The organism is Streptomyces sp. 5K101 (assembly GCF_046506645.1).
Taxonomy (GTDB): Bacteria; Actinomycetota; Actinomycetes; order Streptomycetales; family Streptomycetaceae; genus Streptomyces.
The window spans coordinates 1-55,277 of sequence record NZ_JBKFFO010000012.1; the positions used below are offsets into that span (position 1 = coordinate 1).

Annotated in this window: 51 protein-coding genes and 3 pseudogenes (1 of these 54 running past the window's edge); 20 read left to right on the forward strand and 34 right to left on the reverse strand. The window is 72.2% G+C overall.

Translation table 11 applies throughout. The annotated features are described in order from the left end of the window. Positions 1-185, forward strand: a pseudogene (locus ACLB9X_RS22670) (hypothetical protein); the annotation flags it as partial. Here ACLB9X_RS22670 and ACLB9X_RS22675 read toward each other — a convergent pair. Then, positions 169-594 carry a pentapeptide repeat-containing protein gene (locus tag ACLB9X_RS22675; protein ID WP_410362211.1) on the reverse strand — a complete coding sequence of 142 codons (426 nt, stop codon included), beginning with the start codon at positions 592-594 and terminating at the stop codon, positions 169-171. The pseudogene ACLB9X_RS22670 and the gene ACLB9X_RS22675 sit on opposite strands and share 17 nt — an antisense overlap. A gap of 503 nt (positions 595-1,097) precedes the next feature. Here ACLB9X_RS22675 and ACLB9X_RS22680 point away from each other — a divergent pair. From ACLB9X_RS22680 to ACLB9X_RS22690, 3 genes and pseudogenes are all read left to right on the forward strand, one after another. Continuing rightward, positions 1,098-1,754 (forward strand): DUF4360 domain-containing protein, encoded by a 657-nt coding sequence (locus ACLB9X_RS22680; protein WP_410362212.1) that lies wholly within the window; start codon positions 1,098-1,100, stop codon positions 1,752-1,754. Positions 1,755-1,866: 112 nt separating this feature from the next. Then, positions 1,867-2,403, forward strand: coding sequence for a hypothetical protein (locus tag ACLB9X_RS22685; RefSeq protein WP_410362213.1), 537 nt, complete (start codon positions 1,867-1,869; stop codon positions 2,401-2,403). Between the two features lie 110 nt (positions 2,404-2,513). Next, a pseudogene (locus ACLB9X_RS22690) lies at positions 2,514-2,663 on the forward strand (transposase); the annotation flags it as partial. A 114-nt stretch (positions 2,664-2,777) separates the two neighbouring features. On the opposite strand, the pseudogene ACLB9X_RS22695 reads toward ACLB9X_RS22690, so the two are convergent. Continuing rightward, positions 2,778-2,913, reverse strand: a pseudogene (locus ACLB9X_RS22695) (LexA family protein); the annotation flags it as partial. Between the two features lie 75 nt (positions 2,914-2,988). Further along, entirely contained in the window at positions 2,989-3,582 is a 594-nt protein-coding gene (locus ACLB9X_RS22700) for a GAF domain-containing protein (protein ID WP_410362214.1), read from the reverse strand. On the opposite strand from ACLB9X_RS22700, the gene ACLB9X_RS22705 reads away from it, so the two are divergent. Next, complete coding sequence (locus ACLB9X_RS22705; RefSeq protein WP_410362215.1) at positions 3,553-3,918, forward strand: DUF4440 domain-containing protein; 366 nt, start codon at positions 3,553-3,555, stop codon at positions 3,916-3,918. The genes ACLB9X_RS22700 and ACLB9X_RS22705 overlap by 30 nt on opposite strands. Before the next feature lie 215 nt (positions 3,919-4,133). Here ACLB9X_RS22705 and ACLB9X_RS22710 read toward each other — a convergent pair whose 3' ends face one another. Continuing rightward, positions 4,134-4,979 carry an alpha/beta fold hydrolase gene (locus ACLB9X_RS22710; RefSeq protein WP_410362216.1) on the reverse strand — a complete coding sequence of 282 codons (846 nt, stop codon included), beginning with the start codon at positions 4,977-4,979 and terminating at the stop codon, positions 4,134-4,136. A 4-nt stretch (positions 4,980-4,983) separates the two neighbouring features. Further along, a complete protein-coding gene (locus ACLB9X_RS22715; RefSeq protein ID WP_410362217.1) occupies positions 4,984-5,601 on the reverse strand; it encodes a dihydrofolate reductase family protein in 618 nt (205 codons plus the stop codon). An 898-nt stretch (positions 5,602-6,499) separates the two neighbouring features. Here ACLB9X_RS22715 and ACLB9X_RS22720 point away from each other — a divergent pair. After that, positions 6,500-7,177 (forward strand): hypothetical protein, encoded by a 678-nt coding sequence (locus ACLB9X_RS22720; RefSeq protein WP_410362218.1) that lies wholly within the window; start codon positions 6,500-6,502, stop codon positions 7,175-7,177. Positions 7,178-7,329: 152 nt separating this feature from the next. Here the strand turns inward: ACLB9X_RS22720 and ACLB9X_RS22725 are convergent, their stop codons facing one another. The 4 genes from ACLB9X_RS22725 to ACLB9X_RS22740 form a co-directional block, all read right to left on the reverse strand. Beyond that, positions 7,330-7,818, reverse strand: coding sequence for a hypothetical protein (locus ACLB9X_RS22725; RefSeq protein ID WP_410362219.1), 489 nt, complete (start codon positions 7,816-7,818; stop codon positions 7,330-7,332). 116 nt (positions 7,819-7,934) lie between these two features. Further along, the gene (locus ACLB9X_RS22730) at positions 7,935-8,066 is read right to left on the reverse strand and encodes a hypothetical protein (protein ID WP_410362220.1); all 132 of its coding nucleotides are present in this window, start codon (positions 8,064-8,066) and stop codon (positions 7,935-7,937) included. Between the two features lie 52 nt (positions 8,067-8,118). After that, positions 8,119-12,831: a cation-translocating P-type ATPase gene (locus ACLB9X_RS22735; protein ID WP_410362221.1), complete on the reverse strand. Its 4,713-nt coding sequence runs from the start codon at positions 12,829-12,831 to the stop codon at positions 8,119-8,121. A 470-nt stretch (positions 12,832-13,301) separates the two neighbouring features. After that, the gene (locus ACLB9X_RS22740; protein WP_410362411.1) at positions 13,302-14,246 is read right to left on the reverse strand and encodes a LysR family transcriptional regulator; all 945 of its coding nucleotides are present in this window, start codon (positions 14,244-14,246) and stop codon (positions 13,302-13,304) included. Between the two features lie 102 nt (positions 14,247-14,348). Here ACLB9X_RS22740 and ACLB9X_RS22745 point away from each other — a divergent pair, with 102 nt between their 5' ends. Both ACLB9X_RS22745 and ACLB9X_RS22750 read left to right on the forward strand, forming a co-directional pair. Next, positions 14,349-15,191, forward strand: coding sequence for a serine hydrolase (locus ACLB9X_RS22745; RefSeq protein WP_410362412.1), 843 nt, complete (start codon positions 14,349-14,351; stop codon positions 15,189-15,191). 84 nt (positions 15,192-15,275) lie between these two features. Continuing rightward, on the forward strand, positions 15,276-16,301 hold the full coding sequence (locus tag ACLB9X_RS22750) for an MBL fold metallo-hydrolase (protein WP_410362222.1): 1,026 nt from the start codon (positions 15,276-15,278) through the stop codon (positions 16,299-16,301). Here the strand turns inward: ACLB9X_RS22750 and ACLB9X_RS22755 are convergent. From ACLB9X_RS22755 to ACLB9X_RS22765, 3 genes are read right to left on the reverse strand one after another with little or no spacing between them, the layout of a single operon-like run. Next, complete coding sequence (locus ACLB9X_RS22755; RefSeq protein ID WP_410362223.1) at positions 16,291-17,037, reverse strand: succinate dehydrogenase/fumarate reductase iron-sulfur subunit; 747 nt, start codon at positions 17,035-17,037, stop codon at positions 16,291-16,293. The two genes, ACLB9X_RS22750 and ACLB9X_RS22755, sit on opposite strands and share 11 nt — an antisense overlap. Next, positions 17,034-18,980, reverse strand: coding sequence for a fumarate reductase/succinate dehydrogenase flavoprotein subunit (locus tag ACLB9X_RS22760; RefSeq protein WP_410362224.1), 1,947 nt, complete (start codon positions 18,978-18,980; stop codon positions 17,034-17,036). The genes ACLB9X_RS22755 and ACLB9X_RS22760 overlap by 4 nt, the downstream gene beginning before the upstream one ends. Before the next feature lies 1 nt (position 18,981). Next, positions 18,982-19,689, reverse strand: coding sequence for a succinate dehydrogenase (locus tag ACLB9X_RS22765; protein ID WP_410362225.1), 708 nt, complete (start codon positions 19,687-19,689; stop codon positions 18,982-18,984). Positions 19,690-19,783: 94 nt separating this feature from the next. On the opposite strand from ACLB9X_RS22765, the gene ACLB9X_RS22770 reads away from it, so the two are divergent. Continuing rightward, the gene (locus ACLB9X_RS22770; RefSeq protein WP_410362226.1) at positions 19,784-20,665 is read left to right on the forward strand and encodes a LysR family transcriptional regulator; all 882 of its coding nucleotides are present in this window, start codon (positions 19,784-19,786) and stop codon (positions 20,663-20,665) included. A gap of 300 nt (positions 20,666-20,965) precedes the next feature. On the opposite strand, the gene ACLB9X_RS22775 is transcribed toward ACLB9X_RS22770, so the two are convergent. From ACLB9X_RS22775 to ACLB9X_RS22785, 3 genes are all read right to left on the reverse strand, one after another. After that, on the reverse strand, positions 20,966-23,128 hold the full coding sequence (locus ACLB9X_RS22775) for a putative bifunctional diguanylate cyclase/phosphodiesterase (protein WP_410362227.1): 2,163 nt from the start codon (positions 23,126-23,128) through the stop codon (positions 20,966-20,968). Continuing rightward, complete coding sequence (locus tag ACLB9X_RS22780; protein WP_410362228.1) at positions 23,125-23,937, reverse strand: SAM-dependent methyltransferase; 813 nt, start codon at positions 23,935-23,937, stop codon at positions 23,125-23,127. Before ACLB9X_RS22780 ends, ACLB9X_RS22775 begins: the two co-directional genes overlap by 4 nt. 284 nt (positions 23,938-24,221) lie before the next feature. Further along, on the reverse strand, positions 24,222-25,214 hold the full coding sequence (locus ACLB9X_RS22785; RefSeq protein WP_410362229.1) for an SCO0930 family lipoprotein: 993 nt from the start codon (positions 25,212-25,214) through the stop codon (positions 24,222-24,224). 503 nt (positions 25,215-25,717) lie between these two features. Between ACLB9X_RS22785 and ACLB9X_RS22790 the strand changes: the two genes are divergently transcribed. Further along, a complete protein-coding gene (locus ACLB9X_RS22790; protein WP_410362230.1) occupies positions 25,718-26,233 on the forward strand; it encodes a hypothetical protein in 516 nt (171 codons plus the stop codon). A 109-nt stretch (positions 26,234-26,342) separates the two neighbouring features. On the opposite strand, the gene ACLB9X_RS22795 is transcribed toward ACLB9X_RS22790, so the two are convergent. Further along, complete coding sequence (locus tag ACLB9X_RS22795) at positions 26,343-26,498, reverse strand: hypothetical protein (protein ID WP_410362231.1); 156 nt, start codon at positions 26,496-26,498, stop codon at positions 26,343-26,345. 51 nt (positions 26,499-26,549) lie between these two features. Here ACLB9X_RS22795 and ACLB9X_RS22800 point away from each other — a divergent pair, with 51 nt between their 5' ends. Both ACLB9X_RS22800 and ACLB9X_RS22805 read left to right on the forward strand, forming a co-directional pair. Beyond that, positions 26,550-27,521 (forward strand): hypothetical protein, encoded by a 972-nt coding sequence (locus ACLB9X_RS22800; RefSeq protein ID WP_410362232.1) that lies wholly within the window; start codon positions 26,550-26,552, stop codon positions 27,519-27,521. A 280-nt stretch (positions 27,522-27,801) separates the two neighbouring features. Beyond that, positions 27,802-28,473 carry a class F sortase gene (locus ACLB9X_RS22805; protein ID WP_410362233.1) on the forward strand — a complete coding sequence of 224 codons (672 nt, stop codon included), beginning with the start codon at positions 27,802-27,804 and terminating at the stop codon, positions 28,471-28,473. A 47-nt stretch (positions 28,474-28,520) separates the two neighbouring features. On the opposite strand, the gene ACLB9X_RS22810 is transcribed toward ACLB9X_RS22805, so the two are convergent. After that, a complete protein-coding gene (locus ACLB9X_RS22810) occupies positions 28,521-29,375 on the reverse strand; it encodes a polysaccharide deacetylase family protein (RefSeq protein WP_410362234.1) in 855 nt (284 codons plus the stop codon). A 361-nt stretch (positions 29,376-29,736) separates the two neighbouring features. On the opposite strand from ACLB9X_RS22810, the gene ACLB9X_RS22815 reads away from it, so the two are divergent. Next, positions 29,737-30,354 carry a sigma-70 family RNA polymerase sigma factor gene (locus ACLB9X_RS22815; RefSeq protein ID WP_410362235.1) on the forward strand — a complete coding sequence of 206 codons (618 nt, stop codon included), beginning with the start codon at positions 29,737-29,739 and terminating at the stop codon, positions 30,352-30,354. A gap of 85 nt (positions 30,355-30,439) precedes the next feature. After that, positions 30,440-30,955 (forward strand): hypothetical protein, encoded by a 516-nt coding sequence (locus ACLB9X_RS22820; RefSeq protein ID WP_410362236.1) that lies wholly within the window; start codon positions 30,440-30,442, stop codon positions 30,953-30,955. Between the two features lie 71 nt (positions 30,956-31,026). Here ACLB9X_RS22820 and ACLB9X_RS22825 read toward each other — a convergent pair whose 3' ends face one another. The 5 genes from ACLB9X_RS22825 to ACLB9X_RS22845 form a co-directional block, all read right to left on the reverse strand. Continuing rightward, entirely contained in the window at positions 31,027-32,253 is a 1,227-nt protein-coding gene (locus ACLB9X_RS22825; RefSeq protein ID WP_410362237.1) for a sensor histidine kinase, read from the reverse strand. After that, positions 32,250-33,983 (reverse strand): cation acetate symporter, encoded by a 1,734-nt coding sequence (locus ACLB9X_RS22830; protein ID WP_410362238.1) that lies wholly within the window; start codon positions 33,981-33,983, stop codon positions 32,250-32,252. Before ACLB9X_RS22830 ends, ACLB9X_RS22825 begins: the two co-directional genes overlap by 4 nt. Positions 33,984-33,985: 2 nt before the next feature. Beyond that, positions 33,986-34,366, reverse strand: coding sequence for a hypothetical protein (locus ACLB9X_RS22835; protein ID WP_410362239.1), 381 nt, complete (start codon positions 34,364-34,366; stop codon positions 33,986-33,988). A gap of 380 nt (positions 34,367-34,746) precedes the next feature. Next, positions 34,747-35,016, reverse strand: a complete 270-nt coding sequence (locus tag ACLB9X_RS22840; RefSeq protein ID WP_410362240.1) for a hypothetical protein — start codon at positions 35,014-35,016, stop codon at positions 34,747-34,749. Between the two features lie 147 nt (positions 35,017-35,163). Next, entirely contained in the window at positions 35,164-35,991 is an 828-nt protein-coding gene (locus ACLB9X_RS22845) for a LytR/AlgR family response regulator transcription factor (RefSeq protein WP_410362241.1), read from the reverse strand. A gap of 159 nt (positions 35,992-36,150) precedes the next feature. Between ACLB9X_RS22845 and ACLB9X_RS22850 the strand changes: the two genes are divergently transcribed. Beyond that, entirely contained in the window at positions 36,151-36,822 is a 672-nt protein-coding gene (locus ACLB9X_RS22850; protein WP_410362242.1) for an anti-sigma factor family protein, read from the forward strand. Positions 36,823-36,900: 78 nt separating this feature from the next. Here the strand turns inward: ACLB9X_RS22850 and ACLB9X_RS22855 are convergent, their stop codons facing one another. Continuing rightward, positions 36,901-37,761 carry an Fpg/Nei family DNA glycosylase gene (locus tag ACLB9X_RS22855; RefSeq protein ID WP_410362243.1) on the reverse strand — a complete coding sequence of 287 codons (861 nt, stop codon included), beginning with the start codon at positions 37,759-37,761 and terminating at the stop codon, positions 36,901-36,903. Between the two features lie 218 nt (positions 37,762-37,979). After that, the gene (locus ACLB9X_RS22860) at positions 37,980-38,300 is read right to left on the reverse strand and encodes a helix-turn-helix domain-containing protein (RefSeq protein ID WP_410362413.1); all 321 of its coding nucleotides are present in this window, start codon (positions 38,298-38,300) and stop codon (positions 37,980-37,982) included. Positions 38,301-38,365: 65 nt separating this feature from the next. On the opposite strand from ACLB9X_RS22860, the gene ACLB9X_RS22865 reads away from it, so the two are divergent. After that, positions 38,366-38,845 (forward strand): hypothetical protein, encoded by a 480-nt coding sequence (locus ACLB9X_RS22865; protein ID WP_410362244.1) that lies wholly within the window; start codon positions 38,366-38,368, stop codon positions 38,843-38,845. Between the two features lie 624 nt (positions 38,846-39,469). Here ACLB9X_RS22865 and ACLB9X_RS22870 read toward each other — a convergent pair. The 3 genes from ACLB9X_RS22870 to ACLB9X_RS22880 form a co-directional block, all read right to left on the reverse strand. Further along, positions 39,470-40,837, reverse strand: coding sequence for a wax ester/triacylglycerol synthase family O-acyltransferase (locus tag ACLB9X_RS22870; RefSeq protein WP_410362245.1), 1,368 nt, complete (start codon positions 40,835-40,837; stop codon positions 39,470-39,472). A 102-nt stretch (positions 40,838-40,939) separates the two neighbouring features. Then, positions 40,940-43,012, reverse strand: coding sequence for a SpoIIE family protein phosphatase (locus ACLB9X_RS22875; protein ID WP_410362246.1), 2,073 nt, complete (start codon positions 43,010-43,012; stop codon positions 40,940-40,942). Positions 43,013-43,067: 55 nt separating this feature from the next. Then, a complete protein-coding gene (locus ACLB9X_RS22880) occupies positions 43,068-44,360 on the reverse strand; it encodes a DUF6777 domain-containing protein (protein WP_410362247.1) in 1,293 nt (430 codons plus the stop codon). Positions 44,361-44,516: 156 nt separating this feature from the next. Here ACLB9X_RS22880 and ACLB9X_RS22885 point away from each other — a divergent pair, with 156 nt between their 5' ends. From ACLB9X_RS22885 to ACLB9X_RS22895, 3 genes are read left to right on the forward strand one after another with little or no spacing between them, the layout of a single operon-like run. Next, positions 44,517-45,338 (forward strand): YndJ family protein, encoded by an 822-nt coding sequence (locus ACLB9X_RS22885; protein WP_410362414.1) that lies wholly within the window; start codon positions 44,517-44,519, stop codon positions 45,336-45,338. Then, positions 45,335-45,877 (forward strand): DUF1990 family protein, encoded by a 543-nt coding sequence (locus ACLB9X_RS22890; protein ID WP_410362248.1) that lies wholly within the window; start codon positions 45,335-45,337, stop codon positions 45,875-45,877. The genes ACLB9X_RS22885 and ACLB9X_RS22890 overlap by 4 nt, the downstream gene beginning before the upstream one ends. A gap of 34 nt (positions 45,878-45,911) precedes the next feature. Continuing rightward, positions 45,912-47,318, forward strand: a complete 1,407-nt coding sequence (locus tag ACLB9X_RS22895) for a lipase maturation factor family protein (protein WP_410362249.1) — start codon at positions 45,912-45,914, stop codon at positions 47,316-47,318. 87 nt (positions 47,319-47,405) lie between these two features. Here the strand turns inward: ACLB9X_RS22895 and ACLB9X_RS22900 are convergent, their stop codons facing one another. The 3 genes from ACLB9X_RS22900 to ACLB9X_RS22910 form a co-directional block, all read right to left on the reverse strand. After that, positions 47,406-47,576 carry a hypothetical protein gene (locus ACLB9X_RS22900; protein ID WP_410362250.1) on the reverse strand — a complete coding sequence of 57 codons (171 nt, stop codon included), beginning with the start codon at positions 47,574-47,576 and terminating at the stop codon, positions 47,406-47,408. A gap of 296 nt (positions 47,577-47,872) precedes the next feature. After that, complete coding sequence (locus ACLB9X_RS22905) at positions 47,873-49,336, reverse strand: SDR family NAD(P)-dependent oxidoreductase (RefSeq protein ID WP_410362251.1); 1,464 nt, start codon at positions 49,334-49,336, stop codon at positions 47,873-47,875. Positions 49,337-49,430: 94 nt separating this feature from the next. Then, a complete protein-coding gene (locus ACLB9X_RS22910; RefSeq protein WP_410362252.1) occupies positions 49,431-50,141 on the reverse strand; it encodes a (2Fe-2S)-binding protein in 711 nt (236 codons plus the stop codon). A gap of 345 nt (positions 50,142-50,486) precedes the next feature. Between ACLB9X_RS22910 and ACLB9X_RS22915 the strand changes: the two genes are divergently transcribed. Further along, positions 50,487-51,524: a DMT family transporter gene (locus tag ACLB9X_RS22915; RefSeq protein ID WP_410362253.1), complete on the forward strand. Its 1,038-nt coding sequence runs from the start codon at positions 50,487-50,489 to the stop codon at positions 51,522-51,524. Here the strand turns inward: ACLB9X_RS22915 and ACLB9X_RS22920 are convergent. The 4 genes from ACLB9X_RS22920 to ACLB9X_RS22935 form a co-directional block, all read right to left on the reverse strand. After that, on the reverse strand, positions 51,405-52,694 hold the full coding sequence (locus ACLB9X_RS22920) for a peptidoglycan DD-metalloendopeptidase family protein (protein ID WP_410362254.1): 1,290 nt from the start codon (positions 52,692-52,694) through the stop codon (positions 51,405-51,407). The genes ACLB9X_RS22915 and ACLB9X_RS22920 overlap by 120 nt on opposite strands. Positions 52,695-52,855: 161 nt before the next feature. Continuing rightward, positions 52,856-53,845, reverse strand: coding sequence for a zinc-dependent alcohol dehydrogenase family protein (locus ACLB9X_RS22925; protein WP_410362255.1), 990 nt, complete (start codon positions 53,843-53,845; stop codon positions 52,856-52,858). Continuing rightward, positions 53,842-54,714: a carbohydrate ABC transporter permease gene (locus ACLB9X_RS22930; RefSeq protein WP_410362256.1), complete on the reverse strand. Its 873-nt coding sequence runs from the start codon at positions 54,712-54,714 to the stop codon at positions 53,842-53,844. The genes ACLB9X_RS22925 and ACLB9X_RS22930 overlap by 4 nt, the downstream gene beginning before the upstream one ends. Then, positions 54,711-55,277 carry the 3' portion of a carbohydrate ABC transporter permease gene (locus ACLB9X_RS22935; RefSeq protein ID WP_410362257.1) on the reverse strand. 423 nt of this gene lie beyond the right edge of the window, so 567 of the gene's 990 nt are visible here — the last part of the coding sequence; its start codon lies beyond the right edge, outside the window; its stop codon occupies positions 54,711-54,713. The genes ACLB9X_RS22930 and ACLB9X_RS22935 overlap by 4 nt, the downstream gene beginning before the upstream one ends.

Consider the following 55,277-nt stretch of genomic DNA (forward strand, 5'->3'; position numbering starts at 1 on the left):
ACCCGCGCATCCTCGCCGTCTTCAACGACACCCACGGTCCGCTGAGGGCCCGAGACATCTGTCAGGCCCTCGACTTCGAGCTCCTGCCGAAACACGTCGAACGCACCCGCGCCAAGATGAAACGCCTGGTCGCAATAGGAATCCTCACCGAGGCCGAGCCCGGCACCTTCAGCAAGAAGCGGTAACCAAGTCCGGAACGGACATCAACTCACGAACCGCCCACTCAAGGCTCGCGTCCTGCAGATTGGCTCCGATCAGGTTTGCCCGCCGCAGATCGGCGCCCGTGAAGTTTGCCCCGGTCAGGTCGGCATCCTGGAATTTTGCGCCACGCAGATCAGCCTTGGTGAAGTCCGCATTGTGGAGCGACTTCCCACTGAAGTCGATGCCCTTGATGTCGTGGCCGGCGACGGTCAAGCCGGGGATGCTGTCTGCGCTTTCGACGCTCGCCCGCCATGTCGCGTTCTCCTGGGACTCACGGATCGACTCGCCCAAGAACAAAGCGGACAAACCCACGGCGATTCCGCACACCAGGCCGCCGCCGATCCCGGCGAGCACCTCAGTCCTGGGCTCCGACTCCGGTTCCTTGACGGCCATCCGCCAGGCGAAGGGCCAGGAGACAGCCGAGGACAAGCAACACGGAAACCAAGGCCCACTGCCATGGACCTGCAGATGGCATGGGGGGCCTCCCCAGCACACGTAAACAGGGCGAAACCAGCGAGAGCACGGCTTTCTTCCTCTATACGCCCCACCAGACGTGCTCGCCGAGTGCGTATGTGGAGGGCTCCGCGAGGAGCGTGCGTGGGCGGGAGGGGCCGGACGGGGGTTTCAGGCCCTCCGTATGGCCGCAGCCCGCACCTCTGACGGTACGGGCCGATCTGGGCGCTCAGCGTCGACCGCCGCGATCTTGAGCGCCGCGGGGAGGCCCTGGGCCCTCACGGCCATGACGAGGCATCAATCGCCAAGTTGACTCGAAGCACTCGCTGTTCGGCGTGGTTCCCGCGGCCCAGAGTCACATCATGGTCCACTTTGTGACGCTATAGGTGGCTGCCCGATCGAGGTGGTTCGAGCGGGCGCACTGAGCGATCAGAAGGGACCCCATGTTCAGAACAGTGTTCATCGGTGGCGCCACGGCGGCACTTGTCGCCGTCTTCACCCCGTCCTCGGGGACCGCGGCGGTCGTGAAGTCCCCCGCCCCGCCCGGCAAGGTCACGATCGACCTCGTCTCCGTCAACGGCTCGGGCTGCCGACCCGGCAGCGCAACCGTGGCCGTCGCACCGGACAACACGGCCTTCACCGTCACCTACAGCGAGTACCTCGCTCAGGTCGGCAAGGGCGCCAAGCCGACCGACTTCCGCAAGAACTGCCAACTCGGTTTGAACGTGTACGCCCCGCAGGGCTTCACCTATGCCGTCGCCAAGGCCGACTATCGCGGCTTCGCCAGCCTGCACAACGGCGCGAGCGCCATGCAGCGGGCCAGCTACTACTTCCAGGGCATGTCCCAGACGTCCTACCGCAGCCACCGGTTCCACGGCCCGCTCCAGGGCAACTGGCAGGTCTCCGACACGGCTGCCATCCACGCCCTCGTCCACAAGCCCTGCGGTGAGCAGCGGAACTTCAACATCAACACCGAGTTGCTCGTGGACGGAGGACGCTCCGACACGACCAACACGACCAGCTTCATGGCGATGGACTCGACGGACGGCAGCTTCACGACCAAGTACCACTTCGCCTGGAAGAGGTGCCCGGTGCGCTGACGCCTGCAGAGCCGGCCCGGTGCCCGACGTGTCGGTCGCCGGGCCGGCTGGCCAGACCCAATGCTGCCGAAGGGAACCCAGTCCGAGAACCTCACCTCAATAAGATCACGGCATGTCTGATGCCTTCACCGTCTTGTGGACCCATGACACGTGCCGTGCTCTGCGCAAGGCGGGTCGGGTGGGTGAGCGGCCGCCGGTCGCCTTCAGCGGCGTCCATTCCTCCCTGCCCGCATGGACGGGTGCCCGTGCTGGGGACCAGGTGTACGGGCTGCACGTCAACCGGTGCCAGGTGTTCGTGGTGAGTCAGATGCAGGTGATCGACATGGAGCGGCGCGACTGCTGCGGCACGGCCCCCGCAACATGGCAGGACCCTGCGTATCCGGGGCACGGCGACTGGTCGATGCTCGGTGCCGCTGGCTGCGGCGCCGCGGCGGTGCACGTGGACGCGACGCCCGTACGCTTCGACATGCCGATCCCCGGCGAACTGCTTGCAAGGCTTGTCCGGCGTAACCGCCGAGGCCAGACCCGCGCTCTGAAGTACGTGGTGGATGGCCGTCTCGAGCGCTCGGTCAGTCTTCAGGGGTTCTACCGTCCGACCTCCGAGTCGGCTGACGAATTGGCGGCCCTCGTCGGCAGTGCTGTCTCTTGATGCCGGCGGACGAGCGAGGAACTCGATCACACCCGCTCGTCGTCACCCGGCACGCCGCATTTCGTCGGCCCCCGCCGTTGCCCGGCCGCCGCTGCTGCAGCCCAAGCACCGTCTGCACCACCAACGCGATCGAGTCGGTCAACGCCCGCATCCGGCGGACGGTCAAGGCCCGGGGACACTTCCCGTACGAGCGGGCCGCCTTGAAGTGCGTCTACATGGCGATCATGTCGCTCGATACCACCGGCAAAGGCCAGGCCCGCTGAACCATGCGCTGGAAGACCGCGCTGAACGCCTTCGACATCGCCTTCGACGGCCGCCACTCAGCGGCCCGCCAGTACAACCACCCTGGATGCACGGATTACTTGCCACGTTTGCCACGCCAGGCCGTTCTCGCGGCGCAGGCGCTTGACGGGTGGCCTCGCCGTCCAGGAGCGCGGCGGCAACGTTCCCGTGGAAGGCGGAGTCCTGGCGACGGACGGTGACGATGTCGCCGTCGCAGATCGCGGCCTCGGGTGCGATGGGCCACGGTCGACTCCGCCTCCAGGGCTGGGGTCTGCAGTTGCGCCTTCGCGATGCCACGTGTGATCAGGAGGTGCCGCCGGCATGCTGCCTCACCGGTCGCCGGTCAGCTGGGGGGCTGGGGCCGCTGGGCAGCATGCTGCGCTGGAGTGTCAGAGCGGTGTCGTGTTCGCGGTTGTACAGGCGGGCGTTGTCGATGCAGAGGGCAGCATGAGCGGCCAGGTCGCAGGCCAGAGCGAGATCCCGCCTGTCGAACGCAGGACTGTCGCCGGCGCGGAGGAAGGTGGCCACACCCAGCACAAGGCCCCGGGCTATGAGCGGAGCCATCATCAGTGAGTGGACGCCCATCCGCCAGAGCTTCTCCGGGGTCGGCGTGTGTGAGGCCGCCGGGGCGATGACCCTCGCATCGATACGGGGCAGCAGAAAAGGCCTGCGGTCGACGAGGGCTTGCGCATAAGGGGCAGCCGACGGGAAGTGCAGTATCCGACCGACAGGAGCGAGGACGCCGGCGATGTCGGAGCCGTACGAAGGCGACTTGCCCAGTCGCTCCAGGGCAGTGCCAGCGCTGAGGCCGGAGAGCGACTCGGCGCCCCGGCTGAGGTGGAGTGGACGTGTCCGTAGGGTTTCCGCATGACGGATGAGAGTGATCGCGCCGTGCAAGCGGCCATCGATGGGGAGATGCGGCTTCTCGATCCCGAGGTGCGTGCTTCCCCGGCCCGTGTCCTGGAACTTCTGGACCCGGAGTTCACCGAGATCGGTGCTTCTGGACGCCGGTGGGACGTGGAGTCGATCCTCGCGGTGACGAGTAGCGGGTCGGTGTCCCCGGGGTCTCCGGTCAAGGTCAGCGAGATGTCTGGAGTCGTTCTTGCTCCGGGCGTCGTTCATCTGACGTATTACGCCGACAACCAGGACCGCCAGGCATGGCGGAGTTCTGTGTGGCGTCTGACGGCGACGGGCTGGCGGATGTACTTCCATCAGGGCACTTTGACCGGCTGAGCAGGTGGGCCCACAGACGTCCAGGGATGTCCTCGAAGGCTGACCGCTACTGCCGGCGCCATCAGCGAGCTCGCTGCCTTGATGAACGCACGCTTGCCGTGCGCCAAGTGCACTCGTGCGGCCAGGCCTCACCCCCGCATCCCTCCTGATGCGGGGGTGACATGTGACGACTGGCTCTGGTACTGCAGGCGTAGATCGTGATCTTGCAGGTGGGGTCACTGTCCGAGCGTGACCATCGCCTCGGTGACCTCGCCGACCGCCGCATCGGGGATCGCCGTGGCGGCCTCCTTGAGGACGAGCAGCCGTGCCCCGGGGATCTCGCGCGCGATCGCCTCGCCGTTGCCGTCGGGGAAGAACCGGTCGCGGTGGCCGTGGACGACGAGCGTGGGGACCTCGATCTCGGGCAGGCGCTCGCGCCAGCGGGGTTCGCAGTCGAGCCTGGAGAACACCATGCCCATCTGGTTGGCCATCTGGACCGGGGGTACGGTGCCGGGCGTGCGGTCCCAGATGCGCGCAGCGATTGCGCGCGCGGCGACGGGGTCGTCGCCGAGGATCTCCGCGCCGGCAGCGGCGAACTCCGCAACCGCCTCGCGGTCGGTCCAATCGGGCATCGGACGTGCGAAGAGCCGGCTCATCGCCGCGTGGTCATGGCCGGGGAGGTCATCGTCGGGCGGGCCAGGGGCAACCGGGCGGGTGCCGACAAGGGTGAGCGCCGAGAACGCGGCCGGATGGTCGAGCACGGCCACCTGGGCGACCATGCCGCCGACGCCGATCCCCGCGAGGTGCGCAGGCACCCCGCCGAGCGCGTCAGCAAGGGCCGCCGCGTCGGCTGCGAGGTCGCGCAGGGTGTAGGCGGGCGCCTCCGGATCCGTCGTCGTCGACTCCCCGCTGTCGCGCAGGTCGTAGCGCACCACACGGCGCCCGCCGGCGGCGAGGCGCTCGCACAGCGCGTCGGGCCAGGAGAGCATCGTCGTCCCGCCCGCGAGCAGGACGAGTGGCGCGTCGTCGTCACCGAACGACTCGATACCCAAGGCGATCTCATTGGCGTTGACAGTGGTCATCGGATCACCGGAGGACGTCGTAGGTCAGGTGCGTCGCGGTCGCTGTCGCGATCACGCTCCGCTGCACCAGCGTGCGCGGCGCTCCGCCGGTGAACAGTGGCGTCCCGGCACCCAGCACGATGGGCGCGAGGTGGAGCGTCAGCACGTCGACCAGCCCGGTGTCGAGCGCCGAGCCGATCGTGGCGCCGCCGCCCATGAGGACGACGTCGAGGTCCTTGCCGCTGTCCGACGACGCCGCCTCGGCTCGCTCGCGCGCGGCGGTGACGGCGTCGGGCAGACCGGTGGTGACGAATGTCCAGTCGAGGTTGGTCGTCCGCACCGACTCCGGCGGCGAGCTCGTCACGACGACGAACGCGGGCTTGCCGACCTCGCCGGCGCCGTAGCCGGACGTGTCGTTCCAGCCTTTCGGCCCGTCGACAACGTCGAAGAGGTGGCGGCCGAGGACGACGGCGCCCGAGCGGGCGGTCGCCTCGCGCAGGACCCGGTGGTCGTCGGGGTCGTCGGAAAACGCCCACGTGTGCAGGGCCCCGCCGCCGGTGCCCAGACCGTTGTCCGGGCCGGGGTCGGGCCCGGTGACGAAGCCGTCGAGAGAGACCGAGATGTCAGCGATGATTCGCGTCATGCCAGGGCAGACCCGATCCGTCGCCCAAACTCATCGCTCACGCATGGAGCGTGTGGCGGATGCGAACTCGACAGCGCGCCGCGCAAGGCGGCACGTCGGACGTACAGCGGACGATAGAAGGGCACGCACACCGTCGCCGTCCAGCGCCAGTACACCGGCACCGCCGGCAGGATCGAAAACGCGCAGGTCGCGGTCCACTTCGTCTATCGATCAGTGCCGGTGTGGCTCGTTCGCGAGCCTCCTCGATCGCCCTGTTCCCGGCGCTGGGATCCTCGCCTGCGTCGAGTTCGGCCATGCGGGCCGCATTCGCAGCGGCACGCAGGATGTGACCCACCTGGTGAGCTTTCGCGATCAGGTGCAGGTAGGCGGCAGATGCGGCATCACCGGCGGCGTATGCCGCATCGACGGCCGTCCGCGGTCGGGTGTCACCGGGGTTGGCGTCCTCGAACACCGGGAGAACTTACTGCACTATCTCGGCGACGTAGCGCGCTACAACTCGCAATTCGTCCATGGACAGTTCGAAGTCACCGTTCACGCTCGTCGCGAAGGCGATCGTCGCGCATTCAGGAGTGGGGCACGCTCGCGGGCAGGCCCAGCTCCTTGGTTCGGGCGAGATCGTCGAGCTTGGCTCCGTCCGTGATCCGTCGGACAGGCCCCAAGTCCCTCATCAGCCAGCTGCCCGCCAGCATCCTCGAGAACCTGCCGCAAGAAATTGCCACCGCCATGGTGGCCGAGCTGCCCGATTCACTGTCCGTACGCCCCCATTGGCGTGGCCCTGATGGGTCAATGTGTTGATAGCTCAGCGCGCCTCTCAAGGCGTTGCGTCCGTGAACCGAAAATGTCCGGAGAGGCTCGAAATGGCTTCTCTCAGACGACCCGGTTTCAGAAGGAGCAGTGTATGAGTCCTGAAAACAGGACACGGTCCGCTCTCGGCCCCCTTCCCCAGCGGCGTGCGTGGCTGACTGGCGGAGCCATCGCGTCGCTGGCCCTGATGCTTTCGGGGATCGCGAGTCCCGTGCTGGCCGCAGGACAGCCTGCCAAGGCGGCTGTCGGCGTGAGCGCGGCGAGCGAGACCGTGGACGAGTGCACCTACGATCCGGACGGCGTGAGCCAGCAGGTGGTGACTCGGGACGGCGACGACGGCGACGACGACGGCGACGGCGACGGCGACCGCAGGGGGTGCAGGCCCACCGGACCGTGCAATGACATCGACGCCTACTACCCCCTGTTCCTTGATCCCCAGCACCAGGTCACCGGCGTGCTCTTCGATCCGGACAAGGCGGGCCGGCTCCCTGTCGAGGCCAGCGTGGGTATCCGGACCGTCCCTGGCGGCACGTACGACTGGGACCTGATCAGCGACAATCCCGGTTTCCCGCTGGACGCCTGTTCCATCTCGGTGTCCAGTGTGGGTAATGGGAGATTTGTCGATGACACCTCGGTCCAGGTGCTGACCAAGGCCGGCGTCGTGTGGGAGACCACGTGCACTCAAGTCTTCGCGGATCCGGATGCAGTTCCTCCGGTGACGGCGAGCATCACGTGCAACGCGCCTTGGACGCGGGTGACGCCACAGCCTTAGCCTGCTCCAGTTCGACCCGGTCAATGGTTCCGGTCAGGTTGCCGTCCCGACCTGGCCAGGAGCATGGCGCGGCCCCCCTTCCACGCTGGAAGGGGGGCCGTTCGCACACCAGAGTGGCCGGACACGGATGACACACCGTCCCCATGGTGCACTCACCTGACGGCTGCGCGAGTGTCGGACGGCCGGCCCTGCTCCTTCTCCAGGTCGGCGCGTTGCCGGGCCGCCTGCTCGCGGGTGATCACTTCGGTGGCGGCGCCGACGGCGATCGCCACCGGCCACTCCAGGACGCCGGCCGCGGCCATACCGCCGAGGATCCCGTAGTAGGCCAGCTTGCGCGGCGAGGGGAGCAGCCCTGTGACTGCGCGGGCGCCGCCGCGGGCACCGGTGAACATGTCGCCCGGGGTCACGTACGGAATGGGAACCCGCGGGTGCGCGGTGTGCAGGTGCAGCACCTTGCCGCCCATCGGCCATTCTCGGCCCCGTGCCTCCTCGTCACTGCGCGGCTGCGTGGGAGCCTCGGGCACCGGCTGTGCCTCTCCGGTCGCAGGGGCCGTCTGCGGCGCCTGCGACCGGGCCGTCTCGGTCTGGACTGTGTCCTGCTGGGTCGAAGGTTGTTCTGGCTGGGTCTGCGGGGAAGTCATCTCCGTCCTCCCGTGCTGGGAAGCATGTACGGTCTCCCTCCCCACGCTCCCACTCCCAGATGGTGATAAACCACTGGCAACCAGCAAAAAGGTCAGAAGTCGCGTCGGATACCAGGTCAGGCGTGAACGGTCACCGGACGCGCGCTGCCGGCGAACGCCTTCCAGAGCTGGACGGACAGGCGGATCAGGGCGGCCTCGAGGAGAGCGACGGCCACCTGGGTCAGAATCTTGGTAACGACGTGCGGCACGGTCAGCCGCCTTTCGGGTGCGTTGTACTGAGGACAGTTCCTTTGTCCGGTCTCACGGCTGCCGGTATGCGGCACCAGCATGACCTCTGGGTGAAATTTCCCTTGCCGGTACGTCGCGCCCCTCCGTCCAGCCCGCCCACGCGGCGGCACCGGCGGCGCGCTGCACCGCGGCCGGCAGCACGAGGGAACCCGCGGCCGAGGTCAGGGCGATCGTCCAGCCCACGGGACCCAGGGGCCGGCTGCCGAAGAAGTGGCTGAGCCCCGGCACGGTCACCACGACGCCCAGGACCGCCAGGGACCCCACCACGGCTGCGGCGACCACGGGATCGCGACCCGCGTCCGCCATGGTCTGCAACAGCTGGGAGGACACGAGGGCGACCAGGGCGACGGTGTCGGCGCGCCCCCGGGTGCCGGTCATCCGAGCGACGACCCAGGCGGCGGCAGCAGCCGCCGTGGTCACGGCGGCCCGCAGCCGGATGTGCCGGACCAGGGCCGTGCCGAGCGAGGTCTCCGGCCCCTCCGCGAGCAGCTTCTTTGCGTGGCCGGCCGGCGGCCGGGCGGCGATGGCCATGGCGGGCAGCATGTCCGTGAGCAGGTTGACCAGGAGGAGCTGGCGTGCGTTCAACGCGCTGCGCCCGGTGAGCAGACTGGTCGCCAGGGTGAAGACGATCTCCCCGAGGTTGCCGCCCAGCAGGACGCCCAGCGCCTTGCGCACCGAGGCCCACATGGCGCGGCCCTCCACGATGGCGTCCACGATGGTCTCGATGCGGTCGTCGGTGACCACTACGTCGGCGGCGGAGCGGGCCGCCGGCGTCGCCCGGGAGCCGAGAGCGATCCCGACGTCCGCGATCCGGATGGCGGGCGCGTCGTTGGCGCCGTCGCCGGTGACGGCGACGGTCCGGCCGGCCGCGCGCAGCGCGGTGACGATACGGACCTTGTGCGCCGGGGTGACCCGGGCGAACACCGTGATGTCAGGCAACGTCTCGGCGAGCGCGGCGTCGTCGAGGGAGTCCAGCTCCGCCCCGGTCATCAGGCGCGGTTCCTCCTCGGGCCGCAGCTCCCTGGCGATCGCTGCGGCGGTGCTGGGATGGTCCCCGGTGAGCATGACGATGCGTACCCCGGCCGTGGCCAGCCGGTTCACACTCTCGGCCGCGGTGGCCCGCACCGGGTCCACGAGTCCCAGCAGGCCCAGCAGACAGAGTCCGCCGAGGCCTTCGTCGCTGAGATCGGCGAAAGAGGCGAGCACGAGGTCGTCCTGTGGTGCGCCCGGGGGCAGGACGTGCTCGGCGACCGCGAGGACCCGCAGGCCCTGCCGGGCCAGCTGGTCGATCTCCGCTTCGAACGCCTGCCGCGTCCGGTCGTCGAAGGGCTCGCTGCCGCCGTTGCGGCGGATCCGGTCGCAGCGGGCCAGTACGACCTCAGGGGCGCCCTTGACGACGATCCGGGCCTGGGAGTCGGAGCGCCCCAGCACGGCGTGGTAGCCGCGCGCGGGCTCGAACGGCAGCTCCGCCAGCCGTTCCCAGGTGTCCGAGGCGAGCCCCGCGGCCCGGGTGGGGGCGGCACCGAGCCGCTCGGCACCGGCCGCGATGGCACGGTCGGTGGGGTGGGCGAGCGTCGCGGCGGGACCCGGCGGACCCGCCAGGGCCGCCGTGGCGAGGATCCGGCGCAGCGCCGGGCCGAGTCGCTCGGGCGGACGGCGCTCCAGGCCGTCGGACACCTGTCGGAGGCCGATACGGCCCTCGGTGAGCGTGCCGGTCTTGTCGAAGCACAGCACATCGGTGCGGCCCAGCGCCTCGATGGTGGAGGCGCTGTGGACGAGGGTGTCGCGGGTGGACAGCCGACGGGCCGCGGCCAGCTCAGCGACCGTGGCGACGAAGGGCAGCCCCTCGGGCACGGCGGCGACGCACAGGCTGATCGCGGATCCCAGGGCGGCGCCCGGCGGCCGCCTGCGCAGCAGGTCGACGGCGAAGAGGGCGGCTCCCGCGGCGACGGACAGCGGCAGGAACCACCGGCCCAGGGCCTTCAGCCGCCGCTCCACACCGCTCTCCGGCGGCCCCTCCTCAGGGGCCGACTCCGCCGCGCTGCCCGCCTCGGTGGCGGTGCCGGTGGCGACCACCACGGCGAGCGCGTGACCGGCCGCCACCGTCGTCCCCTGGTAGAGCATGGACGTCCGGTCCGCGACCGCCCGGGCCGCGGACGGCGCGGCGCTCTTCACGACCGTCAGCGACTCGCCGGTGAGGCTGGACTCGTCGGCCTCCACGCCCTGTGCCTGCACCACCCGGCAGTCGGCCGGGACCGCGTCTCCGGCCCGCAGCTCGATCACGTCGCCGGGCACCAGGTGATCGGCGGCCGCCTCGACCGCCTCGGCCTGGTCCGCTCGGCGCACCCGCACCCGCATCGAGGTCGCCTCGACCAGCCGCCGTGCCGCATGGTCGGCCTTCTGCTGCTGCACCCCGCCCACCAACGCGTCCACGCCCAGAACGCCGCCGATGAGCACGGCGTCCAGCACGGAGCCGAGCGCCGCGGAGATGCCGCCGCCGATCGCCAGGATGGTGGTCAGCGGATTGGCCATCTCCTCCGCGAACCTGCCGATCGGCGTGACGGAACCGTCGTGCCGGTCACGGCCCCTGAACTGGCGGCGCCGGGCCGCCTCGGCCTCGTCCAGCCCCCGGGAGGTGGTGCCGAGCCGCGCCATGACCTGACGCACCGTCATGGCGTGCCACGGCGTACGCCCGACGGCGGCCGGAGCCGGCCGACTGCCCAGTCGCCAGCCCGCCCAGAAGCCCGCCGTGACCCCGGCGATGGTCACCGCGTCGGTCACCAGATGAGCCCGCACCGAGGCCCCGGGGCGGGGGACGAGAAGGGCGAGGGCCGAGCCCGCGAGGGCGCCGGCGCCTTCCAGACGAGTGCACAGCACGCTGACCCGCCGGGCCTCCGGCAGGGCGGTCAGCAGCATGTTGACGACGTCGGGCGGAGCGGCGACATGGGCGTCCCACGGCACATGGCGCGGACCGGTGAGCATTCCGATCCCCAGGTCCGCGCGGGCGAGGGCGCGCCGGGTCCGTGCCGACACCACGGCGACACCGTGGCCCTGCGCCTGGAGGGAGCGGACCAGCGCGGCCGTGCGCCGGTGCCCGGTGGGAACCGCCTCCGGGAGCCCGAACCGACGGTGCAGCCCGGGCGGGCCGCCCACCAGCCGCACGTCGCCGCACTCGCCCGCCGCGCGCACCAAGTGGTGGGCGAGCGCGTGCAGTTGGGGGACAAGACCGGCCACGGCGGCCGGCGTGCCGTCCCGCATCACGAGCAGGACCTGCGCCCCCTCCTCGGCCCACCGCGCTGCCAGCGCGGCCGTCTCCTCGGACACCTCGACGCCGCCCGGGACGGTGTCCGCACCGGCGTACGGCCGCAGCGCCCAGCCCGCTCGCTGCGTCGACGGCATGGGGCCGGCGCCGTGTCGGCGCCGACGCCCCGGCGGCCGTCCCGGCTCGATCAGTTCATGGATCCGTGCGTGGATCTCGTCGTCGGGGCCGTCCCCCGCCTCGTCCGGGCCGCGGTCACCGTCCGGGCCGGTGATCTCCGCCTCGCCCTGCCGCCTGCCGGACGGCGCCAGGCGCACCATGTTCTCGACCGTCCAACCGCCGGTGGCCAGCACCCGGGCGTCGAGAACGACGGTGTCGATCCGGTCGAGGCCGCGCAACGCCTCGGGCCGCAGCACCAGCGCCCCCCGGTCGGAGAGCGCCCGCGCCACCGAGGAGACGAACGATTCACGGCCGAACCGGGGGCCTCGCGGCGTCCCGGCGGCCAGCAGCGCCAGCCCCCGGTCATGGCTGAACGTGCCGGCCGCGGTGAGCCCGTAGGCAGCGAGGGACACCGGAACCGCGACATTGGCGTACCGCTCGCCCGGTCCGGGCGGCAGCGGGGCGGGCCGCTCGTGCGCCGGCACGGCGTCGTGGCGGTACGTTCCCTCATGCGCGGCCAGCCTTCGGTCCCAGTCCCTCCAAGCCCTGCGCCGCGCCTGCACCTCCGCGTACCGGACCCCGGCCAGCGCTGCGGCCACCGCGGCGCCGACCGGCCGGAACGTCAGCGTCGTCAGCAGCAGGTTCGCCGTGGACCAGGTCCGCTCAGCGGCCTTCTCACCGAGCCGGCGGGCGATCCCCGCGCTCAGCCCCGGGGTGGCCTCGACGAGATGGACCGCCGAGATCACGACCGGATGCAGCCCACGCAACCGCAGCACCTTGCCGATCGACGCCACCCCGACCGCCGCCAGGCCCGCGCCGAGGTGAACGGCCGCCTCGATCCCCGGGCCCGCCGCGCCCGGGTACCCGACCGGGCTCCGTCCCGGCCGCGCACCGGCCCCCGGCTCGCCTGCGCCGTCGGTTCCTGCCTCCGGCGCGGCGGCGTCCGCGGCGGAGACCAGGGCGACGACGCGTTCCAGGTCTGCCTGGGGCCCGCAGCCGACGTACACGCAGCCCAGCGTGCCGTTCACCTCAGCGCGGTACACACCCCTCATCCTCCGCAGCGCGGTCTCCAGCTCGCGTGCCGCGGCGGCCGTCCCCGGCTGCCCCAGGCGCAGGACCGTGATCTGCGCGCCGCCGGGGGTCCGCCAGAGACGGGGCGCAGGGGGCCGCAGCAGGGGCCCGACCACCGGCAGCACCGCTGGTACGCCGGCCAGCCACTCCGCAGCGGAGCGGACCGGTCCGAGCAGCGCGGGACCGGCCGACGCGAACCGGGAGAGTGCGGACTGGGAGAGCACTGGCCAGATCACACGGCCTCCACGATTGGCCGACGGGCGTCGTGACCGACGCCCGAAAGGACACACAGCCAACTTCAGTATGATCACGTTTCATCGGATCGTCCTGCGCACGCACACCCGATCCGTCAGTCGGACGACATGTCCGCCACGGAGACCGAGACCGCCTCACGGTCGGCACCACCTGCTTCGTCGCCGGTGCGGCGCGGCACAACGGCACCGCGCCGCCGGCCTCCGTCGAGAACGTCCTCCAAGCCGCCCGCCACGCCGCCCAACACCCGCGACGCTGACGCGCAGGACGCCCGCCGAGCGAAGACGGTCCGGCGGGAGGCGAACGACCGGCGACGTCGGCTGCCGGGCGTGGCCAGCGGGCCGGGGCCTCACGGCGTGGTGTGAGAGCGGTTGACCATGGATGCCGCCGTGCAGGGCCGGGCGTGCGAAGGCCAGGTGCCGGCGGCGACCGCCGTCGGCACCACCGCCCGCGCTCAGCCGAAGACCACCGACCACGGGCGCGGTGCGTCCCCCGCGTCGTCCGGCGGCGTCGCCGTCGTGTGGTCGCGGGCCAGCACGTCGGCCGCGACCGCGGCGAACTCCCGTGCGTCCGGGTGCGGTGACTGCCGGGGCCAGGCGGCGCGGATGCGCTGGGTGAGGGGCCGCCCGGCCAGGGGTCGCCAGGCCACCCTGGGCTCCTTGCGGGCCACCGGCCCCTGGTCGAAGGCGACTCCGTGGCCCGCGGTGACGAGCCCGATCAGGAATTCGGGGTTGCGGGCGTGGCGTAGGCGGCCGGGGACGAAGCCCGCCGCGCGGCAGATGTCGAGCGTCCGGTCGTACCAGCCGGGTGCGGTGGAGCGCGGGAAGAGGACCAGGTCGTGGCCGGCGAGTTCGGCGAGTGCGACTTCGGGCAGCCGGGCGAGGGGCGATGTCCTCGGGAGCACGACTCCGAGGTCGACGGCGGTCTCGGGGCCGAGGACGATGTCGGTCGCGTCGACGGGTGCGTGCACCAGGCCGACGTCCAGCCCGCCGGATGCCAGCAGGCGCACCTGCTCGTCCGTCGTCACCTCCTGGAGGTCGACCCGCAGCGCGGGTGCCCGGTCGGCGCATTCCGCGAGGAGGGCTCCCAGGACCGCGGCGGAGGTGTCGGGCGGCACTCCGGCGCGCAGGGTGCCGAGGTCGCCGTCGCGGGCCCGCCGTATCAGGGCCCTGGTGCGTTCCTCGCGCGCCAGCAGGTCCCGCGCCTCGTCGAGGAGGACCGCGCCGGCCGGGGTGAGGCGGATCTGTCGCCGTGAGCGGTCGAAGAGTTCGGCGCCGAGGTCGTCCTCCAGCCTGCGGACGGCGCGGCTGAGCGGGGGCTGGGCCATGCCGAGCCGGTCGGCGGCCCGTCCGAAGTTCATCTCGTCGGCGACGGCGAGGAAGATACGCAGGTGGCGCAAGAGATCCACGGGACCGACAGTAGGCGATGGGAGCGGGGGCTCGGGGTGCGGATCGAGGAGAGGCTGGGCGCGGTGTTCACGGCGGCGGGGGCCGAGGGCAGGATGCACGCCGTGGACATCGACTCCGGCGGGGAGGTGGGCTGCGGTGCGGACGAACCGGTCGTGGTCGCCTCGGTGTTCAAGGTGCTGCTGGTGCTGGAGTTCGCCCGGCAGGCGGCGGCCGGTCAGCTCGATCCGCGGGAGCGGGTGCTGGTCACGGCCGGGTACCGGCTCGGGGGCTGGGGCACGGCCGGGTGCCTGGACGACGTGGAGGTCTCCCTGCGGGACCTCGCGCACTTCGCGATGTCGGTCAGCGACAACACGGCCGCGGATCTCCTGCTGGAGCGGGTGGGCGTGGACACCGTGAACCTCCTGGCGAAGGAGCTGGGGATGGTGCGCACCCGGATCGTGGGCGGCCCCCGGCAGCTGCTGGAGTCGATGCTGGCGGAGGTGGGGGCGCGGGACGAGCGGGAGTTCGCGGCCCTGTTCCCCGCGTTGTCCGCGGCCGAGGTCGGCGCGCTCGGCGTCTTCGACCCGGCGCGTACGAACGCGAGCACACCGCGTGAGATGACGGGGCTGCTGCGGATGATCTGGCGGGACGAGGCCGGTCCCGCTCAGGCGTGTGCGCAGGTACGTGCTCTGATGGCGCGTCAGGTGTTCCGGCACCGTCTCGCCGCGGGGTTCGGGGACGACGTGCGGATCGCGGCGAAGACGGGGACGCTGCCGGGGCTGCACAACGAGGTCGGTGTGGCCGAGTACCCGGACGGCGGGCGGTACGCGGTCGCGGTCTTCGCCCGTACGCCGGAGCCGGTGGCGAACCGTACGGGGGCGGACGTGGCGATCGGCACGGCGGCGCGGACGGCGGTCGATTTCCTGCGCGCCACGGGCAGTTGGCAGGGCAGGTGAGCAGGTGTCATACACCTGACGGTATGAATCGGGGGCGGCTCCGGTCTTGGACGCGGCCGGTCCCCGGCTGATCTTCTGCGTGCCATGAACGAATTCGAGAACGCTACGGAAGAAGGCAGCCGGCGCTCGTTCGTCCGCAGGACGCTGCTGCGCGGGGCCGCGCTCGGAGCGACGATGCCGCTGCTGCCCGCCGCGGCACAGGCGGCGGGGGCAGAGGAGCGGAAGGGCGGCGCGGCGGCGCGCGTACGGGCGGACAGCGCGACCCTGCGGTGGCTCGGCACCTCGGGCTGGCGGATCGACATCGGCGGGCGCGGCGTCCTCTTCGACCCGTACATCACCCGTTTCGCGACCGGCCTGTTCGACCCGAAGGGCAGCTTCGATCCGGCGACCGAGCTGACCTGCGACGAGGAGCTGGTGGCCCGGCTCGCGGGCAGGCCGGAGACCGTCCTGGTCAGCCACACCCACTGGGACCACGTCAACGACGTCCCGTACATCGCGAAGTCCACGGGCGCCCGGGTCTTCGGCACGGAGACGACGTACCACGTGCTGCGGTCCCTCGGGGTCGACAAGGCGCAGATCAGTGTGGTCAAAGGCGGCGAGGTGCTGGACTTCGGCGGCTACACCGTCGAGGTCGTCTCCAGCCTCCACAGCCGCAACAAGAACTGGTCGTACTTCGCGCCGGGGACGCTGAACGCGCCGCCGGCGAGCGCCCCGCGCACCATCTCGGACCTGCCGGAGGGCGACACGCTGGCGTTCCGGCTGTCGGTGGCGGGCGGGCCTTCGGTGTTCTTCATGGGGGCGAGCGACATCGACGAGCGCGCGGTGGCCGGGATGCGCCCGGACGTGCTGATGGCGGCGGTGCCCTCCAGCCGGGCGACCCACCGCTATGTGCCGCGGCTGCTGGGCGCACTCGGCGGCCCGGCGACCGTCGTCCCGGTGCACTGGGACCACTTCGAGAGGCCGCTGAGCGATCCTCCGGTCCGCGACGCCGCCATGGACCTGGACGGCTTCGTCGCCCAGGTCCGCGGCTGCTCCCCCACGTCCCGCATCGTCGTCCCGGACTACGGGACGCTCTACGGGGCGGACATGCGCCCCGCGGTCAGCGCCTGACCTTGCGGTTCGCCCGCAGCCACTCCTTGTTCATCGCCGTGATCGAGGGCAGCGGGATGCCCTTGGGGCAGGCGGTCGCACACTCGCCGGTCAGGGTGCAGCCGCCGAAGCCCTCCTCGTCCATGGCGGCGACCATGTCGAGCACGCGGGTCTCGCGCTCCGGGGCGCCCTGCGGCAGCGCGCTGAGGTGGTTGATCTTCGCCGAGGTGAAGAGCATGGCCGAGCCGTTGGGGCAGGCCGCCACGCAGGCGCCGCAGCCGATGCACTCGGCGTGCTCGAAGGCGCGGTCGGCGTCCGGTTTGGGCACCGGCGTCGCGTGGGCCTCGGGCGCGGATCCGGTGGGAGCGCTGATGTAGCCGCCGGCCTGGATGATCCGGTCGAAGGCGGTGCGGTCGACGACCAGGTCCCTGACGACCGGGAAGGCGGCCGCCCGCCACGGCTCCACGTCGATGGTGTCGCCGTCCTGGAAGGAACGCATGTGGAGCTGGCAGGCGGTGGTGCGCTCGGGGCCGTGCGCGTCGCCGTTGATGACGAGCGAGCAGGCGCCGCAGATGCCCTCGCGGCAGTCGTGGTCGAAGGCGACCGGCTCCTCGCCGCGCAGGATGAGGTCCTCGTTGAGGGTGTCGAGCATCTCCAGGAAGGACATGTCCGGGGAGATGCCGTCCACCTCGTAGGTGGCCATGGTGCCGGGGGCGTCGGCGTTCTTCTGGCGCCAGACGCGCAGGTTGAGCTTCATGCGTAGCTCCGCTGGGTGGGGTGGACGTACTCGAAGACGAGGTCTTCCTTGTGGAGGACGGGGGCTCGGCCCGTGCCCGCGAACTCCCAGGCCGCCGCGTAGGAGAACTCCTCGTCCTTGCGGGCCGCCTCGCCGTCCGGCGTCTGGGACTCCTCGCGGAAGTGGCCGCCACAGGACTCGGTGCGGTGCAGGGCGTCGAGGCACATCAGCTCGGCGAGTTCCAGGTAGTCGACGACGCGGTTGGCCTTCTCCAGCGACTGGTTGAACTCCTCGCCGCTGCCCGGGACCTTGATGCGGCGCCAGAACTCCTCGCGGATTTGCGGAATCCGCTCCAGTGCCTTGCGCAGGCCGGTCTCGCTGCGGGCCATGCCGCAGTACTCCCACATGAGTTCACCGATCTCGCGGTGGAAGGAGTCCGGGGTGCGGTCGCCGTCGACGGACAGCAGAAGGTGGAGCCGGTCCTCGGTATCGGCCACGGCCTCCTGGACGGCCGGGTGCTCGGCGGTGACGGGGGCCTTGTGCGGGGTGCGGGCCAGGTAGTCGTTGATGGTGGAGGGGAGCACGAAGTAGCCGTCGGCGAGACCCTGCATCAGGGCGGAGGCGCCGAGCCGGTTGGCGCCGTGGTCGGAGAAGTTGGCCTCACCGATGGCGAAGAGGCCGGGAACGGTGGTCTGGAGGTCGTAGTCGACCCACAGGCCGCCCATCGTGTAGTGCACGGCCGGGTAGATCCGCATCGGCACCTCGTACGGGTTCTCTGCGGTGATCCGCTCGTACATGTCGAAGAGGTTGCCGTACTTCTCCTCGACCTTCGCCCGGCCCATGCGCTTGATCGCGTCCGCGAAGTCCAGGTAGACCCCCTGGCCGCCGGGGCCCACTCCCCTGCCCTCGTCGCAGACGTTCTTCGCGGCGCGCGAGGCGATGTCGCGCGGCACGAGGTTGCCGAAGGACGGGTAGATCCGCTCCAGGTAGTAGTCGCGCTCGTCCTCGGGGATCTCGTGCGGCGGGCGGGTGTCGCCCTGCGCCTTCGGAACCCAGATCCGGCCGTCGTTGCGCAGCGACTCGCTCATCAGGGTCAGCTTGGACTGGTGGTCGCCGGTGCGCGGGATGCAGGTGGGGTGGATCTGGGTGAAGCAGGGGTTGGCGAAGTAAGCGCCGCGCCGGTGGGCGCGCCAGATCGCGGTGGCGTTGGAGTTCATGGCGTTCGTCGACAGGTAGAAGACGTTGCCGTAGCCGCCGGTCGCCAGGACGACCGCGTCGGCGAGGTACGTGGAGATCCGGCCGGTGACGAGGTCGCGGGCGACGATGCCGCGGGCGCGGCCGTCGACCACGATCAGGTCGAGCATCTCGGTGCGGGCGTGCAGCGTGACGTTGCCGGCGGCGATCTGGCGGGAGAGTGCCTGGTAGGCGCCGAGGAGGAGCTGCTGGCCCGTCTGCCCGCGGGCGTAGAAGGTGCGGGAGACCTGGACGCCGCCGAAGGAGCGGGTGTCGAGCAGCCCGCCGTACTCACGGGCGAAGGGGACGCCCTGCGCGACGCACTGGTCGATGATCTCGACGGAGATCTGGGCCAGCCGGTGGACGTTGGACTCGCGGGCGCGGAAGTCGCCGCCCTTGACCGTGTCGTAGAAGAGGCGGTGGATGGAGTCGCCGTCGTTGCGGTAGTTCTTGGCCGCGTTGATGCCGCCCTGGGCGGCGATGGAGTGGGCGCGCCGCGGGGAGTCCTGGTAGCAGAACTGCTCGACGTGGTAGCCCTGTTCGGCGAGTGTGGCGCCGGCGGCGCCACCGGCGAGGCCGGTGCCGACGACGATGACGGTGTGGCCGCGTCGGTTGGCGGGGTTGACGAGTTTCGCCTCGAAGCGCCGCTTGTCCCAGCGTTCGGCGACGGGTCCTTCGGGCGCCTTGGTGTCGGCGATCGGGGCGCCGGTCTCGTAGTCGGGGAAGCTCATGTCAGCTCACCACTTCGGTCATGACGGCGACGGGTACGGAGAGGAATCCGGCGGTCAGGGCGAGCGCCAGCACGTTCGCGGCGGTCTTGAGGACGCGGTCGCGGGTGGCGCTGCCGACGCCGAGGGTCTGGGCGGCGCTCCAGAAGCCGTGCCGGATGTGGAGGCCCACGGCGAGCATGGCGACGATGTAGATCACGTTGCCGTACCAGGTGGAGAAGGTGTCCACGACGTTCTGGTAGGGGTGGCCCTCCTGGAAGCCGCCGGTGTGCACGGTGCCGGTCGTCAGGTCCAGGACGTGCCAGACGATGAAGAGGGCGAGGATGACGCCGCCCCAGCGCATGGTGCGGGTGGCGTAGCTCGCGCGCGGCCGCTTGTGGACGTAGCGGCTGGGGCGGGCCTTGATGTCGCGGCGGCTGAGCTGGTACGCGGCGACCGCGTGCCCGATCACGGCGGCGAGCAGCACCACGCGGACGAGCCACAGGCCCCACGAGTGGTGCAGGACGGGGGCGCCCATGGTACGCAGCCAGTGGCCGTACGCGTTGAACTCGCCCGGCCCGAAGAAGATCTTCAGGTTGCCGAACATGTGGGCCACCAGGTACCCGAGCATGATCAGACCACTGACGGCCATGACCGTCTTCTTGCCGATGGTGGATGCCCAGAAGGTGCGCGTCCTGGACGGTTGTCGTTCCGTCCGCGTTGCCAGAGCCATGGCGTCGACGCTAGAGCCCTGGGGCACGAGAGGTCCAAGACATGATTCGGCTCAGGTCCATAGGCATGCCCTATGGACGCTCTACAGTGGGCCCATGCAGCTCCAGCAGCTCCGCTACTTCGTCGCGGTCGCGGAAACCCGTCACTTCACGCGCGCCGCCGAGCGCGTCCACGTCTCCCAGCCGTCCCTCTCGCAGCAGATCCGGGCCCTGGAGCAGGAGCTCGGCGCCGATCTCTTCGGCCGTGCGCGGGGCAACATCGCCCTCACGGACGCCGGTGAGGCGCTGCTCCCGCTGGCCCGCCGCATCCTCGCCGACACCGAGACGGCCCGCCGCGAGGTGCAGGAGGTGGCCCAGCTGCGCCGGGGCCGGGTCCGCCTCGGCGCCACCCCGAGCGTGTGCACCGGTCTGCTGCCGCAGGTGCTGCGGACCTTCCACGATCTGCACCCGGGCATCGAGATCCTGATCGAGGAGTCCGGCTCGCACGACCTCGTACGGGAGCTGGCGCGCGGCGCGCTCGACCTGGCGCTCGTGGTGCTGCCCCTCCCCTCCCCCTCGCCGGCGCTCAGCACGGTCGAACTGTTGCGGGAGGACCTGGTGGTGATCTCCTCGCCGGCGGCCGCGGCGCCGCCCTCGCCGCTGCGCATCGCGGATCTCGCGGGTGAGCCGCTGGTGATGTTCCGGCACGGGTACGACCTGCGGGAGCTGACCGTGGCCGCCTGCCGCGCGGAGGGCTTCGAGCCGTCGTTCACGGTGGAGGGCGGCGAGATGGACGCCGTGCTGGGGTTCGTACGGGCGGGGCTCGGCGTGGCCGTCGTGCCCAGCATGGTCGCGGCGGGCGCCGGAGGGGATCTGCGGGTGACGCCGCTGGCCCGCCCCGGCCTGCGGCGCACGATCGCGCTCGCCCACCGCAGCGATGTGGCGCCGCCGCGGGCGGCGCGTGAGCTGCAGCGGGTGCTGCTGGAGTCGCGGGCGTGAGCGGCCTTTTGGCGCCACGGCGGGATGTTTTCCCCACCCCGCCCCTTCCCGAACCGGGGCAAGCCCCGGCCCCCGCACCGCGCTCCGCGCGGTGTCCTCAAACGCCGGACGGGCTGCATACGCAGCCCCGCCGGCGCTTGAGGCGCGGGGGGTCCGGGGGCAGCGCCCCGACGAGGGCGGCGGGCATGGGCAGCCTCGCCTGGCGAAAGGCACAGGGACAGGGACAGGGGCAGCGCCCCGCACATGCAGCCCCGCCGGCGCTTGAGGCGCGGGGGGTCCGGGGGCAGCGCCCCCGGAGAATCAGACCGCGTCCGCCAGCACCAGTGCGTGGATGCGGTCCGGCGCGCCGGGACGTGCGTAGTACCAGCCCTGCGCCGTGTCGCACCCCAGCTCACGCAGCTGCTCCGCCTGCGCGCCGGTCTCCACGCCCTCCACGGTCACTGCGAGTTCGAGACTGTGCGCCAGTGACACAATGCCCTCGACGATCTTCAGATCGACCGGGTCGGCGGGGTGCTGCTGCATCCCCCGCGTGAAGGAACGATCCAGCTTGAGCACGCTCACGGGCAGTCTGCGCAGGTTGGCCAGGTTCGAGTAGCCCGTGCCGAAGTCGTCGAGCGCGATGTCCACGCCCATCTCGGCCAGTTGGCGCAGCGGCTTGAGCAGGTCCTCGTCGGCCCCGATGAGCGCGGACTCGGTGACCTCCAGGCACAGCGCGCCGGGCTCCAGGCCGGATCGCTCCAGCACGTCGACCGTGTCCGCGACGAGCCCGGGGTGCTGGAGCTGGGCCGGCGAGAGGTTGACGTTGATGCGCAGCGGGCCGCCGTCGGTGTGCCGTCTGCTCCAGTACCGGGCCTGCCGTACGGCCTCCTGGAGCACCCAGCGGCCGAGCGGCACGATCAGGCCGGTGCGTTCGGCGAGCGGGATGAACCGGTCGGGCCCGAGCACCCCGTACTGGGGGTGGCACCAGCGCACGAGTGCCTCGGCGCCGTGCACACTGCCGTCGCCGAGGTGGACGAGCGGCTGGTACTCGATGAAGAACTCGTCGCGCTCCAGCGCCGCGGGCAGCGCGTTGGTCAGCCCGTGCCGGGTGATGGCGCGGGCGTCGGCCTCCGGGTCGGCCAGCTCGAAGCGGTTGCCGCCCGCCGACTTGGCCCGGTACATGGTGATGTCGGCGCTGCGCAGCACCTCCGCGCTGGTCCGCTCGCCCCCCGGCCCCTCGACGATGCCGATGCTGCCGCGCACGGTGAAATCGCGCCCGTCGATGGTCACCGGCGAGGCCAGCGAGCCGAGGATGCGGGAGGCCAGCTCGTCGACCTCGCGCTCGGTGTCGGGGCCGGTGGTCAGCGCGACGAACTCGTCCCCGCCGAGGCGGGCGACCATCTCCCCCGGCGCCGTGGCACAGCTCTGCAGCCGGTCGGCGACCTCCACGAGCAGCCGGTCGCCGGTGGCGTGTCCGAGGCTGTCGTTGATGGCCTTGAAACCGTCGAGGTCGAGGTAGCAGAGCCCGAAGCGGGCGCCGTCGCCGGCCGATACCGCCTTCTCGAGCCGCTCGAAGAACAGAGTGCGGTTGGGCAGTCCGGTCAGCGCGTCGTGCGTGGCCTCGTAACGCAGCCGCAGGTTGAGCAGCCGGCGCTCCGTGGTGTCCTCCAGGAGGACCAGCTGGTACTGCGGGGCCCCTTCGGCGTCACGCAGCAGCGAGACGGTGAGGTTGGTCCACAGAACCGTTCCGTCGTTGCGGTAGAACGGCTTCTCCGTCCGGTAGTGCTCGCGCTCGCCGCGCACCAGTTCCCGGTAGAACTCCCACACCTGGGGCCGGTCCTCGGGGTGCACCCACTCGGTGACCTTGCGGCTGCGCACATGGTGTTCGAGGCCGCCGAACATCTGCATCAGGGTGTCGTTGACCTCCAGCAGGTTGCCGTCGAGGTCGGCGATCCCGATGCCGATCGCGGCCCCCTCGAACACCGCGCGGAAGCGGACCTCCGTGGCGTGCATCGCCTCCAGGGCGTCGTTGCGCGCGAGCAGCGAAGAACGGGCGATGGCCTCCTGCTCGGCGAGGGTGCGGTCACGCAGCGCCGCCGCGAACCCGGCGGCGACGGCGTGCTGGAGCCGGGCGCAGCGCGCCCTGTTCTCCTCGGCGGTCCGCTCCTGGTCGCCGCAGTACAGCACGAGGTAGGAGTCGACGACGCCGAGCGTGCGGCTGAGCGCGTCGGGGTCGGTGCAGTGGGCGTCGACGAGCGCCCTGCCGATCCGCTGCGCCGACTGCGCGTCGAACGGGTGGTCGCGCAGCATGCGGCACAGGTCCCGTACTGCCGGCACCAGATGCTGTTCGAGCTCGGGCCGGGTGAGCGACGTCGAGGTCACCGGGTAGACGGCCCGGCTCCAGATCGTCGCGAACCGCCTGACTCTGTCCTCAAGGGCGTCCGCCTCCGCGTCGGGACCGGTCGCCTGCGACGACGGCTTCACGCCTTGCGCCCCACCCCGGAGAAGCCCGAGAAGGCGTATGGGTCCTCCTGGTCGACGGGGGTGTCGGGCCGCCAGTGGGGCATGGAGACCAGTCCGGGCTCGACCATCTCGTATCCCTCGAAGAAGGCCGCGATCTCCTCGCGGGTGCGCATGACCAGGGGGTTGCGGATGTCCTCGTAGACCCCGACCGCGCCGCCCGCCACGTCCTCGGGGACCGGTACCCCCTCGTACGAGGCGTGGGTGACGATCATGAGGCTGCCGGGCGCGAGCGCGTCGCGCAGCTCGGCGACCGCCGCGTACGGATCGTCCTCGTCCTGGAGGAAGTGCAGGACGGCCACGAGCAGCAGGGCCACCGGCCGCTCCAGGTCGAGCAGCCCGGTGACCTCGGGACTGTCGAGGATCTGCCGGGGCTTGCGCAGGTCGGCGCAGACCACGCCGGACCGCTCGTCCCCGGCGAGCAGGGTCCGGCTGTGGGCGACGGCCACGGCGTCGTGGTCGACGTAGACGACGCGGGCCTCCGGGTCCGCCGCGCGGGCCACTTCGTGGACGTTGCCGAACGTGGGAATGCCGGAGCCGATGTCGAGGAACTGGCTGATACCCTCGCCCACCGCGTAATTCACGGCCCTGCGCATGAACGCGCGGTTCGCCTGCATGATCTTCGGAAGGCCCGGCATGAACCGCATCGCCCTGCGCGCCGCTTTCCGGTCGGCCTCGAAATTGTGCGAGCCGCCCAGGTAGAAGTCGTAAATGCGGGACACGCTCGGCACCGATATGTCGATGCTCTGCGGGGCCCAGGCGGGACGCTCCATCGATTCTCCATCAAGTCGCCACGGCGGATCGGCCATGTCCATGGCCAGCGTTCGAGCCGAGGCTACTGATCGCCCGCCAAGAGGGCGAGCCCAAACGGAAATTAGCGGTCCGTTCTTGGTCACACGTCGTCGTCATGTACACGTGTCATGACCGTTCGTCACGGGACGGCGGTAAGGTCGGCCCGCACATGCGGCCGGCCCGCCGTCACACCCTGGGGGTGCGAGGCGGGCCGGCGGGGCCTTCCCCCGAGGAAGGCCCCGGGTCGGAGGCGCGATGTGGGGGACTACTTGGGCGCTCCGACCGGCTTTCCCTCCGGCGACACGGCGTACCAGGTGCCACCGACGCCCTGGCCGTTGGTGTCACCGGGCTTGGCGTCGCCGGAGAAGGTGTAGATGGGCCAGCAGTCGATGGTCTGCTGCTTGATTCCGTCGGGCCGGTCGAAGGTGACGAAGCCCTTCTCGAGGATTCCCTCGATGTCGTTCTTGTCCACGGGCTCGACGACGGGCCACTTCTCCAGGCACTCGCCGGTGCACGCCGTCTTCATGGGCCAGGCCGAGTCCTTCATGAAGCGGTAGACGGTCATGCCGTTCTTGTCGACGACGATCTCACCGAGCTTGGGGTCCTTGCGTACGGACAGACCCGCGAGGTCCGCCGCCTCACCGCCTTCGGCCTCGCCGTCCTCCGCGCCGCCGTCCTCCGCGCCGCCGCCGGGCGCCGCCTTCTTGCCGTCCGGGGCGGACGCGTACCAGGTGCCGCCGACACCCTGGCCGTTGACGTCGCCGGCCTTGGTGTCCTTGGCGTAGCGGTACATGGGCCAGCCGTCGATGGTGAGCTGCTTGGTGCCGTCCTCCCTGGTCACCTCGCCGAGCAGGGACGGGTCGACACCGGGCGCGGCGGTCGCCCCGTCGGCGGCCACGACGGGCCACGCCTTGGCGCAGTCGCCGTCGCAGTTGGACTTCGGCGGCTTGGCGGTGTCCTTGTCGAACCGGTAGAGCGTGAAGCCCGCGCTGTCCGTGACGACCTTGCCGAGGTCCTTGCTCTCCCAGACAGCGAGCTGGCCCGCGGGCTTCGCCTCGGCCGCTTCCGCCCCGGCACCGGCGCCGGCGCCGTATCCGGCGTCCGCTCCGTAGCCTCCGCTGCCGGGCTGCGCGGGGTTCGCGGCGCCCACCGCCTGGCCGTTGGGGGTTTCGGTGCCCTGGTCCTGACCGCACGCCGTCGTCAGCGCGAGTACGGCCGCCGCAGTCACCGCGAGCGAGGCGTTCCGCCAGGTGTTCATGTCCACTCCCGTAGTTCTTCAAGCCGGTTCCGGCGCCTGGGGGCGCCGTTCATGGCCCTAGGTACGGACAGGAGAGCGGCCCCTGTTCAATGCGCGGGGAAAAATCTTCGAAGGCGGCGCGGACACGAAGGGGGGAATACCGTTGGCACCAGGTGAATTCCGCCCAGTCCGGCCGCACGGAAATGGCTTGAACCCAACTGAACCTTGCACCTCTTGCGTCACTCGCGCCGATGTCCCGGCGGATGCGGTCCGGTGGCGCGCGCATCTGCGCGCACTCCGCGCTCCCCTTGACGGCAGCGCCGACGCCTTTCCCGTCCCGGGCCGGCACCGACATGCCGATACACCGGACATCTCCCCCGTCCGGCGCAGCATCATCACCCACTTGCCCTACATCGATCGCGTCCGTCCCACGCCGCTCTTAGCGTTTCGGTGACCGAGGAGCACTCCCCGACCTGTGCGGAAACGGTTCCGCTACTGCTCCTCGGGGACCCGGAGGTCCGCCCATGCGCGCGATACGTGCCGCGTCCGCCGCTCTGCTCGGAGCGGCCGCACTCGCCCTGACCGCTCCCACCGCAGCCTTCGCCGTCAACAACACGCCGTACGACTTCCGTGTGACGCCCTCGACCGTGGCCGCGGGCGGCCGCGTGACCCTGACCGCGGGCGGCTGCCCGAGCACGACCACCGTGACGTCCGGTGTCTTCGACACCGTCACCATTCCCCAGAACAGCTCGGCCACGGCCGTGGTCGACTGGGACGCCCGTCCGGGCGCCGTGTACTCGGTCCAGTTCAACTGCATCGGCAGGATCGGCACCCTCGATCTCCGGATCTCCGGCGGCACCTCCACACCGACCACGGGCTCCACCACGATCGTCACCCCGTCGGGTGTGGGCGGCGGCCTGGGCGGCAGCTTCAGGAACGTGCGCATCGCCGAGATCGCGGCGGGCGGTGCTCTGGTCGCCGCCGCCACCACGGCGACCGTCTTCGTCGTCCGCAGGCGCTCGGCCGACCGCCGTCACTGATGGGCGGCCGGCGCCTTCTTCTTCCGCCGCACCCAATCGCCCGTCGCCCCGAGTCCTGAGCAGGACTCGGGGCGACGGGCGGTTGGGCCGGACCGGGAGGTTCGGCCGATCAGGCCTGCCCGCTGACCGTGCGGCGGCGGCGGACGATGAAGACGCTGCCGCCGACGGCCGCCGTGGCGACCAGGCCGGCACCGACTGCCATCTCGGCGTCGGTGGGCCCGATCGAGCCGCCGAGACCGCCCGCCGCTCCGCGTGCGTGGAGCACGGTGAACGAAGCACTGGCGGTCCTCGAACTGTCGTTGCACCGGACCGTCAGGTGGTACGTGCCCGGCGCCGCGTTGTTGCGGACACGGGCCGTGGCGGTGGCCCTGCCCTGGTCACCGCCCAGGTAGTCATTGTTGCGGCTGCCGTTGTTGCCAAAACGGTTGCCACCGTCGCCACCGCGGTTGCCACCGTCGCCACCGCGGTTGCCCCCGTCGCCACCGCGGTTGCCCCCGTCGCCGCCGCGGTTGCCCCCCTCGTCACCACGGTTGCCGCCGTCACCGCCACGGCCACCGTCGCCGCCGAAGTTGCCGCCGTCACCGCCACGGCCCCCCTCGTCACCACGGTTGCCGCCGTCACTGCCACGGCCCCCCTCGTCACCACGGTTGCCACCGTCGCCGCCGAAGTTGCCGCCGTCGCCACCACGGCCACCGCCGTCGCCGCCGAAGTTGCCCCCATCGCCACCACGGCCGCCACCGTCGCCGCCGAAGTTGCCGCCGTCACCGCCACGGCCACCGTCGCCGCCACGGTTGCCCCCCTCGTCACCACGGTTGCCACCGTTGCCACCACGGCCGCCGTCGCCACCACGGTTGCCACCGTCACCGCCACGGCCACCGCCGTCGCCGCCACGGCCGCCACCGTCGCCACCACGGCCACCGCCGTCACCACCGCGGTTGCCCCCCTCGTCACCACGGTTCACGCCGTCACCGCCACGACCACCGCCACGGTCGCCACCGTCACCGCCACGGAAGCCGCCACCGTCGCCGCCACGACCACCGCCGCGGTCGCCGCCGTCGCCGCCGAGGGAGAGCACGGCATCGGGGAAGGCATTCGAGCGGACGACGCCACCGCGGTGGCAACCGTCCACGCTGATCGTCAGGATGCCTCCGGGGAAGACCGCGGACGGGCTGACATGGACGTTCCTCGGGCCGTCGCCACCGCCGGCGGCGGCCAGCGGAGCGCAGAGCCCGACGGCCGCGAAGGCGGTCGCGGTCGCCGCGAGAGCGCGTGTAGCACGCATGGTTGAACCTCCAGCGGAAGACGCTCCGGAGCGGCGCTCCGGCAGATTCGACGAGGACGCCTTCCATGACGAACCCTCATTGCAGGTGATGTACGACGCATTTCGGCCTTGGTCCACCCCGGTGAGCCGACACGCCGTGCCGAGACCCGTCCCCTGACGGATTCGCAGGTCACAGACCGTCAGGATTATTATCCATCGATTACTCGGATGGGTCATGCCGAGGGGTCCGCCACCCGTTCGCCTTTCCCTTCTCGCCGCGCCGGCCGGACGCGCTTAGCGTGACCGCATGCGCACAAAGGGGAGAACCACGGGCCAGGACATCTACGGCTCCGAGCCGAGACGACGCTCGCCCTGGGGCGTGCTGGCCCTCGTCATGCTCAGCGGAATCGCGCTGATGAGGAACGGTATCGACGTCGGGATCGGGCCCCCGCAGCCCGCGGTCGCCGCGTCGCTCGGCAAACACGCAGGTGAAACGTTCCTGCCCGTGCCGCTCGAACCGCTGCCGTACTCGCCTCCTGCCCGGGTGCGCGTCTCCACGATCAAGGTGGACGCCCCGATCATGGACGTGGGCCTGGACGAGAAGGGGTGGATCGCAGCACCGCCTCCCCAGGACCCCAACCTCGCGGGCTGGTACCAGAACGGTGTGGCTCCCGGCCAGCGCGGCACCGCCGTGCTCGTCGGGCATGTCGACAACCAGGCGGGCCCGGCGGTGTTCTACGGTCTCGGCTCGGTGAAGCCGGGGCATGTGGTCGAGGTGCCGCGGCTGGACGGCAGGACGGCCGTCTTCGAGGTGTACGGCGTGGAGGTGTTCGCCAAGAACGACTTCCCCGGGGTCCGCGTCTACGGCGACACCGGGTCGCCCGAGCTGCGGGTCATCACCTGCGGGGGCGGCTATTCCAAGGCGCACGGCTACGACGCCAACGTCGTCGTGTTCGCGCGTATGGTCAGCACCCGCTGACGGACGGCCGTTGCCGGCCACGGGCCGTGGCCGGCCGGCCGCCGCGCTCAGCGGCGCGGGACGGTGATGCGGTAGCCCTCCTCCAGCAGCTTCGGCAGGTAGGTACGCAGGGCCGCGACGCTCTGGGAGCGGTTGCCGCCCGCGTCGTGGGAGAGCACGACGACCCCCGGGGCCGCGCCGTCCAGTACACGCCGGACGATGGTGCGGGTGCCGGGTGTCGTCCAGTCCAGCGTGTCCAGAGTCCAGGCCAGCGGTTCCATGCCGAGCTCGGCACCGATCTCGAAGCTGTGCCGGTTCCACGCTCCGTAGGGCGCCCGGTACCAGAGCGGTGCCGCACCCACCGTCTTCTCGACGACCTCGCTGGTCCTGGCGAGTTCGGCGCGGACCCGGTGCGGCGCCAGGCTGGGGACGAGCGGGTGGGACCAGGTGTGGTTGCCGATCACATGGCCGTCGTCGGTCATCTCCCGCAGCAGATCCCGCTCGCGCGTCGCCATCGCCCCGCAGACGAAGAACATCGCCGGCACGCCGTGCTCCCGCAGGGTCGCGAGGACGTCACGGGTGTAGCGGGGGTCCGGCCCGTCGTCGAAGGTGAGCACCATCGTGCGGTCCATCGCGGGCACCTTGAGGAAGGGCCTCGTACGCACCGGCGGGACCGCACGGCTCAGACTCCCGGGGAAGTAGGCGGTCATGGGCTGGAGACGGTAGGACGACGCCTGCGGCGGCCACGCCGCGGCCTGCGGGCCCGCGGCGCGGCCGGGTGGGCCGGGAGCGGGCGGGGGCGTGGTGCGACGGGATGCGGTGGGCTCGCCGTCCAACAGCCCGCCGACGACGGCGGCACCGCCGAGGCCGGCGGCGAGGCGGAGTACCGAGCGGCGTCCACGGAGCAGCTGGTCCTTGTCCATGGCCCATGGCTCGCACGGCTGCTGCCCCGGGCAACTGAGCGACACCGTGTTGCGGGGCGGAATGACCCGATGGGACCAGTGCCCGGCCCGGCGGGCGGCAGAGCCGCCGCCGGGGCGCGTCGTCGGCCGTTCGGGCGCGGGGGGCCGACGGCACGCGGCGGGTGAGGGCGGTCGGGCGTCCGGCACCGTGCCGTCCGCCGCCGGGCGACGGCCGTAGCCGTCCGGCCGACCGCTCGCCGCACCACTCGCCGCTCGGTGCGACCGTTCGTCGACGACCGCGGTGCGGCGTCTGTCGTTGTGCGCCCGGATGCGTTCGGATACGGCACGTGGCAGCGACCGACGGGTGAAAGGGTGTTTGGCGATGGCAACGGCGACCGCGACGACCGACGAGCGTGCCATGGCGGAGCTGCAGCGCGACCACGGTCCCGCCCTCATGAGCTTCCTGCTCGGCCTCACCTACGGGGACCAGCAGCGTGCCGAGGACCTGCTGCAGGAGACGCTGGTGCGCGCGTGGCAGCACCCAGAGGCGTTCGAGGGCCCTTACGAGTCGATGCGGCCCTGGCTCTTCACCGTCGGCCGGCGTCTCGCCATCGACGCGCGGCGCTCCCGGCTCGCGCGCCCCACGGAGATCGGCGACGGCGTCCTCGCCACCACACCGGACCCGGCGGACCCGACCGAGAGCACGGCCCTGGCCCTCGACGTCCGGGCCGCGATCGGCTCCCTGAGCCCCGAGCACCGCGCCGTGCTCGTGCAGATCTACTTCCTCGGGCTGAGCGTGAACGAGGCCGCACAGGCGCTCGGCGTCCCGCCGGGGACGGTCAAGTCGCGCTCGTACTACGCACTGCGCGCCCTCGCCAGGTCCCTACCGGGCTACAGCAGGCGCGCCGTCCCGTCCGCCCCGCCGGCCCCGGTGCCGCACTCCGTGCACACGGACCACGACCACGGCGTGTCCGTATGCCAAACGTCACGCCGGAGTTGAGCAAAGAAGGGCCCCCGGCCGTCTTGGACGGTGGAGGCTCGTCATCGAACCCCGGACGCGGTCGAGAGGAAAGTGGGTGGGAGGCGTGCAGCGCGAGAGTGCCAACGGCGCCGGGGGACCGGGACTTTCGGTCCCCATGGCGTGGCTGTGCGCCGAGTACACGGCCGAGGAGATGCTGCGGGCCGGCGCGCTCGTCGAGTACGGCTCACTGGAGTTCCGGGCGGGACGCCGGACCCTGGCGCTGACGATCCACCTGTGCGACGGCCCGGGAGCGCCGGAGGCGGTGCGCTCGGCGTCCACGATCGACGAGTGGCTGTCGCTGACCTCGTACGGACACCCCTGGCAGGAGTGGGTCGAGGAACGGCTTGCCACCAGGGCCGCCCGGGAACGGCACTGCGGCCCGGACCCCGATCTGGCGCTCGCGAACGCCGCCTGGGAGTGGCTGCGCACCACCGAACTGTTCGCGACCGACCTCGGGGACCTGGAGCCCTGGCATCCGGCGCTCCCGCTCGCCCCCGGCGTGGACGAGGGGAGCAAGGTGTGGACCCCGGCCTGGCAGCTGGGACTGCCGCTGGGCCATCTGGCGATCCACCTGTGGTGAGGGCCGCGTCCGGCAATCCACCGCGTCCGGCGATCCACTGGTGGTGAGGACCGCGCCACGGCCGGACGGCCTCAGTCGACGCGCCGTCCCGCCGATGAGTGCACGCCCGCACGGTACTTGGGGATCCGGATCGTGATCTTCATGCCGGCTCCGGCGGCCGTCTCGATGACGAGCCCGTAGTCGTCGCCGTACACCTGGCGCAGCCGCTCGTCGACGTTCAGCAGCCCGATGCCCGACGAGGTGGACCGCTCCCCCGCGAGGATCGCGCGCAGCTCGTCGGGGTCCATGCCCACCCCGTCGTCCTCGATCGTGACCGTCGCCTCCGAGCCCGCGTCCTGGGCGGCGATCGTGATGCGGCACTCGTGCCGGGAGTCCTCCAGGCCGTGCTTGACGGCGTTCTCGACGAGGGGCTGCAGGCACAGGAACGGCAGGGTCACCGGCAGCACCTCGGGGGCCACCTGCAGCGTGACCTTCAGCCGGTCGCCGAAGCGGGCGCCCGCGAGCGCGAGGTACTGCTCGATGCAGCGCAGTTCGTCCGCGAGGTGGGTGAACTCGCCGTGCCGGCGGAAGGAGTAGCGGGTGAAGTCGGCGAACTCCAACAGGAGGTCCCGGGCACGCTCCGGGTCGGTCCGGACGAACGAGGCGATCGCGGCGAGCGAGTTGAAGATGAAGTGGGGGGAGATCTGGGCGCGCAGGGCGCGGATCTCCGCCTCGATCAGCCGGGTGCGGGAGCGGTCCAGTTCGGCGAGTTCCAGCTGGACGGAGACCCAGCGGGCGACCTCGGTCGCCGCCCGCACCAGCACCGCCGACTCCCTGGAACCGTAGGCCACCAGGGTGCCGAGCACCCCCTCCTCTCCGGTCAGCGGCGCGATGACCACCCAGCGCAGCGGGCACTCCAGGTCCTCGCAGTCGCCGTGCACGCTCTGGCTGCGCCCCGACTCCAGCACCTGCGCCACCCGCACCATCACCTGCCGCTCGTGGTGGTCGGCACCCGGCCCGTCCCACGCGAGGACGCGGTCGCGGTCGGTCAGGGACAGCGCCTCGGTGCCGAGCAGGGAACGCAGGCGCCTGGCCGCCTTGCGCGCCGTGTCCTCCGTCAGCCCCGCGCGCAGCGGCGGGGCGGCGAGGGAGGCGGTGTGCAGGGTGTGGAAGGTGGCGTGCTCGACGGGCGTGCCGAGGTCGAGGTCCGGCCGTACGCCGCGCCGGGCACCGGCCCTGAGGGCGAGGCCCAGCGCCACTCCGACGGCCAGCAGCAGGGCGCCCGCCACGGCCAGTGCTGCCGCTTGTGTACCGGTCATCGCTCCGCTCCTTCGGGCTGCGGCCGGCCGGCGAGGTCCTCCGGGAGATGCAGCCGGGCGAGGATCGCGGCGGCGCCGGCGGGTATGTGGCGCGCGGTGGCCAGCGAGACGGCCACCATCGTCAGGAAGCCGAGCGGTACGGACCACAGCGCGGGCCACGCCATCAGCGTGTGCGGCCAGCCGTCCGGTGCGAGGCCCGCCCGGGTGGCCATGACCGCGGTCAGGGCCGAGCCGCCGCCGAGGACCAGGCCGGCGGCCGCGCCGGGCGGGGTGAGCCGGCGCCACCAGATGCCCAGCACGAGCAACGGGCAGAAGGACGACGCGGCGACGGCGAAGGCGAGTCCGACCGCGTCGGCCACCGGAACGTTGCTCGTCACCACGGACAGGCCCAGCGGCGCGGCCATGGCGAGCAGGGTCGCGAGCCGGAAGTGCCGGACGCCTCGCGAGGGCAGGACATCCTGGTTGATGACCCCGGCCACCGACATCGTGAGCCCGGAGGCCGTAGACAGGAAGGCGGCGAACGCGCCTCCCGCCAGCAGTGCGCCGAGCAGCTCCCCCGCGAGGCCGCCGATCATCCGCTCGGGCAGGACGAGCACAGCCGCGTCGGCGGCACCGGTCAGGGCCAGTTCGGGCGCGTAGATGCGGCCGAGGGCGCCGTAGACGGGCGGCAGCAGGTAGAAGCCGCCGATCAGGCCGAGCACGACGAGGGTGGTGCGGCGGGCGGCGCGGCCGTTGGGACTGGTGTAGAAGCGGACGGCGACGTGCGGCAGGCCCATGGTGCCGAGGAAGGTGGCGAGGATGAGGCCGTACGTCGCGTACAGCTGGTAGCCGTCCCGTCCGCCGGACAGGGGCTGGGACCAGCTGACCGGGTCCGTGCCGGAGCCGGTCCGCTCGGGCACCTCGGCGCCCTTCGGCAGGCGCAGCACGGTCCCCGCCTCGATGCGGTGGATGCCCTCGCCGAGGGTGACCTTCTCGCCGTGGTGGCGCATGTCGTCGACCGCGCCGGTGACGCGGACGGTGAGCGGTCCGTCGAGCTCGACGCGTACGGTGTCGCCGATCCGGACGTCGGTGTCCTCGCGGAGCACGGCCGGTGCGTCGAAGCGGGCGCGGGGCGCGTCGTCGCCCGCCCAGGCGGCGACGAGGAACAGCGCGGGCACCAGCAGGGCGGTCAGCTTGAGCCAGTACTGGAAGGCCTGCACGAAGGTGATGCTGCGCATGCCGCCGGCGGCGACGGCCCCGGTGACGACGACGGCGACGACCAGCGAGCCGAGCCAGTCCGGCGCACCCGTGAGGATCTGAAGGGTCAGCCCGGCCCCCTGCAGTTGGGGCAGCAGGTAGAGCCAGCCGATGCCGACGACGAAGAGGGACGCCAGCCTGCGGACGGCGGCGGACTCCAGGCGGGCCTCGGCGAAGTCGGAGAGCGTGTACGCGCCGGAGCGGCGCAGCGGGGCGGCGACGAGCACGAGGAGGACGAGGTAGCCGGCGGTGTAGCCGACCGGGTACCAGAGCATGTCCGGGCCCTGGAGCAGGACCAGTCCGGCTATGCCGAGGAAGGAGGCCGCGGAGAGGTACTCGCCGCTGATGGCGGCGGCGTTGAGGCCCGGCTTGACCGTGCGCGAGGCGACGTAGAAGTCGGAGGTGGTGCGGGAGATGCGCAGGCCGAGCGCGCCGATGAGGACGGTGGCGAGCACCACGACGGTGACCGCGGCCACCGCGTAGGTCTGGTTCACGGTCAACGGCCTTCGACGAGGCGGGTGAAGTCGCGCTCGTTGCGCTCGGCCCGGCGCACGTAGCGGCGGGCCGTCAGCCACATGACGGGGTAAACGCCGAAGCCGAGGGCGGCCCAGACGAACGGGGCCGGTGAGTCCGGCGATCCGCCGAGCACGGCGGGCAGGGCGAACAGGAGCGGCAGCGTGCCGACGAGGAGCACGAGGGCGCCGAGGGCGCCGAGGGCGGCCCGCAGCTGGCTGCGCATCAGGGAGCGGACGTACGTGGTGCCGAGTGTGGTCTGCTCGCTGATCTCGAACCGTGCGGGCGCGTGACCGGGGGGCCGCCGCGTGGCCCGCGGCACCCCGGTGACCACCTCGCGGCGCGGGGGCTGCTCTGCTGACATCGTCCGTCCGCTCCAGCGTCTGTTTCGGCGAAGGCGGGTGGATGGGGAGTCTACGCAGCGGCGATCACGGTGGGTAGGGGCGAGGCCAGTGCGGGCGCGGGCCCGCGCTGGCGCGGTAGCGCGCCTGCTCCGTCACCTGGGCCGACTCGGCTCCCCTCAGGGGCGGCGGCCGCGGCGAACGGGTGCCGGTCCCTGCGGGCACGGCCGGGCGGCGGCACGGGGCCCGGCGCGAGGCGGGGCCTGCCGATCCGCGACGGGCCACGGACACGCCTTGCGCGACAGACGACCTGCCGACGCCCGACGGGTCACGGGCACGGCCCGGCGCGAGGCGGGGCCTGCCCCTGGGGTCTCCGTTGTCGCCGGGGCCGGGCGGCTGCGGGTCAGTGCGGGCGCGGGCCCGTGCAGGCGCTGAGGGCGATCTCCAGTTCCACGTACGACTCCTCCGCCCGCCGGAACGCCACCTCCAGGGCCGCTTCGGTACGGGGACCCGCGAGGCCCCTGGACGCCTCGCGGATGTCCTCCAGCACGTCCGCCCAGCGGCCGGCCGCGCTGCGGGCGGCGGCGAGCAGTGCCTCCAGTTCGGCCGGGCCCGAGGGACGCGCCGACGGCAGTCCGTTCAACTCGTCCAGCAGTGCTTCGATGTCGGACATCAGGCCCCTTCTCCCCCGGCGCGATCAAGGTTAGGTCCGCTGCGCGCGGTGCGGGAGGCCGGCGGGGGGTGCCTCGCCCAGCGGGCCGCGTCCGTCGCCGTACGGCCCGCCGCCTGCGACGAACGGCTCCGCGCCGCCGCCGAACGGTCAGTCCGGGGCTCCGGCAGTGTGTCCGCCCGAGCCCCTGGGGCCTCGTGGGAGCATCAGCAGGTCGCGCAGCTGGCGCGCGTGGCGGCGGCTGACCGCCAGCTCGGCGGTGCCCACCCGGACGGTCGTCGTCCCGGCGTCCAGGCGGAGTTCGTCGATGCGGCCGAGGGCGACGAGGTGGCTCCGGTGGATCCGTACGAAGCCGCGCGACGCCCAGCGTTCCTCCAGCGTGGACAGCGGGATGCGGACCAGGTGGCTGCCCTCGGAGGTGTGGAGCCGCGCGTAGTCGCCCTGGGCCTCGACGTAGGTGATGTCGTCGACCGGTACGAAACGGGTCACACCACCCAGTTCGACGGGTATCTGCTCGGGTCCCGGCCCCGGCACCACTGTGGGCGGCGCGGCCGGCACGGGCTGGGGGCGCTGTGTGTCGCGCCGCGGGACGATCAGGTCCCGGACCCTGCGGACCGCCTCCGCGAGCCGTTCCCTGCGCACCGGCTTGAGGACGTAGTCGACGGCCTTGAGGTCGAAGGCCTGCACGGCGAAGCCCTCGTGCGCCGTGACGAACACGATCAGCGGCGGCCTGGCGAAGCCGGCGAGCAGCCGCGCGACGTCGAGCCCGGTCAGCCCGGCCATGTGGATGTCGAGGAAGACGACGTCGATGGCGTCGTCGCTGTCGGGGCCCGCTTCGAGTGCCCGCCCGATGCGCCGGAGCGCCTCGGTGGCGTCGGTGGCTCCTTCGGCGCTGCGGATCCGGGAGTCGGCCCGCAGGAGGTAGAGCAGTTCCTCGAGCGCCGGTTTCTCGTCGTCGACAGCCAGTACGCGCAGCATGCTGCGGAGTGTAGGCGCGGCCGGAAGCGACGACCACGCCCCGTTTTCCGTACGTCTTCGCGATCGCGTCCGGTGGCCGGCCGACGGGTTGAGCACGGCGACTTCCTGCTGCGTATTCCAGGGTGACCGCCCGTAACACGAGGAATCGAGGACCCCCCGATGAGCCGCCAGGAGCCGCACGAGGATGTGGCCGCCTATGCGCTGGGCGTCCTGGAACCCGCCGACGCGTTCCGTTTCGAGGAGCATCTCGCCGAGTGCGTCATGTGCGCGGTCCGGCTCTCGGACTTCACCGCCGTCGCCCGGGCCGTGGCCGAACTCGCCGGTCCGGCCCGTACCGACGCCCGCCCCTCGCCCCGTCTGCTGGACCGGCTCACCCAGCGCGTGGCGCTGGAACAGCGGAGCGCCCGCCGCCGGCGGCTGCGGCTGGCGGTCGCGGCGGCCGTGCTGATCGTCGGCCTGCCCGCCGCTGTGGTCGCGGCGGAGGACGGCGGCGGACGGGCGGAGCCGGTGCGGGTCGTGGCGGCCGACCCGGTGACGGGCGTACGGGCGTCGGTGGCCCTGGAGGACCGGACGTGGGGGACGTCGGTGGCGATGCGGCTGGCGGGACTGCCGGGGCCGCGCACGTGCCGGCTCATCGCGATCGGCAAGGACGGGGTGGAGCATCCGGTGCTCAGCTGGTGGGTGCCGGCCGGCGGGTACGGCGTCGCCGACGGTCCGGGGTACGCGGGGCCGCTGGACATCGAGGGGACCACCGGGCTGCACACGGGGGAGATCGGCCGCTGGGAGGTACGCGGCGACCGGGGTGAGCGGCTGCTCTCGATCGGGGGGTGAGCCGGGGGCGTACCGCGCGTCGGGCGCGGCGCTGCCCGGGAGGCGGGCAGCGGGACACGGGAAGGCGACGGAACGCCGTCACTTCAGCAGGCGCGACAGCCTCCGGTCGGCGAGCGGCTTCCCGCCCGTCTGGCATGTGGGGCAGTACTGCAGGGACGAGTCGCTGAACGACACCTCGCGGATGGTGTCCCCGCAGACCGGGCACGGCTGCCCGGTGCGCCCATGCACCCGCAGCCCGCTCTTCTTCTCGGACTTGAGCCGCCCCGCCGCCACGCCCCGCGAGCGTGCGACGGCCTCGGAGAGCGTGGTGCGCAGCGCCTCGTAGAGCACGTCGGTCTCGTGCTCGTCCAGGTTGTGGACCGGTTTGAAGGGCGACATCTTGGCGGCGTGCAGGATCTCGTCGCTGTAGGCGTTGCCGATGCCGGCGATCAGACTCTGGTCGCGCAGCGCGCCCTTGACCTGGCGCCGCTCCCCCGCGAGCGCCGCGGCGAAGGCGGCGCGGTCGAAGGAGTCGGCGAGCGGGTCGGGGCCGAGCGCGGACACGCCGGGCACATCGGCGGGGTCGCGGACGAGGTGCACAGCGAGGCGCTTGGTGGTGCCCGCCTCCGTGAGGTCGAAGCCGCCGCCGTCCGTCAGCACCGTGCGCAGGGCGAGCGGCCCCTTGCCCGGCCGGGGTGGCGTCGCGGGGAACTCGTCCTTCCACTGGAGCCAGCCGGCGCGGGCGAGATGGACGACGAGATGCAGGCCGGCGGCGGTGATGTCAAGCCATTTGCCGTGCCGGTCGACGGCGGTGACCTCGGCCCCCTCGAGCGCGGTCAGCGGCGGATCGTACGTCTTGAGGACGCTGACGGCCACGGGCATGACACGGGCGATCCGGCGGCCGACGAGATGGCCGTCGAGGAACTCTCGGAGTGCTTCGACCTCGGGCAGTTCGGGCATGTCTCCACCCTGCCGCACGGGGCGGCCCACCGCACCAAGTGCGGCCCGTCGCGCGCGGGTGTCATACGCGAGGGACTGCCACACCTCCTCACCGGTGGCGGCGGTGGCGGCGGCGCCGTCCGAGCGTCGGCGAGGACCGGGTCTACAGCATGGAGATCGACCCCCTCCTCGCCCACTGGCTTGCACCGTCGTCGAGACGTCCGGCGGGCCGAGCCGAGTCACCGGCTCCGGACGGACTCGGCGCCGAACCACCGGATGAGTTCGGCGCGTGAGGTGATGCGCAACTGCTGGAAGACACGGCGAAGGTGGTAGTCGACCGTGCGCGGGCTCAGGCAGAGCCGTGCTGCCACGTCCTTGTTGGTCGCGCCCGTCGCGACCAACTGGACGATCTCGCGCTGACGGTCGGTCAGGCCGGCGGTCCCTGCCGGGCGGGCCGCGTGGGCACCGTCCGTGGCTTCGGCACTCGCGTTGTCACCGCCGGCGCGCAGCTCCGCACGGACCCGGTCGAGCCACAGCCGGGCCCGATGCCTGCCAAAGATCTCCGCGGCCTCCCGGAGCTGGACACGGGACTCCGCCCGCCGGCGTTCGCGCCGTCTACGACCTCATGAACCACGCGCCCCAGAGCAAGACCGTCTACATCACCTTCACCTTCACCTATGAACCCGCCGCCGGTTCACAGCTCCGGCCCGTGACGCCGATCTGGCTGGATGCGGGCGGCTGTCTCGGCAGTGCGTACGAGGCTCCGGTGGGCGTCAGCGAAAAGGTCAGGCGGTGGCGCTCCACCATTTCCGGACGGCTCGTCCACATGCGCAGCCACCTGCACCACGCGGGCCGTTCGGTGCGTACGGAGAACCTCACCACGGGAAAGCTGCTGTGCAACATCGTCGCGGAAGAGGGCGGGAGCCCCGAATTCATCGACCTCCACGGCAACACGGAGATATCGGCCATGCCGCCGTGCAGCGGAGATGCGCTCCGCACCATCGAGCGGGGCGACGTGCTGCAGATCACCAGCAGGTACGAGAGCGCAGGACACGCGCACGGCGGCGTCATGGGCATCATGGCCGGCTGGGTGGCCGAAGACTGATGAGTGCCGCAGGGGCGTGGGACGGATCGGTTCCGGGGACCGGCGTCCCGCCGGAGGGCTGGGGCGGCCGGCGCCCTGGTCTGTCTGGTGTGGGCGGTCGGCGTGTGGGTGGCGCTGCACCTCGACGCCGGCCCGGCGCTGCGCGCCGTGGCACTCTTCGTGCACCTGGCAGCGCTGATCCTGGGGCTCGGCACCGTGCAGACCATTGACTACTACGGGCTGCTCTGGTTGCTGGGGCGGCGCACTCTGCGCCAAGTGCTGGACTTCACCGGGCCGTTGCATGTGCCCGATCGGGTTCCTCAACGGCCAGTCCTGAGCGGAGCCAGTGATCCCTTTGTGCGGTCGAAGGGGCACCGGCGGCCGTCCGCCCACGGCGGCCGCCGCTGTCCGGCCCGCGCCCGGTACGTCGTCCCGCGCGACCCGCTGTCACACCGCGGTGAGGCCACCGTCCACCCCCAGGCTCTGGCCGGTGATGTACGAGGCCCGATCCGAGAGGAGGAACGTGAACCGCCTCCGCCACCTGCCAGGCGGTGCCCTGACGGCCGCGCGGAATGATCGGACCACTGAGGCGGAGTCAACCGGCGTGCACGGAGAATCCCCGAGCAGACCAGCCATCGACCCGATCTATCCCGCCGTACGCACGTGAGCCCCATGGCCGACGAGGCTCAGCAGGGCGTCCAGCTCCTCGCGCGTCGCGCCCGCCAGACGGTCGAGGTCGGGCAGCGCCTTGCCGTCGGCGACCAGCCCGATGTGCACCTGGCCTCCGTACGTCGACATGGCCACCGCCAGCGACTGCCCCCGGGCGAGCGGCGCCATCGGGTAGATCTCGCGCAGGGGGCACCCGCCGAGGGACAGGGCCGAGCGCGGCAGCGGCACGCTGGTGACGAGGACGTCGAAGAGCATCCGTGCGGCGCCGCCCGCGAGCGGGGCGCCGAACCGGTGGGCCAGGGGCGGCAGTTGGTCGGCGAGCAGCGCGACGGCTCCGGCGCCGCGCGCCGGTCCCGCCGCCTTGTTGCGGTCCATGGCCTTGCGGACGGAGGCGAGACGCGCCAGCGGGTCGGGCTCGGCGACGGGCAGTTCGACCAGGTAGGCGGACAGCTTGTTCCCCGAGCCGGACGGACTGCCGGGGCGGCGTCGCGAGACCGGCACCAGGGCCCGGGGGCACGCGGCGGGCAGCCGTTCGCCGCGCTCGCGCATCCAGCGCCGGAGCGCGCCGGCGACGACGGCGAGCAGCACGTCGTTGGCGGTGCCGCCCGCGACCCGGCGCACCTGCTGCACGTCGTCCAGCGGCAGCACGGCGGTGCCGAGCCGTCGGGTGCCGCTCGGGGCCGCGGTCAGGGCGGGCAGTCCGCGCGGGTCGAGCCGGCTGGCCCGTACGACGGAGGCGCCGACGCCGACCGCGCGGCCCAGCTCCTCGATACGGCTCTGGGCGAGGTCGGCGAGCATGCGGGGCCCGGCGAGCCAGGAGCGCGGCGGCACGGGGCGGGTGCGGCGGCCACCGGTACGGCGGGCGTCGGCGATCTCGTCGAAGATGCCCGCGCCGATGGCGACGGCGCGCATGCCGTCGGCGAGCGCATGGTGGAGCTTGACGAGGACGGCGAAGCGTTCGTCGCGGGGGTCGCGCAGGAGGTACATCTCCCACGGGGGCAGGCCGCGTTCGAGCGGACGCTCCATCAGCTCACCGGCCGCCGCGGTGACCTCGGCGGCGAAGTCGTCGCCGGTCAGGCACACCTCCCGGACGTGGCGCCGCACGTCGAAGTCCTTTGCGGTGCTCCAGGCGGCTCCGCCGACGGGCAGCAGGACGTCCCGCACCCGCATCCTCAGCCGGGGGATCGCGGCGGCCCGCTCCGCGAGCAGGTCGAGGACGCCGCCGGCGCCCCCGCCGCCGGGCCGCGGAGCGAAGAGGGCGAGGGCGCCGAGGTGCATGGGATGACCGTCGGATTCCAGATGCCAGAACGCCAGGTCGAGCGGGGCGAGAAGCTCAGTGCTCACGTGGTCCTCATGTCTCTGGGAGGCCGGGAATCGCAGTCAACATCTTCCGGTCGGTTACGGTCAAGTACGATCGCTGCACGGACAGTTAACAGTCGCCGACCATCAGATCCCCGACCGGTCCGGAATGATGAACTCGCACCACACGCACTTGCCGCTGCCGCGCGACTCCACGCCCCACGACTCGGCCAGCCGCTCGACCAGCATCAGCCCCCGTCCCGACACCGCGGACTCCCCCGCGTCCCGCCTGCGCGGGAGCACGCTGGAGCGGTCCTCGACCTCCACCCTCAGTCGCCGCTCGACGCCCGACAGCACCCGTACGGTGACGACGGCCCCGCCGTCCGTGTGCAGCAGCGCGTTGGTGATCAACTCGTCGGCGGCCAGCTCGACCTCGTCGACGCGCTCGCGCGCGCCCCAGGCCCGTACGGCGGCGCGCACCATCTGCCGAGACGACCGCAGCGCCTCCGGATCGTTCTGCCCGACGTGCTGCCGAAGGCGGCCGCCCGCCTCGGCCGCGTAGGCCCCTTTGCGGCGCAGCAGCAGCATGGCCACGTCGTCGTCACCGGCTCGCTCGTCGACGACCTCGCACAGCCGGTCGGCGAGCAGCTGGATGTCGCGCGGCCCGCCGTGCACCAGGGCGGCAAGCAGCTGCATCCCGTCGTCGAGATCGGCGCCCGGCTGTTCGACCAGGCCGTCCGTGTAGAGCAACAGCGTCTGTCCGGGGTCCAGTTCGACGGTGCTGACCGGGTATTCGAGCCGGCCGAACTCGGCCGAGAGCCCGAGCGGCAGCCCGCCCTGCACCGGCAGCCTGCGGCAGCTGCCGTCCCGGTCCCGGACCAGCGGATCGACGTGGCCCGCGCGCACCATCTGCACCACGCCGGTGGTCAGGTCCACCTCGGCGTACGTGCACGTCGCGAACCGGTCGGTGTCGAGTTCGTGCAGGAAGGCCGACGACCTGGCCATCACCGTGGCGGGGGTGTGCCCCTCGGCCGCGTACGCCCGCAGCACGATGCGCAGCTGGCCCATGACGGCTGCGGCGTGCGTGTCGTGGCCCTGCACGTCGCCGATGACGGCGCCGACCCGGCCGCCGGGCAGCGCGATGATGTCGTACCAGTCGCCGCCGATGTCGCGGCCGAGGCGGGCGGAGCGGTAGCGCACGGCGATCTGGGCTCCGGGCACCTCCGGGATGCGGCGGGGCAGCATCGCCTGCTGCAGCCCTTCGGCGAGGTCCTGCTCCTGCTCGTACAGCACGGCGCGCTGGAGGCTCTGCGCGATGCTGCTGCCGAGGGCGACCAGCAGATTGCGTTCCTCCGTCGTGAAACCGATCTTGTCGCGGTACAGCAGGCCGAGCGCCCCGATGGGCCGGGCCTGGGCGATGAGCGGCAGATAGGCGGCCGCGGATATGTCGAGGTCGCCGATGGCGTGCCACAGCCGGGGGTAGGACTCGGCGAAGTCCTGCTTCGACTCGATGAAGCGGGGGGTGAGCGTGCGCACCACCTCGCTCATCGGGTACTGCTCGTCGACGCGGGTGACGCGGGTGCCCGGGACGAAGGAGCCCTCCGGCCCCTCGGCGACCAGGCGGATGCGTCCGGATTCGAGCAGGCCCATCACCAGGCTGGTCGCGCCGAGGTGTTCGAGGCCGTGCGAGTTCTTCAGCAGCTCGATGACGTCCTGGACGGTGCGGGCATGGGCGAGGGCGGCCGTCGTCGTCTCGACGACGTTGGTCTGGCGGCGGCGTTCCTCGTCCACCTCGATGCGCGCGCTGGAGTCGGCGAGCTCCTGGGTGGCGTCCCGCACGATGCCGATGATGCGGACCGGACGACCGCTCGCGTCGCGCCGCACACACGCCTGGGTGTGCGTCCAGCGCAGGGTCCCGTCGCGGCAGCGGATGCGGAAGTACACGCCGTAGTGGTCGCTCCCACGCTTCAGCGCCTGCGCCACCATGCTGTCCAGGCGGACGGCCTCGTCCGCCGGCACCCGTGCGGCCAGGCTCGCCGGGCGGCCGTCGTACTCGTCCGGGTGCAGATCGAACACGTCGAGGCCGGACTCGTCCATGTGCATCAGACCGCTGGCGAGGTCCCAGTCGAAGGAGCCCATGCGATTGAGCGTCAGACTCACGTCCGCGTGCGCCGGCCAGTCGTCGGGGAGCGACAGGGCACCCGCTGCCCGATCAGCCATGGAGCCACTCTGCCATCATTCGGCGCATTCCACGAGCCGATCGGGCAGGGTCCCCTCAGCCCTGGTGGGTGTCGGGCGCGATGTCGTCCGGGACGGCCACGGGCGCGGGCGCGACGTCGTCCGGGACAGCCGCGGGCGCGACGTCGTCCGGGACGGCCGCGGGCGCGGGCGCGACGTCGTCCGGACCGGGAGCCAGGTCGTCCGCGGCGGGCCGGAAGGTGCCCTCTGAGCGCGGCACCGGGTCCGGCTCGACCGGAGCCTGCGGCTCGGCGTCGGGGGCCGGCGGCACGGGAACGCCCTGGTCCTGCGAGCCCTGAGGCAGGTCCGCGGGGGGCGCGTCCACCGGGTCCCTCGGCTCGGCGGGCGCCTGCGGCGCGGGCACCGCGTTCTGGGGAGCGGGGACGTCGGGCGTCGGAGCCGCGGGAGCCGGGATGTCGGGCGTCGGAGCCGGCGGGGCCGGGATGTCGGGCGTCGGAGCCGGCGGGGCCGGGAGATCGGGTGCCGGAGCCTGGGCGGAGGGCGTGCCGTCGGGCCCGGCACCGCCGGAGGATTCGGTACGCGTCAGGTCCGTGAACACCTCGTCGGGGTCGACGGGCGGCAGGACCTCGGGCCGGGCGTCCTCCTCGCCGTCGGTACCGGCGGGCCGTTCGATCCAGGTGCCGTCGGCGGTGTTCACGATCAGCAGGTTGTTGACGACCTGGCCGGCCGGCTTGATCACGAGCACCCGGTCGGCACGGTAGCCCGGCCACTGGTCGCCCTTGGTCACGACCGCCTGCTCGGCGGCGACGGGCGGCTTCAGCGGATTGCCGCCGGCGCAGCGGACCCGGGGAGCGCCGTACTGGTCGACGAGCACCGCGGTGCCGGTCTGGAGGACGGCCTGGTAGCCGGCCGCCTTGCCGTCGCGGAACGCGTTTCCGGTGACGCGGGTGTCGGAGCGCAGGACGACCGAGGTGAGGCCGCGCAGGAACTGCGGGATGTCGGCTTGGTCGATGCCGGCGCCCTCGGCGAAGGCCCGGGCCTTGTCCTGGTCGGTGGCGAGGAGACGGACCTGCGCCTCGACGTCGCAGCTGGCGATCTGCTGGGTGCCGCCGTACAGGCCCGGGGTCGAGCCCGACAGGGTGCGCAGGGCGGTGCCGGCGCCGGACGGGCTCCTGGGCGCCGCGGTGACGGGCGGCGGCGCGAAGGCGGGCGCGGGGAAGGCGGTCGACGCCGTGAAGGGATCGGGGCCCTGGGCCGCGATCGGCTGGAGGAGCAGTTCCTCCGGGTCAGCCGCCCGGCTCTCGCCGCCGCAACCGGCGGCCACGGACCCCACACACAGCACGGCGATCGCCGTGAACAAAGGACGCATCGGTGAGCGCACCAAGATCTCCCGCCTTCCGCAACTCGAGATGTCCCTCAAGTTCTGACGGACAGACAGAAGCGGCGCGACTTGAACACGTTCAGTTCACCCTCTAGGCTCCGCCGTGAGGAATTGAACATGTTCAAGCCAGGGGAGGGGTGCCTGATGTCCGCACTGGTCAACGTGATCGTGATGCTGGGAATGCTCTTCGTGGTGCCCGCCGGACTGTGTCTGATGGACCCGGTCCGGCTCGCGCCCGTTCGGCGCACATGGCCGCTGTTCGCGGTGGCCGGATCGGTCGCCCTGTGGCTGCCCCGCGGCACGGCCGCCGTCGCACTCGCCGCCGTCTACGCACTGGGCACGCTGGTGCTGGCCGTACAGGCACCGAGGCGGCTGCTGCGCACCCGCTCGCTCGCCCCGGCGGAGTGCGCCGTACTCACCGCGCTGGTGACGCCCTCGGTCGCCGGTGTCGCGCTGGTCGCCGAGCGGGCCGGTCACGAGCTCTTCGGGTTCTCCCTGCCGATCCTGGCGCTCACCGTGCCCCACTTCCACTTCGCGGGCTTCGCGGCGGCGCTGGTGGCGGGCCTGGTGTGCGGGGCCGCGGACGGGACCGGACTGGCCCGGTTCGCGGCCCTGAGCGTGCCGGCCGGCACCCTGCTCGTGCTCGGCGGCTACTTCACCGGCGACCGGGCCGAACTGGCCGGGGCACTGGTACTGACGGCCGGAATGTGGGCCGTGGCCCTGCTGACCTGGCGCGACGTCCGCGCCGGCGTCCGGGACCGCGTCACGCGGGCTTTGCTCGGCATCTCGGCGGCCGTACTGGTGGCGACGATGCTGCTCGCGCTGAGCTGGGCCGTCGGCGAAGCGGCGGACCTCCCCCACCCGAACCTGACCTGGATGGCCGCCACCCACGGCCTCGGCAACGCACTGGGCTTCGCCCTCTGCTCGGTGCTCGCCTGGCGACGACTGAAGGAGACCCCCGCATGAACCGCCCGGACACCCGTGGCCCGCTCACCTACGCCGAGGTCGGCGCCACCCGCAGCTGCCCGCTGCCCGACGGCTACCACCACCTGCACCACACGGCCCGCATCGGCCGCGGCCGCGCGGCCTTCGAGGCGGCCGGGGCCGCGGTGACCGGGTGGGGCATGCACCGCGGCTCGGGGGCCCGGGTGCGCGCCACCGCCGACCGGGCCGAGGCCGGCGTGGGCGTCCAGGTCTCGCTGGGCGCCGGGCCCCTGCGGCTGACCGCGCCGTGCGAGGTCGTCTGGACGGTCCACGAGAAGGACAGGACGGGCTTCGCGTACGGAACGCTGCCCGGTCACCCGGAGTGCGGCGAGGAGGCGTTCACGGTCGACCTGCACGACGACGGTTCGGTGTGGTTCACGGTCCTCGCCTTCAGCCGGCCCGCCGCCTGGTACACCCGGCTCGCCGGCCCGCTCGTCCCCGTGGCGCAGCGGCTCTACGCCCGGCGGCTCGGGCGCACGCTGCACCGGATCGCCGCGTCGGCCGGGTGCCCGGCCGGCTGATCACCGGGGCGGCGGCTGCCCGATACTGGGAGGGGTGGAGTGGTTCGGCGACGACGCCTACTGGCTGAGCCGGCTGGTTTTCCAGCGGGCTCTTGCCGCCGTGTACCTGGTCGCCTTCCTCTCCGCGGCGCTGCAGTTCCGCGCGCTGATCGGCGAGCGGGGCATGCTGCCGGTGCCGGCGTTCCTGCGCCGGGTGCCGGCCCGCCAGGCGCCGAGCCTGTTCCGGCTGCACTACTCCGACCGCTTCTTCGCGCTCGTCGCCTGGACCGGCGTCCTGCTCTCGGCCGCGCTGGTGGCGGGCGCGGCCGACGACATTCCGCTTGCGGCCGCGATGGCGTGGTGGGCGGTGCTGTGGGTGCTGTACCTGTCCATCGTCAACGTCGGCCAGACCTGGTACGGCTTCGGCTGGGAGTCGCTGCTGCTGGAGACCGGGTTCCTCGCCGTCTGGCTCGGCAACGAGCGCACCGCGCCGCCGGTGGTCGTGCTCTGGCTGCTGCGCTGGGTGCTGTTCCGGGTCGAGTTCGGCGCCGGGCTCATCAAACTCCGCGGCGACCTGTGCTGGCGCGAGCTGACGTGCCTGTACTACCACCATGAGACCCAGCCGATGCCCGGGCCGCTGAGCTGGTTCTTCCACCATCTGCCCAAACCCGCGCACCGTGTCGAGGCGGGCGCCAATCATGTGGTGCAGCTGCTGGTGCCCGTCCTGCTGTTCACGCCCCAGCCGGTGGCGAGCGTCGCCGCGGGCCTGATCGTGGTGACCCAGCTGTGGCTGGTGCTCTCGGGCAACTTCGCCTGGCTGAACTGGCTGACGATCGTGCTGGCACTGCCCGCCGTCGACGGCTCGCTGATCGCCGACGGCCCCGAACTGCCGAACGCCCCGCTGTGGTACGTGGTCCTGGTGCTGGCCGTGGCCGCGGGCCTGCTGGCGCTGAGCTACCGGCCCATGCGCAATCTGTTCTCGCGGCGGCAGGCGATGAACCGTTCCTACGACCCGCTCCATCTGGTCAATTCCTACGGCGCGTTCGGGACGGTGGGCCGGGTCCGCTACGAGCTCGTGGTGGAGGGCACGGACGAGCGCGTGGCCCACGAGGGCACGGTGTGGCGCGAGTACGGCTTCAAGGGCAAACCGGGCGATGTCCGCAGGCTGCCGCGCCAGTTCGCGCCGTACCACCTGCGGCTCGACTGGCTGATGTGGTTCGCCGCGCTCTCCCCCGCCTACGCCCGCTCCTGGTTCCTGCCCTTCGTGGAGCGCCTGCTGGACGGCGACCGGGACACCTTGCGGCTGCTCGCGCACAACCCCTTCCCGGACGCCCCGCCGGTGCAGGTGCGCGCGCGGCTGTACCACTACCGGTTCACGACCTGGCAGGAGTGGCGGCGGACGGGTGCGTGGTGGCACCGGACCCCGGTACGGGACTTCCTGGCACCGACGCGACTGCGCTGAGGAGGGGGGTGCCATCGCTCCGGGCAGTCGCGGTGAACGTATCCGTGCCCCCTGCCGACACGGCAGGGGGCACGGGGGAAGCGCCGGTCAGTCGATGCCGGGAAGGATGTGCGGCTCGGCCAGGTCGTCCTCGTATCCGGCCAGCCGGATCGGGGCGGAACGGGCCCAGACCTCGAGGTTGCGGATCTCCTCCGCCTTGCCGGGCCGTTCGGTGCCGTTCTCCGACGGCCGCTTCTCATGCTTCACATCTGGTGTCACCGCGCACTCCTCTGTGTCGCGTATGTGGGACAGGGCAGTTGGGTCGCGGTGGCGCCGTCAACTCGGGCGGGACCGCGGCCGGGTTGGAAGCCTGTCCCAGGAGGGCCGAAGGGGACTTGTGGGTCCCTTGGAGGCCGTCCGTTCACTCCAGAGTAACCAAATGAGCGGACCCCCGCTCGATGGGGCCAGTAATTCGGCCCAATTCACGCCAACAACCCCCTCCAAATGGACAACGGCCGGTGCATCTGCTGTGCACCGGCCGAAGAGAGGGCAGCTATGGGTGAGTTGCCCCATTGTTACCAGTTTGCCGGGGCGTAGTCCTTGAGGAAGCAGCCGAACAGGTCCTCGCCGCTCTCGCCCCGGACGATCGGGTCGTACACGCGGGCGGCTCCGTCGACGAGGTCGAGCGGGGCGTGGAAGCCGGCTTCCGCCAGCCGCATCTTGTCCGGGTGGGGGCGCTCGTCGGTGATCCAGCCGGTGTCCACGGCGGTCATCAGGATGCCGTCGCTCTCGAACATCTCCTGCGCGCTGGTGCGGGTGAGCATGTTGAGCGCGGCCTTGGCCATGTTGGTGTGCGGGTGGCCCGCGCCCTTGTAGCCGCGGCTGAAGACGCCCTCCATGGCGGAGACGTTCACCACGTACTTGCGCCGGCCCGCGGCCGCCGCCATCGCCGGGCGCAGCCTGCTGATCAGAATGAACGGGGCGGTGGAGTTGCACAGCTGCACTTCGAGCAGCTCGACGGGATCGACCTCGGAAACCGTCTGGATCCAGCTGTTGGTGTCGTGCAGGTCGGGGACCAGGCCGCCGGCGTCGATGGCGGTACCGGCCGCGATGCGCTCCAGGGACGCGGAGCCGCTGACGAGCGCGAGGTCGGTGACGTCCTGGGCGCTCAGGCCCTCGCCGCGGGACGAGGGAAGGGCGGCGACGGCGTCCACCGCGCCGCTGCCGAACGTGCCGATGACCTGCGCGGACGGCAGCTCGCCCGCCGGCAGCGGAGCCGACTCGGCGGCGACGAGCTCGCTGTACGCCTGCGGGGAACGGCGCACGGTCTGGGCGGCGTTGTTGATCAGGATGTCCAGCGGGCCCTCGGCCGCGACGGAGTCGGCCAGGGCGACGACCTGCGCGGGGTCGCGCAGGTCGATGCCGACGATCTTGAGCCGGTGGATCCACTCATCGCTGTCCGGCATGGCCTTGAAGCGGCGGATGGCGTCGTGGGGGAAGCGCGTGGTGATCGTCGTGTGGGCGCCGTCGCGCAGCAGCCGGAGCGCGATGTACATGCCGATCTTGGCCCGGCCGCCGGTGAGCAGCGCGCGCTTGCCGGTCAGGTCGGTGCGGGCGTCCCGGCGGGCGCGGTTGTCGGCGGCGCACTTCTGGCACAGCTGGTGGTAGAAGGCGTCGACCTCGACGTAGCGGGTCTTGCAGATGTAGCAGGAACGGGGGCGCTGGAGTATGCCCGCGATCTCGCCCACGACGGACGAGGACGGCAGCAGCCCCTGCGTCTCGTCGTCGATGCGCTCGGCGGAGCCGGTGGCGGTGGCCTCGGTGACGGCCTTGTCGTGCGCGGTCTTCGCGGCCCGGCGCTCCTGACGGCGGCGCTGCTTGACCGTCCGGTAGATGCCGGCGGTGGCGCGGCGCACGACGATGGCGTCCGGGTGGTCGATCTCCAGCTTGTCGAGCTCTTCGAGCACGCTCAGGCAGACGGCCAGACGCTCGGGGTCGATGCCTGGTCCGTATACCGGGCTGTCCTCTGTGACGGTCATGGCCTGTGTTGTTCCTCGATCACTCGAATGCCGGAGTTTCAAAAGCGCGATTTTACTGAAGTGACGGGGTGCCGACCAAATGACGAGCGTCACGTCACGCCCGGCCGGAGCTGTGCCGACGCCCCGGCGGCCGGTCGAACACGCAGTCGCCGCACAGCCCGCCCGACGGACAGCGGTAGTAGAGGCAACAGGTACGGCGCCGCAGCGCGGGCCCCTGCACCGTCCCGGCCAGTCCGGGGCCGGCGAACAGCGCATCCGCGAGCGAGACCGCCCGCTCGGCGGCCTCGGGCCGCCCGGTGCGCCGCGACCACGCCCCCAGTTCCCGTACGGCTCCCGCGAGGGCGGAGCCCGCGTTGCCCCACAGCAGACGCGGCGAGACACGGGTGTCGCGGCGCAGTGCCTCGGCGAGGGGGACGAGGTGCCGCGCCTGCACCGTCTCGCGGACGGTCACCGCGTCCCCGGGGAGCCCGCGGACCTCCCGTAGCACCAGGTCGTCGGGCGCGCTCCGGGCCGGGTCCCAGTACAGCAGGGCCGGGTCGAGATCGGGCACCCGGCCGTGGAGAGCCGCGCCTCCGAGGGCCACGGACCACAGGCGGGCGGCGAGCCCGAGGTGGGCGACCGAGGCGGCGACGCGTCGCTCGGGCGCACGCAGCCCGGCGGCGACCGCGTCGACGCGCACGGTGAGCAACGAGTTCTCGCCCGCGTACACGTCGGCGAGCGGGCGGTGCCCCGGCTCCGGCTCGCCCGCGCGCAGCGCGAAGAACCCGCCGACGGACGCCGTCTCGGCCAACAGTCCCCTATCCATGCCGCTCCCCCGTTCTGGCCGCCCGTACCGGTCCGCCGGACATCCGGTGACGTCGCACCGGATCACCGTAAGGATGGCGTGGGGCCGGGCCGCGGACGACACCGGTGTCCCGGACACGCTGCCTGTCGCGAGAAGGGCAAGGGTGCACTTCGCATACTGGGCGCGCACCTGTGCCGCGCGCGGGCCTGTGTCCCCTGTGCCGCGGGCGGGCCGGTGTCCCCGCCCCCGCCCGCGACCCCGCCCGCAGGGGGATCCGGGTCGTCCTCCCGTACTACCCCGGCAGTACGGCCAAGTGCCTGCTCAAGAACGACGACGTGAAGGCGGAAGGGGGACAGGGTGGTCACCATGACCTCCCTCGCCGTGTCCGTGCTCCTGTCACTGGTCTCCGCGGTCGCCTACGCGGCCGGGGCGATCCTCCAGGAGCACGTGGCGGCCACCACGCCGTCCCGCCCCTACGCGCCGCTGCACCACGCCGGCTGGTGGGCCGCCGTCGTGCTCAACGGCGTTGGCGCGGTGCTCCACGTCGTGGCTCTGGCGTACGGGCCGCTCAGTGTCGTGCAGCCGCTCGGCGCGCTCACGCTCGTGTTCGCGCTGCCGATGGCCGCGCTGCTCGTAGGGCGCGGGGCGGGACCGACCGCCTGGCGCGGCGCGATCATGGCGACCGCCGGGCTGGCGGGGCTCCTCGCGCTCACCGGGGGCTCCGCCTCGCAGTCCCTGGGCGGCGGACAGCGCGCCGTGCTCGCGGCCGTGACGCTCGGCACGCTGGCCCTGCTCTTCCTGACCGCCCAGAGCGTGCACCGGCCGATCGTCCGCAGTGTGCTGCTGGCCGGTGCGGCGGGCGTCGCCTTCGGCATCGCCTCCGTGTTCACCAAGACCGTCGCCGTCGACTGGACCTGGGACGCGCCGCTGACCCAGTGGCCGAGCCTGCTCGTCATGGCCGTCCTCGCGGTCGGCGGGCTGCTGCTGTCCCAGGCGTCGTACCGCGGGGCCGGGCTCGCGGCGCCGCTCGCCACGGTCACGGTGGTCAACCCGGTGGTCGCCGCGGCCGTCGGGATCACGCTGTTCGGCGAGGACTTCCGCTACGGCGTCGCGGGCACGGTGCTGGCGCTCGGCTGCGGTGTCGTGGCCGCGGGCGGGCTGATCCTGCTGACGATCGAGCGGCTGGGCAGCGGTGTGCGGCCCCCGCACCGGCACGCGACCGGTGGACGACCGGACCGTCACGTGCCGGTGCGGGGCGAGCGCGTCGCCGCCCCGCGCGCCGGCTCAGATCGACACGCCGCCGGCCCGGAGGTAGGCGAGGGGATCGATGTCGGAGCCGTATCCGGGCCCGGTGCGGATCTCGAAGTGCAGATGCGGTCCCGTGCTGTTGCCGGTGGATCCTGAGCGCGCGATCCGTTGACCTGCCGTCACCTTCTGGCCGGTGCGCACGGTGAGCGCCGACAGGTGCGCGTACTGGCTGTACCTGCCGTCGCGATGGCGTACGACGATCTCGTAGCCGTACGCGCCGGCCCAGCCGGCCGACACGACGGTGCCGGGCGCGACGGCCTTCACGGCGGTGCCGGTGGGCACGGGGAAGTCCACGCCCGTGTGGTATCCGCTCGACCAGGAGGAGCCCGCCTTGCGGTACGCGGTCGACGGGCCGGCGGCCACCGGGGCGCTGAAGCCTACGTGCCGGTCGGGCCTGGTCTCGGGCTTGGGTCGCGGCTTGGGCGCGGTCCGCGGTTCCGGTGCCTTGCGCTGGGGCTTGCGCGGTTCGAAGGACCGCTTCCCGGCGGGCTGTTCGGGCTTGGCCGCGGGTCCGCCGCGCTGCCCGGGGGTGGTGCGTTCCGGGCTGCCGGACGGCCGGGCCTCGGTGCCCTCTGCACCGGCGGCGCGTTCCGTGCGGGCGGGGCGCTTCGCGGCGGCGGCCGGGGCGGCGGGTGCCGGCAGGACCAGCCGCTGGCCGGGGAAGATCAGATCGGGGTCGTCACCGACCACGGCGCGGTTCTGCGCGTAGAGCCGCTGCCAGCCGCCGCTGACCCGCTCCTGCCGGGCGATGCGGGACAGCGAGTCCCCGCGGGCGACCGTGTAGCCCTCGCGCCGCGTCGGCACGGTCGTGGGTGACGCGGCCTGTGCGGAGCCGCGCAGCCGCTGCGGCTCGCCGGGTCCGGCCGGCACGACGCCCGGCGCGTCACCGCCGCGGGTCAGCCCGGCGCGCTCCGAACAGGCGGGCCACGCGCGGGGGCCCTGCCCGTCGAAGACCTTCTCGGCGACGGCGATCTGCTGGGCCTTGGTGGCGAGGTCGGCGCGCGCGGCGTAGCGCGTGCCGCCGTACGCCTCCCATGTGGCCTGGCTGAACTGGAGCCCGCCGTAGTGGCCGTTGCCTGTGTTGGTCGTCCAGTTGCTCGTGGACGCGCAGGCCGCGACCTTCTCCCAGACGTCGACGGACGCCGCGTGCGCCGATCCCGCACCGATGAGAGGCAGCGCCATGCCGGCGCCGCCGACGGTGACGGTGAGCGAAGCGCGGTTGATACGACTCGGCTGATGTCGACGGTGCCGGCCGGTCTTGGCCATGGTGTGTTCCCCCCACTACATGTAGCTCACGCATGCAGGTCGTACCGCAGGCGGCCAACGTAGGGGCGGAATACGGAGGGTGACAAGGTTTCAGCCCGAGAGTGTCCGGAAGCCGCCCCACGGCCCCGGCGGACGCCGCACCGCCGGGGCCGGGGAGTACGTCAAGGCTCCACCACGATCTTGCGGCCCCGGCCTGCCCGGAACTGGTCCATGGCTTCGGGGTACCGCTCCAGCGGCAGCCGGTCGCTGATGAACACCGACGCGTCGAGCACGCCGGTCGCGAAGAGCGCGGCGGCCCGTTCGTAGCTGTGCAGCACCGCCATCGAGCCGGTGATGGTGATCTCCTGGTTGTAGATGCGGTACGGCTCGATCACCGCCGTCGTCGCGTAGTCGGCGACGCCGAACTGGAGGAAGGTGCCGCCCTTGGCGACGCGGCCGAGGCCGTCCTGGATGGCCTTGGCGTTGCCGGTGGCGTCGATGACGACGTCCCAGCCGCCGGGGCGGTCGAGTTCGTCGGCCGAGGCCGCCGTGCGCGAGCAGCCGAGGAGACCGGCGGTGGCGAGCCGCTCGGGGTTGACGTCGACGACGTCGACACCGGCCGCGCCGGTGCGCTTGGCGAGCTCCAGCATCATCAGGCCCATCGTTCCCGAGCCGTAGATCAGGACTTCGGCGCCGAGCGTGCTGCTGAGCACGTCGTAGCCGCGTACGGCGCAGGACAGCGGCTCGATGAGCGCCGCGTCCCGGACGTCGACGTGGCCGGGCAGTCTCACGCAGTTGGCGACGGGTGCCACCGCGTACTCGGCGGCGCCGCCGGGGACGGTGACGCCGATGGCCGCCCAGCGGTCGCAGAGGTTGCCGCGTCCGCTGCGGCAGTAGCGGCACTCGTGGCAGTGCAGCGAAGGGTCGACCGCGACCAGGTCCCCTACGGCCAGCTCGGTGACGTCCTTGCCGATCCCGACGACCTCGCCGGCGAACTCGTGACCGGGCACGATCGGCAGGGTGGGCGCGAACTCGCCCTGCAGGATGTGCAGATCGGTGCCGCACAGCCCGCACGACGCCACGGAGACGACGACGTCGCGGGGGCCCGGAGTCGGGTCGGGCACGCTCGTGACGGTGACCTTGCCGGGTGCTTCGACGATCGCTGCCCTCATTTGACGGCTCCAAGAGACAGGCCCTGGACGAGTTTGTCCTGGGCGGCGTAGCCGGCGGTGAGCACCGGCAGGGACACGACGACGGACGCGGCGCACAGCTGGGCGAGGAACAGGCCCTGGCTGGTGACGAATCCGGTCAGGTACACGGGTGCGGTCTGGGCGACGACGCCGGTGAGCACCCGGGCGAACAGCAGCTCGTTCCAGCTGAAGATGAAGCAGATGAGGGCGGTCGCGGCGATGCCGGGCCCGGCGACGGGCGCGACGACCCGGGCGAGCACGGTGGGCAGCCGGGCGCCGTCGACCTGGGCGGCCTCGATGATCGACACGGGTACGTCGGCGAGGAAGGACTGCATCATCCAGACCGCGATCGGCAGGTTCATCGAGGTGTAGAGGAGGACGAGGAGCCAGATGTTGTCGAGCATTCCGGCGTTCTTCGCGAACAGGTAGACCGGCAGCAGTCCGGCGACCACCGGCAGCATCTTGGTGGACAGGAAGAAGAACATGACGTCCGTCCACTTGTGGACCGGCCGGATGGAGAGCGCGTACGCGGCCGGGAGGGCGAGCACCAGCACGAGGACGGTCGAGAAGACGGACGCCGTCAGGGAGTTGACCAGCGGGGGCCACGGCGTGGGGCCGCCCGCGCCGCCGAAGAACGACCGGTAGCCGTCGAGGGTGAGGGAGGCGGCGACCGAGGGCGGGTTGGTGGCGGCGTCGGCCTCCGAGTGGAAGGAGGTGAGCAGCATCCACAGGACGGGCAGGCAGAAGCCGATACCGGCGGCCCAGGCGAGCAGGCCGAGGGCGGCGGAGCGGCGCCGGGCCCTGCGGGCGGCGGGCGGCAGGGGATGCGGTGGGAGTGCGGCAGTGGTCATGCGCGGGTCGCCTCCTCACGGAAGAGGGACGAGACCGCCCGGAGCGCGAACGTCGCGATGACGATGGTGCCGATCACGACGACGACTCCCGCGGCGGACGCCAGTCCGTACTCGTGGGCCTGGTAGAAGGTCTGGTAGATCGTGTAGGGCAGGTTGGCGGTGCCGAGGCCGCCCGAGGTGAGGGTGAACACGGCGTCGAAGTTCTGCACGATGTACACCGAGCCCAGCAGGATGCCGAGTTCGAGATAGCGGCGCAGGTGCGGCAGTGTCAGGTACAGGAAGATCTGCCAGGGGCCCGCGCCGTCGAGCCGGGCGGCCTCCGTCGTCTCGGCGGGTCTGCTCTGCAATCCGGCGAGCAGGATCAGCATCATGAACGGCGTCCACTGCCACACGAGCGACGCCGCGACGGCTAGCAGCGGCATCTCGGAGGTCCAGTCGGGCTGCGCGGGGCTCTCGTCGCCGAACAGCCCGGCGACCCAGGTGAGCGCTCCGTTGAGCAGTCCGTACTCGGGGTTGTAGAGGGCGTGCTTCCACAGCAGGGCCGCGGAGACCGGCACCAGCAG

Coding starts and splice junctions, on each gene's coding strand:
- ACLB9X_RS22685 (WP_410362213.1), top strand. CDS start 1,867: ATGTCTGATGCCTTCACCGTCTTGTGGACCCATGACACGTGCCGTGCT.
- ACLB9X_RS22785 (WP_410362229.1), bottom strand. CDS start 25,214: ATGAACACCTGGCGGAACGCCTCGCTCGCGGTGACTGCGGCGGCCGTA.
- ACLB9X_RS22805 (WP_410362233.1), top strand. CDS start 27,802: ATGCGCACAAAGGGGAGAACCACGGGCCAGGACATCTACGGCTCCGAG.
- ACLB9X_RS22925 (WP_410362255.1), bottom strand. CDS start 53,845: ATGAGGGCAGCGATCGTCGAAGCACCCGGCAAGGTCACCGTCACGAGC.
- ACLB9X_RS22865 (WP_410362244.1), top strand. CDS start 38,366: ATGAACCACGCGCCCCAGAGCAAGACCGTCTACATCACCTTCACCTTC.
- ACLB9X_RS22705 (WP_410362215.1), top strand. CDS start 3,553: ATGACGGATGAGAGTGATCGCGCCGTGCAAGCGGCCATCGATGGGGAG.
- ACLB9X_RS22815 (WP_410362235.1), top strand. CDS start 29,737: ATGGCAACGGCGACCGCGACGACCGACGAGCGTGCCATGGCGGAGCTG.
- ACLB9X_RS22845 (WP_410362241.1), bottom strand. CDS start 35,991: ATGCTGCGCGTACTGGCTGTCGACGACGAGAAACCGGCGCTCGAGGAA.
- ACLB9X_RS22835 (WP_410362239.1), bottom strand. CDS start 34,366: ATGTCAGCAGAGCAGCCCCCGCGCCGCGAGGTGGTCACCGGGGTGCCG.
- ACLB9X_RS22710 (WP_410362216.1), bottom strand. CDS start 4,979: ATGACCACTGTCAACGCCAATGAGATCGCCTTGGGTATCGAGTCGTTC.
- ACLB9X_RS22725 (WP_410362219.1), bottom strand. CDS start 7,818: ATGACTTCCCCGCAGACCCAGCCAGAACAACCTTCGACCCAGCAGGAC.
- ACLB9X_RS22880 (WP_410362247.1), bottom strand. CDS start 44,360: ATGCGTCCTTTGTTCACGGCGATCGCCGTGCTGTGTGTGGGGTCCGTG.
- ACLB9X_RS22765 (WP_410362225.1), bottom strand. CDS start 19,689: ATGGCTCTGGCAACGCGGACGGAACGACAACCGTCCAGGACGCGCACC.
- ACLB9X_RS22760 (WP_410362224.1), bottom strand. CDS start 18,980: ATGAGCTTCCCCGACTACGAGACCGGCGCCCCGATCGCCGACACCAAG.
- ACLB9X_RS22750 (WP_410362222.1), top strand. CDS start 15,276: ATGAACGAATTCGAGAACGCTACGGAAGAAGGCAGCCGGCGCTCGTTC.
- ACLB9X_RS22780 (WP_410362228.1), bottom strand. CDS start 23,937: ATGGAGCGTCCCGCCTGGGCCCCGCAGAGCATCGACATATCGGTGCCG.
- ACLB9X_RS22770 (WP_410362226.1), top strand. CDS start 19,784: ATGCAGCTCCAGCAGCTCCGCTACTTCGTCGCGGTCGCGGAAACCCGT.
- ACLB9X_RS22875 (WP_410362246.1), bottom strand. CDS start 43,012: ATGGCTGATCGGGCAGCGGGTGCCCTGTCGCTCCCCGACGACTGGCCG.
- ACLB9X_RS22890 (WP_410362248.1), top strand. CDS start 45,335: ATGAACCGCCCGGACACCCGTGGCCCGCTCACCTACGCCGAGGTCGGC.
- ACLB9X_RS22930 (WP_410362256.1), bottom strand. CDS start 54,714: ATGACCACTGCCGCACTCCCACCGCATCCCCTGCCGCCCGCCGCCCGC.
- ACLB9X_RS22790 (WP_410362230.1), top strand. CDS start 25,718: ATGCGCGCGATACGTGCCGCGTCCGCCGCTCTGCTCGGAGCGGCCGCA.
- ACLB9X_RS22920 (WP_410362254.1), bottom strand. CDS start 52,694: ATGGCCAAGACCGGCCGGCACCGTCGACATCAGCCGAGTCGTATCAAC.
- ACLB9X_RS22855 (WP_410362243.1), bottom strand. CDS start 37,761: ATGCCCGAACTGCCCGAGGTCGAAGCACTCCGAGAGTTCCTCGACGGC.
- ACLB9X_RS22675 (WP_410362211.1), bottom strand. CDS start 594: ATGGCCGTCAAGGAACCGGAGTCGGAGCCCAGGACTGAGGTGCTCGCC.
- ACLB9X_RS22915 (WP_410362253.1), top strand. CDS start 50,487: ATGACCTCCCTCGCCGTGTCCGTGCTCCTGTCACTGGTCTCCGCGGTC.
- ACLB9X_RS22885 (WP_410362414.1), top strand. CDS start 44,517: ATGTCCGCACTGGTCAACGTGATCGTGATGCTGGGAATGCTCTTCGTG.
- ACLB9X_RS22905 (WP_410362251.1), bottom strand. CDS start 49,336: ATGACCGTCACAGAGGACAGCCCGGTATACGGACCAGGCATCGACCCC.
- ACLB9X_RS22850 (WP_410362242.1), top strand. CDS start 36,151: ATGAGCCGCCAGGAGCCGCACGAGGATGTGGCCGCCTATGCGCTGGGC.
- ACLB9X_RS22720 (WP_410362218.1), top strand. CDS start 6,500: ATGAGTCCTGAAAACAGGACACGGTCCGCTCTCGGCCCCCTTCCCCAG.
- ACLB9X_RS22840 (WP_410362240.1), bottom strand. CDS start 35,016: ATGTCCGACATCGAAGCACTGCTGGACGAGTTGAACGGACTGCCGTCG.
- ACLB9X_RS22825 (WP_410362237.1), bottom strand. CDS start 32,253: ATGACCGGTACACAAGCGGCAGCACTGGCCGTGGCGGGCGCCCTGCTG.
- ACLB9X_RS22745 (WP_410362412.1), top strand. CDS start 14,349: ATGCACGCCGTGGACATCGACTCCGGCGGGGAGGTGGGCTGCGGTGCG.
- ACLB9X_RS22755 (WP_410362223.1), bottom strand. CDS start 17,037: ATGAAGCTCAACCTGCGCGTCTGGCGCCAGAAGAACGCCGACGCCCCC.
- ACLB9X_RS22680 (WP_410362212.1), top strand. CDS start 1,098: ATGTTCAGAACAGTGTTCATCGGTGGCGCCACGGCGGCACTTGTCGCC.
- ACLB9X_RS22810 (WP_410362234.1), bottom strand. CDS start 29,375: ATGGACAAGGACCAGCTGCTCCGTGGACGCCGCTCGGTACTCCGCCTC.
- ACLB9X_RS22910 (WP_410362252.1), bottom strand. CDS start 50,141: ATGGATAGGGGACTGTTGGCCGAGACGGCGTCCGTCGGCGGGTTCTTC.
- ACLB9X_RS22715 (WP_410362217.1), bottom strand. CDS start 5,601: ATGACGCGAATCATCGCTGACATCTCGGTCTCTCTCGACGGCTTCGTC.